The sequence below is a fragment of the Paenibacillus tundrae genome, assembly GCF_036884255.1.
Taxonomy (GTDB): domain Bacteria; phylum Bacillota; class Bacilli; order Paenibacillales; family Paenibacillaceae; genus Paenibacillus.
On record NZ_CP145605.1, the window covers coordinates 4,231,655 to 4,289,325 of the forward strand.

Genomic DNA, 57,671 nt, shown 5'->3' on the forward strand with positions numbered 1-57,671 from the left:
ATCCATAACACGCGACCATTTGATATCGATTCTCATTATCATTCAATACCTAGTGTAATGGGAAACTTATCAAAATACAATGGATATTTAACAAACATTTTTTGTACAAAGATGATATTTATCTCATCGTACTCTGTTTACTTCACTTTTGGTGCATCCAGCAAGTGTTCAACAACAAAATCAAGTTGCTTGTTAATGGAGTATATATCTGAGTAATAAAAGAAATTAAAATCAATTTCTATCAAACGGCCTTCTTTGACAGCTGGAATACTACTCCAGATCGGATTATCTGACAAATTGTCCATTCCCTCATATGCGGAACGGAACAGATAGTCCCCTACGTATTCAGGTAAAACTTCCATAGATACGGTAGAGCCAGCAGCCTCTGAAGTCACATCAATTTTCTGTTGGACAACTTCTGGCGCCTTCATCCCCAGATACTCGTATACCACTTGCGAGCCTCGGCCAAATTGCTTGCTTTCCACGACGGCCATCCCTTTGAATCCGCCTTCTACAATGGAAATTGTTTTATCGAGGATACCTGCGTCTGCTAGTATTTTCTTACTTTCTTCAACTTTGCTGTTCAGATCGGAAAGTAATTTCTCCGCTTCTTGTTCTTTGCCAAAAATAGTTGCGATGTTCACAAGTCTCTCTTCAGTTGTCAATTTCTCATAGGGGATATACACTGTAGGCGCGATATCTTTTAATAGATCATATGTCTCCTCCGAAGGAACAATAATCAAATCTGGATCAAGATCGATGACTGCTTCAGGATTAGGTTCAAACCATGTACCTAACGAGTTAACACCTTCAAGCTCGTTTTTGTATGCAGCCCCATCATATACGTCTGATGTAGCAATTGGTTTAATTCCCAGTGCCACTACATCTCCCTGAAGATAGAGTACAACGACTCTTTTAGGGTTAGCTGGTACAACAACATCACCTTTAACTGTAGACACAGTACGGGTGCCACTATCCGTGTTCACCTGATTGCCTGGCTCTGATGTTGCAGCTACTGTTGTATTGGTTTTATTGGAGCTCGCTCCCGTACTCTCACTTGCCATTGGCGTGGCTGAACCCGCCCCACATGCAGCTAACATCATGGTTAAGCTTAACAAGGCGACTAAAAACATACCTGTTGTTGTTTTCTTTCTTCTCATCGGTGTAGACCCTCCGTCTATATATTGATAATGATTCTCATAACCAATATATCCTCGCTTCCATTTCCAGCCAATGGACGATTCGGAGACCTCTAATGGACGATCCTCTATAATCTCTTGCTGACGTACCCTTTGCTGATAGCGAGTCGGGGAGATTCCAACATGTTTTTTGAACAATCTACTAAAATAATACACATCCGTATATCCCACTTCTACTGCAATTTCCCTAAGTGTCACATTAGATTTGATTAGCATTCTGCGAGCCTCAGCCAGTCTGATCTGAATTAAATAGTCAATCGGACTTGAACCCGTTTTCTGTTTAAACTGCATCGATAAATGACGAGAGCTATAATTGAAGCGTTCAGCCAGATCATCCAATGTCACTTGTTCCCGGTAGTGGTCATGAAGATAACGGAGCGTATGCTGTACCGGATCTGAACTCATCACCGAGCTCTTTTCTGTGGATAACTGAAGCATTAATTCATGGATAAATTGATAAAATAGGCTTTTTACATATAACCTCTCAATATTCCCTGGTTGAAACCATGCCTTCTCCAAATGATCCAAATGCTTCATTAAACTAAGCGGTGCTTGGGGGATAAAGGCATATTGCTGGGCAAAGGGAGAAGACCATTTCTGCTCCCAACGTCCCGTGTTTCGAAGGTTGGGGAATGCCAGAAATGCTCGATAGAAGAGAAGCACATATTCAAATTCCTCTCTCACCTGAAATTGAAGACGAGAACCTTTGGCTGCATGGAGCATATAAAATGAATTCGCTTCATGCTCTTGCCCGTCTACTACAATCCATGCAGAGCCACGAGTAGCGTACATAAATCCGTTTGCCGGCAAATCATAGGGTTCCACCTCTTCTCCGGCCTTGAGTATCACCCTGCGAATATCGAGAATCTTCACAGCCGCTTGATTCCACTGTTTTATTTGTTCATTCAAATGCATCTATGACTCTCCAATCCACCTACGTCATTATCGCTCTATTTTTCATTGATAACCATTATCATTTAAAATGCGTTTAGATGCAATACCAGGTTATGTATACAAGGTAGATCTCGATTATGATATTCACTTCCTTCACATAACATCCGATATATGTAATTAAGTCTAGAAAATAACGTATAAGGAGAGAAGACGATGAGTTCAATAACGCCTGCATCCAAATCCAATACCAGTTTCAATTCTAGCCACATGCAATCCAATCGGGATAAAGATATTCAAGCACTAATGCAACGAAAGACTAAATTAAACGAAGAACTACAGACAGTTAGAGCTAATGATGAGCTTGATGTCAAAACAAAAGCCGAACGGGTTAAATCCTTAACCAGCTCCATCGCCCAAGTAGACAGTCAGATTGCCCAGATTAAAGCAGAGGAGCTACAGGAAAAGAATAAGTCTAGACAACCTGAAAACACCAAGCAACAGCAAAACAATCAACCAACTGAAGAGAATCAGCTTCGTAACATGGATCATCTAATCAAGCATAGTCAGACCTATGATCAGTTAGGGAAATTAGTGGGAATGCGTGAACGAATGAACAGCTCCATTCAAACGATTGAGGGTGAGACCAAATTCGATCGTTTAGTCTTGGAGATTAATGCGGAGAATGATACAGGAAAATCAGATATGCTCGCTAATGCGGAACGCACTGTTTTTCAGAAGAAACGTGAGGCTGTGCAAGACATTCAGTCTCAAATTCATAAGGTAGACCAGAAGCTAGGGGAACTAATTAAGGACATCCATCAGCCATCAAGCCAAAAACCAATAACAACTCCTTCTACTTCTGCATCCGAAGAGCACACTATTGAAGACAAACAAACGGGAGAAACGCCTAAGTCAGCCCAAGATTCGTCTCTTCCACAGGATCAAGAACCTAGCGCTCATCCACCAAAGGATAATGCAACCGTTCAATCCTACACGCCTATAGATGTCCGCATCTAAAAGGATGAACTAATAACTCATTAAAAAGATAAATCATAATTCCTAAACCTCGCTCCAGTTACGAACTACAAAAGAACGGAAGTCCAACTACATAATTTATTATATAAACAAAAATAACCGTTACCGATCGAGCTTCTAATCATCAGGTAACGGTTATTTATCGTTTATAAAGAAAGGACACTTCACATTATGAGTTAAGATTTCTTACCGTCTCTTCATTGTCACAAATAATGCTGCCTAGCGTCGATTTACAAATTTTCTTAATCCGTGTAGCTTCATGAATAACTTCATCAATATGAGCAAAGCTTTTGGATCGATTCGTAACTACCGCTATAGAAAGAGAAACGAGTGGAATTTGTCCATGTAGCCCAGAGCGTCCTGCCCCTACAACGTGATTATTTTCTAGATCTTGGCTGTTGTAAAACTCTCTTTTGAGCTTTTCAAAACCTGCAACAACTTCCTCGCAATCTTTCAGATAGTCATGGTGATTCAGGATGACAATAAAATCATCACCACCGATATGACCTAAAAATGCCTCTGGCACAGTAAAATATTCACGTAATAAATCAGCGGTTGCTTGTATAAGCGCATCCCCCATTTTGAAACCATAGCTATCATTATATGATTTGAAATAGTCTAGATCGAGATAAAGCACGCTAAAGCGCTCCAGCAGATAGGATTGGCATAAACGATCATCAATCATTCGGTTGCCCGGAAGACCCGTTAACGGATTCATAAAACTTGCCATCTCGGCTCTAACATCAGCAACGGCTAATAACAAATGACGAATGCTAATCGCACCGCACAAAGCACCCTTGGATATAACCAGCACAAGATCGTATAGTTCTTCCTCAGAGCGATTCATAGCCTGAATACTAACGTCCGTGATCTGCTCCATATAGTCAACCACGAGCGGGCTATTGTTCATCACAAGCTCTACAGAACGACCCATGTACAAGTTATATCCATATTGCGTTCCAATCTGTTGAAAAAAACGTGCTCGCATCAATAACGACGGCATACCTTCTGCTCCTACAATGGCTACCCCTTCCAGATTTGGATTGGATCTAAAAAGACGATATACAGCTTCACATTTCGTGTCAGACGTAATTACAGGAATACTTTCTGCGATGTCGCCTATATGTGTAAATATACCGTTCACCTTCTTCTCATCGCTCTTTATGTAGAATCGGAAACTTCTATGAAATCAAATATACTCCGGTATGCCTATAATGTTATAAAAATATGTAGTCATATCGTACCACCTTCAACTATAAAAAGAATCAATTTAACGTAAAGTTTGAAATTAAATCTGAATTCGATCTTGAGATCTTGAGGTCTTGATGCGAGCTACCTTTTACCTTTTCTAAATTTACATGTTAAAGTATCAACGTTCCTCTTTGCTCTCATAATAAATACATCCTACGCCAAATCAGAATAATCATCATTTTCTCTACTAAGAGGACGCATACTTTTATATACCCTGTGGAGAGTTAATAAAAGCAGAAAATAGCAAAAAAACGCCATGTAAAGGCTATTGTTACTCCCCGTTACATGACGGTGCCATTTTGAGATGAATTGTAATTTTTAACTGTAAAGTAATGATTGATGATTTGCCGTTATCTCTTTGCCAGTTTCATTAGACATTTGATCTTCCATTTGTCTCATCAATTTTTACCAACAAAAAATTTAACCCAGTAAACTAGAATAGTCGACTGGGTCAAAATAAGTTCATTTATGTGGATCGTGTCACGAATGACACCTATCAATAATAAGTTCTCAGATGTGTTGTTCCGGATCCTTTCAAGACACCTTATGCTCAATTCTCAGCTTGTCAGCGACCATCGCGATGAATTCACTATTCGTTGGTTTCGACTTGCTGATGTTGATCGTGTAGCCAAACAAGTGACTGATGCTGTCGATATTACCGCGAGTCCATGCCACTTCAATGGCGTGGCGAATGGCACGTTCGACGCGGGACGGCGTGGTTTTGAATTTTTCAGCAATAGCTGGATACAACGTTTTGGTGATTGCACCCAAAATTTCGATATTGTTATACACCATTGTGATGGCCTCACGCAAATACTGATATCCTTTAATATGCGCAGGAACGCCGATTTCATGTATGATCGATGTAATGCTCGCATCCAAATTTTTGTGTTTGCCCATAGGCACCACATTGGACTTATTCATGAACATAGATGAGCTGCTGTTGTTATTATTCGAGGAGATCGTTGTTTGCGAGCCTACAAGCTGGCGTACACGATTTGCGAGAACTTCCATGTCAAATGGTTTCAAGATGTAATATGAAGCTCCGAGTTGCACGGCACGCTGTGTGATATTCTCTTGCCCGAATGCGGTTAACATGATGACCTTAGGCTGTGGAGACAGATTCAAATTACGTAGACGCTCAAGCACACCCAGACCATCCAGATGAGGCATGATAATGTCCAGAATCAAGACATCCGGTACATTACGAGTCTGTTCCAGCAATTGCAGAACTTCTTCTCCGTTGTAAGCAATCCCGGTTACTTCCATATCTTCCTGTTCGGATATATATTCGGCAAGCAAATTCGTAAATTCACGATTATCATCGGCCAGCAATACCTCAATTTTTTGCAAAACGGTATCCTCCTTTAATTTAAACATCATTTCGTACATTTCCTTACAGGTTAAATTTTCGACATGAGAGAGGAAATTCCTTCTGTCGAAAATTATTTTTCTTTATTTTTTTTTCTCGTTGCTATATAATAAATAATTTATTTCATTATCCGAGCATTTATGTATTCATTCGACAAAAAATCTTAAGGCGGATTAACCTGCCTTAAGATTTTTAGACGTTTCCTTTTTGAGCATAACTCCTGCATCTTGTAACATCCACTCAATGAAGCAACCATAACCTGATTTAGGATCATTGACGAATACGTGCGTTACGGCACCAATCAGCTTGCCATTCTGTACAATTGGACTTCCACTCATCCCTTGAACAATACCACCGGTCTTTTCAATTAACTTTGGATCGGTGATCCGCAACACAAGCCCTTTAGTTGCTGGTTCAGACTGATCTGCTACATGCACAATGTCAATGGAGTATCGTTCAACCTGCTGACCTTCAACAACCGTTAAAATTTCAGCGGGACCTTCCTTCACTTCACGAGAAAAGGCTACGGGAATTCCCTTCGAATACAAGCTGTGATCAGGGTTGTTAGACATCTTACCGAAAATGCCAAATGCCGTATTACGCTCAATATTGCCCAAAATTTTACTTTCCTTCAGGAAATGTGCTCGCTTTTCCCCTGGATCGCCTGATTCGCTTTTAGAAATAGACGTTACATTAGACTGCACGATCTGACCACTGCCTACAACGATGGACGTTTGAGTGTTCGTGTCGGTGATCACATGTCCCAGTGCCCCGTATACGCCTTGGTCAGGAGCATAGAACGTCAGCGTGCCAACTCCAGCAGCGGAGTCCCGAATATATAATCCAAGTCTCCACGCTTGATCCTCTGCATCATAGGCCGGTGTTAAACGGGTTTTGACCGTTTCATTGCCTCGTTTAAGAACGACATCAATCCCTTTTTTACTCTTGCCTGCTCGTTCAACTGCCTCGGCTACACCACTTACACCCTCCAGACGTTTACCATCCATATGGGTAATCAGATCACCGAGCTTAATTCCTGCATCTTCTCCTGGCGAAACACGTTGATCTTGTCCAGCACCAATTAAGTGATGACCGACCACAAGAATACCTGCTGATTTTACTTTGACGCCAATGGTTTGACCCCCGGGTACAACACGCAAATCTGGAATAACATTTACGTTAACCGTCTTCACCGGTATTTTGCCCCACAATTTCAAGGTTAATTTAGCATGACCTGTTTGTTGTGGGTGAAGGTGTAGAGGCTCTAGCTTGGTTACGTTTACGGCTTGTTCTTGTCCATCTAGACCAACGATATCCGGTCGGTCCACAACTGCACTTGACGTAGCAGGCACAGCAAGACGAACCTCTGCTTGCCTACCCGCAAATACCTGAACTTCATCAGGCAATGAGGCATAACTTTGCACAGGCTGAATCGCCTGGCTAATTAAACAGAGAAAGAAGGCAAATAAAAGACCTAGCAATTTCTTCCTGAGGGGGGAATTCAATGGCTGTCACACTCCCTTTGCTTCTTTCGCTTGACGAAAGGTGGTCGCCAATTGCGTACCTATAAGATAACCTCGCCCCCAGGCTTTTATTACTGTCAATCATTACGCCAGCCGCTCGTTTCCCCCTTTTTTGGCTTCCGCCAAATTCAGCATTTCCTGTGCGTGATGCAGTGTTTTTTCTGTAATTTCCACGCCACCGAGCATACGTGCCAATTCCTTCACTCTGCCCTCGTTTGACAGCGATTCCACTTGAGTCATCGTACGTCCGTCCACGACGTGCTTCTCAATCAAATATTGATGATCAGCCATACACGCTACTTGTGGCAAGTGCGTTATGGAGAACACTTGACAGGTTGAGGACAGTCGGAATAGCTTCTCTGCGATGGATTGAGCCGCTCTACCGCTCACACCTGTATCCACCTCGTCAAAGATCAGTACAGGAATGCGATCATGACGTGCAAAAATACTCTTCATCGCCAGCATCATTCTCGACAATTCACCGCCTGAAGCGATTTTTCCCAATGGACGAAGAGGTTCACCTGGATTCGGAGAGATCAAGAATTCAGCATTGTCCGCACCCTGACGAGTCAAACGAATACGTCGCCCATTCCATTCGATGCCTTTCGGATCCTCAAACGGAGTTATTTGCACACGCAGCGTTGTTCGTTCCATCTGCAGATCCTTCAATTCACTCTCCACCTGTGCAGCAAGGTCTTCCGCACACTGTTTCCGCACACGGCTTAATTCCTCAGCTGATTCCATAACCAGAACAAGCAGCTTATCACGCTGACTACGTAGCTTCTCTAAGCGCTCATCTTTATTTTCAAGCTGATCTGTCTCGTGGCTAATCTGTTCATAATAATTCAGTATAAGTTCAACACTGTCTCCATATTTGCGACGAAGTCCAGAGATTAAGTTCAATCGCTGTTCGACTTCTTCCAGCCTGTCTGGATTAAATTCAATTTTTTCGCGGTAATCCCTTAGTTGGAAGGTTACATCCTCCAATTGATAAAAGGCAGATTGCAACTGCTCCACAATTGGCTGTAGGCCTTTGCTATCATAGCCAGAGATATCCTCGATTCGTGAAAGTGCAATGCTTATCGCTTCTAAGCCACGTTGCCCACTAAGCAAATCATATGCACCCGCAACACTGTCCATCATTTTCTCACTATGGGATAGTTTGACCCGTTCTTCACCGAGTAATTCATCTTCCCCGCTTGTAAGGCTGGCTGCTGCAATCTCTTCAAGTTGGAAACGATACATGTCCAGCAACTGATATGCACGCTGACTTGACTCTTGGAGAGCGCGTAGCTCCTTCTCCGCAGCGATAAACTGGCTGTAACGAGCCTGATATTCTGATTTAATGGGGCCAATGATTGTAGCTCCGTACGTATCTAGAAGCCCCAGATGGCTCTCTGGTCGAAGCAAGCTCTGATGCTCATGCTGACCATGGATATTGATTAACTTCTCGCCAACCTCACGGAGCATCGTTAAATTCACCAATTGGCCGTTAATACGAGAAGTACTCTTACCTTGCGTATTCAATTCCCGACGGATGACCAAGTGCTCCTCTGGTTCACAATGAATGCCCAGTTTCTCAAGTGTTTCCCATACCGGATGCCCTTGCTCCATTTCGAAGAGAGCCTCCATCTCTGCCTTCTCACAACCATAACGGATTAAATCAGCTGAACTACGACCACCAGCAATCAAACCCAGGGCATCAATGATAATTGATTTACCCGCACCCGTTTCCCCTGAAAGCACATGAAAGCCAGCATGAAATACAACATCCACCTCTTCAACAACTGCCAAATTGCGAATCGATAAAGTAACTAACATCTGCAAAAACACCTCCGGATGACAAAACTTAGCACTTCAATTTATATGATTTCCTAGGAAATATAACCCATAATGCGGTCAATCACTGTAACGCTGTTATCTTCAGTACGGCAGATAATCAGAATCGTATCGTCTCCACAGATTGTTCCCATCACTTCTGTCCATTCGATATTATCCAGTAATGCCGCAATGGAATTAGCTGTCCCAGGCAAACATTTCATAACAACCAGATTATTCGCATGGTCAATGTGTAGAAAATTATCCACTAATGCACGTTTCAGCTTTTGGATCGGATTGTACCTTTGGTCGGTTGGAAGAGAATATTTATATCGCCCATCATCCATAGGGATTTTAATCAGTAACAATTCTTTAATGTCACGGGATACCGTGGCTTGAGTTACTTGAAAACCCGATTGTCGCAAAGCTTCAACGAGATCATCCTGAGTTTCAATTTCATTCTGACTTATAATTTCACGTATCTTAATGTGTCGTTGTCCTTTCATAAAAGCCTCCAGTTCTAGTAATTGCCTTAATCTTAGTCCAAATCTTCACCATCGTATGCATCTTCCTCATAATCCATCAATCGGATTAACTTCACACTTGAGTCCTCAAGATCCACATATAACAAGCCCTCACAGCCGGGATATAACAATAAATAGTGAAGAAAACGATCGCGAAGGCCTGAGCCTGTAAATTCCACAGGTTGCCTGCGTCTGGATGTCTTCACAAGATATCGATATCCATCCTGCTGCGCGACATAATCAATGAATAATCTACTGTGATACACCGACTCATTCACTTCAAAAGCAAGCGGCACCTTCATCTTTCCACCGATGATTTCATACCCCTGTGCTTCAAGTAGGTCAATCGCAGGCGATTCCTGAATATCTGCATTCAATTGAATGCCAGTCAAGCTTACAGGCTGCGGCCGATTAATCCAGTTACGTAACCCATAGAATAACCATACGATCAAACAGATAGCAAACACACCAATCACGATTGTGTCATATTGCCCATCCATTGTCTTCACCTCGAAGACTTATTCGCGGTTGATCAGTCATTCTCCTGTTATTAGGATCACCTTTCCAGCGAAAAGAAACCCATCTTATGATGAGTTTCCCTTAAATGTATGCGCAGCTTGAGTTGCAACCTGTTGTGCCAGTGCATCTAGGTCAGCTACATTGTTCTCTGGTTGTGTTGCGCCTGGTTCTTCCAGTCGCCAATGTGCAAGGAATTCAATGTTGCCTTCCCCACCAGTAATTGGTGAGAAGGTTAAGTCTTTTAGCTTCAATCCGAGTTCCTTTGCATAACGAAGCATCGTTTCCAACACTTCCTTATGCACCCCAGTATCCCGAACAACGCCTGACTTGCCCACTTTCTCACGTCCAGCTTCGAACTGTGGTTTAATCAGAGCTACGATATCCGCAGGTTGATGAAGCAGAGCGATTAGTGGCGGTAAAATAATGCGCAGCGAGATGAACGAGACATCAATACTCGCAAAGTTCGGTACAGGTCCTATCAGATCTTCTGGGGTAACGTAACGAAAATTGGTTCTTTCCATGACCGTGACACGCTCATCGTTACGCAAAGACCAATCCAGCTGATTGTATCCGACATCAATGGCGTAGACATGAGAAGCGCCATGCTGCAAGGCACAGTCCGTAAAACCGCCGGTAGACGAACCAATATCCAGCATAACCCGTTCGTTCATATCAAGATTGAAATGACGGATCGCCTTTTCCAGCTTTAACCCGCCTCGACCCACATAAGGGTGAACAGAACCTTTAACCTTCAGTTCTGCTTCCCGTGGAATCTTCATCCCAGCCTTTTCAATTCGTTCATTATTGGCATACACTAGTCCAGCCATAATCGCCGCTTTTGCTTTCTCACGGCTCTCATAGTAACCTTGCTCGACCAGCAGAACATCAATTCGTTCTTTGGGGAGTGACATGTCTTTCTCCTATCATCAAGTAATGCTAATCATTCAGACGATGCTTCACAGGGATCACATTAAAAGTTTGTTGTGAATCGATCTTATGATCGAGGCTTTTGGATCCTTATTTATTAAGAAGGGAATTTGGTTCGTGACATGCTGTATGACGATTGTGCTGCCAACGAACGTAATTCGGAGCTTACATTTTCTACGGTAAGTCCAACTTCTGCCCGCTGCTCATTAATGCTTCCATGCTCGATAAACCGATCAGGAATCCCCATTAAATGCACCTGGACATCGTGTAAGCCTTGTTCTGCGTAGAACTCCAGCACAGCACTACCCATGCTTCCCGCTTGTGACGCTTCTTCCAGCACAATAATTTTAGTGCCTCGTACAGCCAAATCACGTAGCATTTGCTCATCCAGTGGTTTGAGGAATCGAGCATTAATTACACCAGCCGTGATGCCCTCTCTTTTCACTAACTCAGCAGCTTCTTCCGCAATTTGCAACATGGAGCCTGATGCAATAATAGCGTACCCTTCCGCTGGTCTGATCTGCTCCCATGTACCGATCGGAATCGGTACAAGTTGCTCGTCAAGCGGTACCCCAACGACATTATTCCGTGGATAACGGTATGCGATTGGTCCATCATTATACTCAATTGCAGTCTTCATCATATGACGCAGTTCATTTTCATCTTTAGGCATCATCAGTACAATGTTAGGAATATGACGCATGAACGCCACATCATACACACCTTGATGCGTTTCACCATCCGGCCCTACAAATCCAGCACGGTCGATTGCAAAGATGACGTTAGCGTTGTGACGGCAAATATCATGCACAATCTGGTCATACGCACGCTGCATAAAGGTCGAGTACACTGCAAAGATCGGTTTCAAACCTTCCATTGCCAGTGCTGCAGACATCGTGGCCGCATGTTGCTCTGCAATACCAACGTCAATCATCCGATCCGGGAATTCCTTACTGAATGGAATGAGACCCGAGCCCGTAGGCATCGCTGGTGTCACTGCTACAATACGTTTATCTTCCTTAGCCAGTTCAATTAACGTTTGGCCGAATATTTCGGTATACATCGGTTTTCCAACAGCCTTTAGAACTTGACCGGATTCGATCTTGTACGGTGAAATTCCATGCCATTTATGCGAATCGGCTTCTGCTGGCTGATAACCTTTACCTTTGGTTGTAAGGACATGAACTAACACAGGTCCTTCAACGTTATCCGCCTGTTTGAACGCTTCGATCAGCTTAGGAATATCATGTCCGTCGATCGGACCCAAGTACTTGAATCCCAGCTCTTCAAAAAGAACACCTGGAACCATCATATATTTCACGCTATCCTTGATCCAGCTCGCTGATTTAGCCAGTCTGTCGCCAATGGCAGGAATTCTTTTCAGCATTCCCTCGACATCGTCTTTGGCTTTCAGGTAGTGGCGATCCGAACGAATTTTACTTAGATATTTATGCATTGCCCCTACATTTGGAGCAATGGACATTTCGTTATCATTGAGGATGACCATCATTTTCTTCTGCTCATGGCCAATATGATTGAGTGCTTCAAAAGCCATACCGCCCGTAAGCGCTCCATCCCCGATAATAGGTATAACTTTGTTGTCTTCACCTTTAAGATCACGAGCAAGTGCCATACCCATCGCCGCAGACAATGAAGTACTGCTATGACCGGCTTCCCATACATCGTGTTCACTCTCATTACGTTTAACGAATCCGCACAATCCATTGTGTTGACGTAAAGTATCGAATCGATCCATACGACCTGTAAGGACTTTGTGTACATAAGCCTGATGCCCAACATCAAAGATCATTTTATCTACCGGACTGTTATAACAGTAATGCAGGGCAACCGTGAGCTCAACCACTCCTAAGTTGGGTGCAAGATGCCCCCCTGTAGCGGACAACTTCTCAATGAGAAACTGCCGGATCTCCGCCGATAATAAAACAAGGTCATCCTGAGACATCGACTTCAGATCGCTGGGTTGTTTAATTTGTGGAAGCAGCACGAGAATCTCCCCGCTTTCCTAGAATGTTTGAATTTTGTGTAATACGTTCATGCATAATTCATAAATTGACATTAAATCATTATAACATAAATGAAAAGGAATCATAATGTACGGTACTTCACTACCCATAGCACGTATCATCGCCAGCAGGGGACACCCTGTTCGATCATTATGTATCCTCGGTGAGCTAGACTCCTTCGCTATAAAAAGGACATCAATATAATTACACGGTTCTCAATCAATTGAAACAGAACTTTCATAATTCAACTGAGACGAATCATTAATTAATGATCTCTACGCATTAAGTAATCTGCAATCTCCATTAGTCTGGAGGAATCGGTTAGATCCGCTCTGCCGAGTGCATCCTTAGCCGATTGAGTCAGCGTGCTAACCTGCTCTTGGGACTGTTCCAAGCCAATAAAGAAAGGATAAGTAACCTTTTGTTGATTCACATCGCTTTGCGTTTTTTTGCCCATCTTCTGTTCATCGCCAGTAAGGTCAAGAATGTCATCCTGAATCTGGAAAGCAAGCCCCAAGTCTCTACCGAAAACTCGTAGTGCCTCCAGTTGCCCTTGCGTTGCTCCACCAATCCGTGCACCTGCAATAAGGGAAAATACAATTAAATCCCCTGTTTTATGCAAATGGATGTATTGTAGCTGTTCCAGGTTGGTCATTCCTTGCTCGCCTTCCATATCAGCTACCTGTCCGCCAACCATACCTCGAGCACCTGCCAACTCAGACAGATCCTCAACGATGGACAGCAGCGACTCCGCTGAAACTCCGCTCTTGCGCCCTGCTTGAACGATGCTGTAAAAAGCATGTGTTAACAGTGCATCACCCGCGAGGATTGCCGTAGCTTCGCCAAATACCTTGTGATTCGTTAATTTTCCCCTGCGATAGTCATCATTATCCATAGCAGGCAGGTCATCGTGGATCAAGGAGTACGTATGAACCATCTCTACGGCGCAGGCTACCGGAAGCGCAGCTTGACGCTCCGCACCGAAAGCTTCCGCCGCAGCAACGACCAGCAGTGGTCGAAGGCGCTTGCCTCCGGCCATTAATGAATACTGCATCGCATCACGCAGAGACTGAGGCACGTCCCATTCAGCAGGAAGAATTTCCTTCAACTCATTAGTGATCTGCTCTGTGATCTCCTGAAGATACAATTCAAATGCAAGACGATTATTCATTAACATCACCACTCTCATCAGCAAACGGCTTCTTACGAAGTTCCCCATCTTCTTCTACGATCATCTCGATCTTACGTTCCACTTGCTCCAGCTTTAAGCCACAAAGCTGCGAAAGCTTCATGCCTCGCTGAAATAAGTCAATCGCTTGCTCTAGAGGAACATCCCCGTGCTCCAGCTGACTTACGATGTCTTCCAACGCTGCCATCGCTTCTTCAAAGTTCAGTTCCGGTTCATTCGCCATGGTCATCGTCCTCCTTCATCCCCCAAACCTGACAGTCCAGCTGCCCGTCTGTTAATTTAATCTTGATTGAATCACCTGGTTGTACATCCTTCAATGATTTAATTAAACGTTGCTCCTGATCGTCATACACGAGACTATACCCACGAGACATGACCTTAAGCGGACTGAGGGCATCCAGGTGACGAATTGAAGCTTTCCAATGTTGTTGCTTGGATCTGGTTATCGCCTTCATAGCAAGCTCTAGTTGACGTCTAGCAGCTGCATGCTCACGCTGAGCAACTGCAACCTGTTCGCGAGGATTAAAACGCTGGAGCGCTGCAAGCAATCGTTCCTGCTTCTCCCCCGTCCACTTAAGCCTCGTGTCCACCGTTCGAAGCAGACGTTGATGAAGCATGTCCAAACGTTCTGAGTGCTGCAACAACGTCCGTCTAGGATGCACAAGGACTGGAGAGCGCTGCAGTCTAGCAAGACGCTCACGATTATGCACAGCTCGTTGACGCAAGCTTTGCTGGAGCTGACGCTGTCTCCGTTGAATCTGATCAAGCAGTTCAGCCCGGTTAGGTACAGCAAGCTCTGCAGCAGCCGTAGGTGTTGCAGCACGTAAATCAGCCGCAAAGTCCGCAATCGTAAAGTCGGTTTCGTGTCCCACAGCAGAGATAACAGGGATTGATGAAGCGACGATAGCTCTAGCTACGATCTCTTCGTTAAATGCCCATAATTCTTCGAGAGAACCGCCCCCACGTCCAACAATGAGTACATCCGCTTCCCCAAGACGATTCAAATTGCCAATGGCTTTGACAATCGAAGGTGCTGCTCCTTTTCCTTGTACCAATACAGGATACAAAACCACTTTGGCAGAAGGATACCTCCGTTGTAACGTCGTTAAAATATCCCGAACAGCCGCTCCTGTTGGAGAGGTCACCACACCGATGGTGTGCGGATAACGAGGGATCGCCCTTTTGCGTGATGGAGAGAATAACCCTTCTTCCTCGAGCTTTTTCTTCAACTGCTCATAGGCTAGGTATAAGCTTCCGATACCATCAGGTTGCATATGGGTGGCATAGAATTGATATTGTCCATCCCGCTCATATACGGATACGTTCCCTCTTGCGATTACCCTTGCACCCTCTTTCGGTAAAAAAGGTAATCTCTGATTATGTGACGCAAACATAATTGCTTTAATGCGACTGTCCTTATCCTTCAGAGTAAAATACATATGACCGCTGGAGTGATGTGTGAAGTTAGAGATCTCTCCGCGTAACCAAACGTCCGACAGAATCTGATCGGACTCCAATTTCATCCGGATGTACCGATTCAGATCTTTAATGGAGTAGATCTGTTGCTCTGCCACAGACTAACCTATGCCAATCCGTGCGCACGCTTGGCTGCGATCAATGTATTTTGCATCAACATCGTAATGGTCATAGGACCTACGCCGCCTGGAACTGGAGTAATTGGGCCCGATACAGTTTTCACACTTTCAAAATCAACATCACCAGCCAATTTACCATTCTCTAAACGGTTCATGCCCACATCAATAACGACTGCACCTGGCTTCACATAATCGGCATCTACAAAATTAGCTCGTCCGATAGCTACCACCAGAATATCTGCCTGGCGCGTAATTTCTTTCATATTCGCTGTACGGGAATGGCACATGGTCACAGTAGCGTTCTCCCGTTGAAGAAGCAGGGATACCGGTTTGCCCACGATATTACTCCGTCCAATAACAACAGCATGTTTACCTGACATTTCAAGACCTGTACGTTTAATCAATTCGATTACACCAGCAGGGGTACATGGCAACAAGCTATCATCACCGATCACAAGGTTTCCTACGTTAACAGGATGAAAGCCATCCACGTCCTTTTCAACAGAAATCGCATCAATAACTGCTTTCTCTTCAATGTGCTTTGGCAGAGGCAGTTGAACCAAAATCCCGTTGATGTTGGCCTGATTATTCAGCTTGTCCACAAGTGCTAGCAGATCCTCTTGTGACGTACTTTTATCTAAACGATGTACTTCTGAGTAGAAGCCAAGGTCGTGACATGCCTTTTCTTTGTTACGCACATAAACTTGGGATGCCGGATCTTCCCCGACGAGCACAACTGCCAGACCAGGCACTACCCCCTGTTCGCTAAGCTGCTTCACTTCTGCTGTTATGCCTGCGCGGATCTCTTGGGAAACTTCTTTACCGTTAATAATAGATGCTGTCATTGTACTCTCTCCCTTATGCGAATATATAGTGTGTAATCCTTGAATTAAGACAATTTTTCCTTGAGCGTGTTAACTTCTTGAATCATACGGCCTAACACACCGTTAACAAACTTACCGGATTCATCCGTACCAAAGTGTTTTGATAGCTCAATCGCTTCATTGACTGCAACTTTCGCTGGAACATCTTCACGGAAGACCATCTCAAAAGTCGCAAGACGTAAAATCTGGCGATCTACACGTGACAGACGACTAATCTGCCAGCCTTTGAGGTAATCCACAAGTAATCCATCGATAGCTTCTTTTTGGTTCCATGTTCCTTGCACAATATCTGTTACATAGGTGCGCATGGTATCTGCATCACGAATGACAACATCGGTTTCGTTTTCTTCAGCCGCTTCATTGATCAACATGTTAACCGCTTCAGACGCGCTCACTTCGTTCATTTCCATTTGATACAGACTTTGTACTGCAATTTCCCTTGCTAAACGTCTTTTCATGTCCTGCCTCCTGCAACGCTTGCTCTTAAGCGTCATCCTGCTTATTTTATAATCATTCAGGGCATCCCATCATCCACAAACTGATACACAATGTCCTTGATGTCTAATTAGTGTTAACTCTTTTCACAAAAAAACCTGCAGTACGTTTCCTCCAAAAAACGGGCATATTAAACTAAGCTCTATTTTCGGAAGAAACCTATTGCAGGGCTCAGATGGTCTTACTTAAACATACGCCAGCGATCTCCCAGCCATTGTCCCCATTCCCTCCAAGGAATGAAAGAACCCAGCTTCGAATCACTTCGTCTGCCTAACGTATAACCGATGAACACCAAAAGTGCAAAGAACAACATATCCCAAAAACCGATCCATACATAAAGAAATCCAAAAAAGATACCAAAGGCAATACCTAATACTCGGCCTCTGTGACTATCCCATATCTCTCTCCACAGCATCAGTGAAACTCACCTCATTCCACTCGACTCTTGTAGTTAGGCGACTGGGTAACGTTAGCAATATATACTGTAACAAAAGAAACCGGGATACCCGTAATCTCCTGTACATGATCATGTATTGCCTTTTGCAGATCGGAAGTCAGTGCAGGGATCGGGCTTTCCCCGTCCACTACTGCACGAATCATAATCTCCAACCCGGATTCCACCACGCGAATTCGTGCTTTTACATCACGAACCCCACGAAAACGCGAAGTCGCCTTCAAACAGAGATTCTCAATCGTCTCCATTGAGATCTGCACATCACCGTATTCTGTACGCTGATCTACAGATGGCAATGAAGCACGTTCACGCCGAACCGAGATATAGAAGAAACGTAAACTCAGGATAAACAAAATCGCTGCTGCAACAACGGCTGCAACAATGACGTTCTGTTCCTGCTGGTAATTCAATTCGTAAGGCAGCACTCCACTAACTAGAAGAATAACTGCTGCCGATATTGCTCCAACGCTTATGCTGTATATAAACAACAGAAGCCGATCCAGTATTTTCGCCACGAACTGCACAGCCTCCCTTGCTCACTAACATTGACATCTGTTTCGTATGCCCCATCTTCAGCCAAACTTCAGATGGATTCAAGACTCGTCCAAGACGGGATAACCCCCGGCAGTTATGCCGGGGGAATCTGCCCTTTGTTATTTGACGCGTTGTGTGTTCACGTCAATTTCTTCCACTTTCTCAGCATTCTTGAATTGAACATCGTGGATATGAACGTTAACTTCGTTTACATTCAGTCCTGTCATATTCTCAATAGAACGTTTCACGTTTTGCTGAATTTCAGTAGCCACCTGTGGAAGGCGGTATCCGTACTCAATAATAACGGAAACATCTACAGCAGCTTCGCGCTGTCCCACTTCGACTTTTACGCCTTTGGAAAGGTTTTTGCGACCGAGCAATTCAGCAAATCCGCCTGCGAATCCGCCGCTCATGCCAGCTACTCCTTTTACTTCAACTGTAGCCAGTCCAGCAATGACTTCAATGACTTCAGGTGCGATCTGGATTTCACCGATATCCGTTCGTTCAAATTCTGTCGGTAATGTACTCATAACTGTTCAACACACCTTTCGCGAGATAAGTTTGCGGCAATCCGTGAGGGCGCAGGTACCAAGGTCTATGACCGTCAGATACCGTTCCGATCCGGCTTTACCGGAACTCCTGCATTTTATCTCCGCAAAGCGGGCTTATCCTTTACAGGAGACATGCGCTCTTATTATTAAATACTATATCATTTGGGCTACATTATGACAAACAAGCCCAATATGCATATTAAATCTCGTTTTCCTCAAGGAATTTAATATCAAAGTCCCCACGAATGAACGTTGGGTGCTCCAGCAATTTCTGATGGAACGAGATCGTCGTGGAAATTCCTTCGATTGCAAACTCCGCGAGCGCACGTTTCATTTTGGCAATAGCTTCTTCCCGGTTTGCACCCCACACGATCAATTTTGCGATCATGGAGTCGTAGAACGGGGAGATTGTATAGCCTGGGTAAGCAGCGCTATCCACGCGCACACCAGGACCACCTGGTGCCAGATAAAATCCAATCTTGCCTGGAGCAGGCATGAAATTACGATCAGGATCTTCGGCATTAATCCGGCATTCGATAGACCAACCATTGATCACTACATCTTCCTGACGGAATGAAAGTGGATTACCTTCTGCAACCGAGATCATCTCCCGGATCAGATCGACGCCAGTAACCATTTCTGTTACGGGATGCTCTACCTGAATACGTGTATTCATTTCCATGAAATAGAATTCACCATTGGGGCTGAGCAGGAATTCCAGCGTGCCCGCGCCAGAGTAATTTACTGCAAGCGCAGCGCGCACTGCAGCATCTCCCATCAGCGTACGCACTTCTTCATTCAGAACAGGACAAGGCGCCTCTTCGACCAGCTTCTGACGACGACGTTGAACGGAACAATCACGCTCACCAAGGTGAGCTGCATTGCCATGTTTGTCAGCAATAATCTGAATTTCAACGTGTTTCATACCCGTCAAGAATTTTTCGAGATATACGCCTGCATTACCAAACGCCTTCTGTGCTTCCTGCTGAGCTGCGGTAATTTGTTTTACCAGTGACTCTTCATCCTCAGCGATACGAATCCCTTTACCTCCGCCACCTGCGGTAGCTTTGATAATGACAGGGTAACCGATATCGCGGCTGAGCATCACGGCTTCCTCGATGCTTTCGACGAGTCCGTCAGATCCAGGGATAACCGGAACTCCCGCGTCCTTCATCGTTTGCTTCGCAACGGCCTTATCTCCCATTTTGGTAATGGCTTCTGGGGATGGGCCGATAAATGTAATATTGCAAGACTCGCAAATTTCTGCAAAGTCAGCGTTCTCTGCCAAGAATCCATATCCTGGATGAACGGCATCACACTCGGTAAGTGTAGCCACACTCATGATGTTAGTAAAATTCAAATAGCTGTCCTTAGACAACGTCGGGCCGATACAATATGCCTCATCCGCTAGACGTACATGCAGTGAATCTTTATCTGCTTCCGAATAGACGGCTACCGTCGAAATACCGAGCTCACGGCACGCACGAATAATACGAACCGCAATCTCGCCACGGTTTGCAATCAGTATTTTTTGAAATTTCATTTCGTTATTGTCCTCCTTCGAAGCTCATGCGGTTGCCAATCTCGGGCAATAAACGTTATTCCGGTTTAACCAAGAACAGAGGTTGTCCGTATTCAACAAGCTGTCCATTCTCAACCAACACTTCAACGATTTCTCCCTTGATATCAGCATCAAGCTCGTTCATCAGCTTCATCGCTTCGATGATACAAACCGTTGTTTTTTCGGCAACTTTATCACCAGCGCTTACAAATGGACCTGCTTCCGGAGAAGAAGCTCTGTAAAAAGTACCTACCATCGGAGATACGATTTTATGTAAATGGCTTGTAGTATCGGCTTGTGGTGCAGTTTCAGTGACTACTGCAGCAGGTTGAACCTGTGGAGCAGCAACAACTTGAGGTTGCACAGCAGCTGCTTGAACATATTCCGTTTTACCTGGTTTGCGTATAGAGAGACGTGATCCCTCATTTTCAATTTCCAACTCCTGAACGGAACTTTCATCTACCAGTTTAATCAGTTCTTTGATTTCGCTCAATTTAAACATTAGCATTATTCACTCCTTCGGCATCATGCCAGTCTCACTTAGACGGTCATATGGCTTTATGTATTATATCATAATCGTTAAAAATGGAAAGAGCCCGGGACTTTAACAAGCTCCCAGGCCTCCATTCAAGCCCTTTCCTTACTGTTCTGTCACGTATTGAACACTGATTTTATTCTGTGCGACAGCCAGTTCCTTCATCACCAAATCCACAATGGAAACCGCTTGTTTTACATCCAGTTTGTCACTAAGCACTACGACTTTATACTTATCTTCGTTTTCTTCGATAATCGCATTGGAGAATTGCTGGGAGAGCGTCTCTTCAATCCCGTTAATCTTAGCTGTTCTCTCTTCAAGTTCACGGATCTGCTCCGTAGCTTTAGCGTTCTCTTCTGGCGTTTTGCTAAGATCTCCGGCCACGGTCATAAGTTCTTCATATTTGCGATTGTTGCTTTCTTCTCTCTGCCATTGATAGTTTTGGAACTGACTGCTTGCGGACACCGCTGTGTTCTGTTCTTCCATCTCTTTCAGAACTTCCTCATCGGTTTTAGTTGCATTCTCTTCTGTAGCTCCACTTGCCTCAGGGCTAGTTGTTGTTCCTTTGTCTGATTCCTTGCCAGCCTCACTCTTGCCCTCATTCGATTCAGCAGCTGGTGTTTTGCCTGGTTCTGCCGTTTCCTTGCCTTCAACAGCAGCTGGATCATTCGATTCGGCTGTCGTTCCTTCTGTTCCCGTACTCGCATCCGTTTCATCCACTTCTCCGCCAGTAACAACTTCGTTCACAACCAAACCTTCTGTTGGATCAAGAATGCCTGCTGTCTCTGTAGCCTCATCTTGCTTCATTCCATCGACTTGCTGGCTATCCGCAACAGGTGGATTCACAGGACCCGAGTCTTCTGTAAAGAGGTAATATGCAGACAAAATAACCATCAGACTGAGCATAGACACAAGCCATACCGTTTGGCGTTTGTTATTCATTAATACTTCCTCCTCGAATTAGCTTCAATCTTGAATTACATCCTTTGCCCTTGGATCATTGATCCAGGCTAATCCTGCTTGCGCGGTACAACCGAGATTCGATACGCGGCCACATTCAAGCCTTTTTCCACAGCATCAGTAATGAGATCCTTCACAACTTTGTTCTCTGCGCCTTTAGCTACAACAAGCACTCCACGAATTTGTGGTTTCAGTTTTTTGGTCACAATCGGTGTCTGATCCCCTGAAATTTCATAAGTAATGATCTCACCATCCCTGGTGTATTGGGTCATGTGCCTCTTGCCCCCATTGGCATCCGTCTCTTCCGTTAGCTGCTGCGAGTCTTTTACATTGCGCTGAACCACTAACTCCTCTGTTGAATCCACGGTAACCATTACATCGACCGTTCCTACACCAACGATGTTCTCCAAAACACTCTTGATCTTGTCCTCAAACGCCATCTCAATCGCCTGAAAAGGGTTCGGATCAGTCAAGTCATTTTGCATTGTGGCCATGGATGTCGCTGGATCAGGCGGTTCCCGGCCGATATTTTCCGTATCAATCTGTTTGACGTTAACAAATGAATTGAATAGCATAATGCCAACGCCGATTAACCCCAAAATAATGAGCCATCGGAATGTTTGACTTCGTCGACCTCCATCTTCCCCGCCGCCAAGCCACACTTCTATTTTTTTAAGCCATTTCCTCACCGCACACCCTCCTTCTTATAACGCCTGCGCGTTCTTTTGTTCTGTAACCTGCACTTGGCTCGCATCGATATCCCAATTCTCCGTCAAGAGCGAAATAATCTGAACAGCATGTTTCGAGCGGGATGAAGTATCACCGCCTTGAGGTCGAGTGAGCGTTTCTTGGCTGCCAGTGACCGGCTCAGCTTCCGAATCAGCGCTACCTTCATGACCATCTGGCTGTTCTGAGAGAGAGCTTCCTGAAGGTTGCTCATCGGTTCTCACCTTAATCTGCACAGTAGGAATGTGAATGGCACCAACTTGTATAGGTTCTTGTCGAGATGAGGGTTCATCTGTTGCCTGAGCATCGTCTACTTCAAACACAGAGGTACTGCCTGCTTCGGCTTCGTTACGTTCATCGGGAATCCTCGTCCCCTCCGCCTGACTACTCATTTCGACCATAACGCTTTGGATCACTGGTAAATGTACTGGAGCAGATGCTTCGGATTCTGGTTGAACCGTATCCATCAGAAGCCTTACCTCCACAGACTGAACTCGTTCCCCGGTGCTTTGTTCAATCTGGCCTTTCATCACTTTGGCTAGTTCCTTCGCAGTCCACGTTAAGGATTGCTCCTGTTCATTCAGCTGAAGACGTTTCCCCTGTGCCAATATCTGCTCCAAAGTGGCATTCCCCTCTGATGGAGATTCCATAGCAGTCATTGCTCGTTTGAGTTCGGCAACTGGATCACTCTTAAGCAATTTAGTTATAGGTGATAGGAGGGTAAGCAGGATAAGGAGGCTCAGCACAAGCTTGACGTAACGCTCCATTGAGCGATTGGGCAGTAACATATCCACAAACGTTGCGAGTAAAACAATCATGATTAATTCCTGGAGCCAGTTGCTCAGCCACCCCATCCTTCTCACGTCCTTTCTGCGTATTGTTGCATTACCTCATCATGACAGTCAGGTTCCCTGCTGTGAGCAGAATAGTGATTGCCAAGAAAAACATGAGTCCGACAGCAGCTAATGCTGCGAATACATAAATCATTGATTTTCCAATCGCTTGTAGACATCCCACGATTGGTGTGTCACCTAATGGCTGCATGATCGCTCCAGTAATGTTGTATATGAGTGCAAGGGTTAAAATTTTGAGTGCAGGGAACGCACACAAAAACAGAATGATGATAACCCCCGTAAGTCCAATTGCATTTTTCACCAGCAGCGAAGCTGTAATGACCGTGTCTGTCGCATCTGCAAATGTCCTGCCTACGACGGGAACAAAGTTACCTGCGATATACTTAGCAGCTTTTAAACTAACCCCATCGGCAACGGAGCCTGATGCACCTTGTACCGAAATTACACCTAGAAACATCGTTAGTAGAATGCCTAGTAAGGCCACGCTGATATTACGCAGGAGATCCGCAAGCTGTGTGAGCTTGTACTTATCCGATAGCGAACTGACAAGATGCAACACGGCTGAGAAGAACAGCAGCGGAAACACCAGCATGTGAATTAATGTGCTCACGAGGTGAATCATGAAAATAATCAGCGGGTGAGTGACCGAGACGGTCACTACATTCCCCATCGACGCAAGTAACGTGAAGAGCAGGGGAACCATCGCCATCATAAAACTCACCATGCCCTCAATGGCGTCCTTGGCATATCCTATAGCTACGCTGAAACTGTTGATGGCAATGACGATAATGACCATATAACAGATGGAATAGGCGATCTTACTAATGTTGTTTTTCTCAAATGCCGTTTGTAATGTCTCCAGAATCATGCTAAGTACGCTTAACATCACAATGGTTACCAACAATTTGCCGTTGTACAAGATTTCATGCAGCATGAATGTTCCAATCGCTATAAATACCGACTTCAGGCTAAATCCTTCATTGCCCGGAATTAACATATCCATGAAAGAGGGTGTTTTCCCCTCTGGGAAAAATCCACCATATTGCCCCATGAGCTGATCCCAGTATTTCTCGACTTGATCCTTCGGAAGCTGGTCAGCCTGCTGCTGCATCCATTCTCCGGATGGTGCACTTGCGGTAACATGTCCAACCATCGCAAACAGAAAACATAGCATTAGTACAAAAGTAAGGCTCCACTGCGGCTTGAAATGGTTGTTGTTCATCAAAAGTCCGCATGCCTCCTTCTATACCGGCATTAGTTTCATGACGGTTTCGATAATAATGCTAATAATGGGTATAGCGAGAACCAGAATCAGAACTTTCCCCGTAAGCTCTATTTTCGAAGCAATGCTCTCCTGACCTGCATCCCTTACAATCTGGGCACCGAATTCAGCAATGTAGGCTATGCCTATAATTTTCAATACGGTTTTCAGATAGATGCTCTCCATACCTGAGTTTTCAGCGAGTCTCTTCAACACCTCGATGACTGCACCAATTTTGCCAATCAATAGCATAAAAATGACTATGCCTGTAGCCGCAGCGATGAGAAATGCAAACATAGGCTTCTGCTCTTTGATGACAAGAATGAGAACTGTTGCAATCAACGCTAGCCCTACCACTTGAATAATTTCCACGGGTCACCACCATCCTGGCTTCATGACCGTTTTCATTGGAAAAGGAAGATCGATTTGATCTCTTGCAGTAACCCGTCTAACATACGAACAACCATGAATAATACAACGACAAATCCGATAACAGTTACCCAGTGCGCCATATCTTCCTTTCCCATTTGTTTCAGCACCGTGTGAATCATTGCAATGATGATTCCGATGCCCGCAATTTGGAAAATTGCGTTCACTTCTAGATTCATGACCTTGGCACCTCACTATCCCGGCAATTTCAGAAGATCAGAATGACGATTAACGCTCCGACAAGCATCCCAAGGCTACGGCTCATCCGTTCATATTTCATTTGGTCAGCCTGTGCACGGGATTCTTCATGCATGAGTTGTTGAATGGCTAGCGAGATATGTTTGGTCTGATCCTGACGGTCGCTGGTGCCAAGACTGAAGCTTAACTGCAACATGACTTCTCGCTCATCAGCTTTCATTGCGGACTTGTTCCACATGTATTCAATGCCAGCCTGAAGACTTTCACGTGCAGTGTGTCCGTGTGGCGGATTCATCTGACCTGCTGCATGGAGAAACAAGGATCGTACAGGTTCCTTCGTTTGAGCTCCCATTTTTCCCATAGCATCAGGAAGCGGGGTCAATCCATAATTAATCTCCGTCATCAGTCGTTGTAATGCAGCAATTAGCTCCCGCAACTGTCGTGGTCTAAGAGCAAATTGCCTTGCACGGTAAAAGCCAGCCAGTGTGCTTGCGAACAAGATAATGACAGCACCCAGTATGTTAACCAAATGCCTCACCTCCTGCATCCGGCTGCTGTAAAACACGCATTTTCCCATCTGCCAAGCGAAAGTTCATCCCTCGGCTCGTCCGCCTGAGTTGCACATAACGCTGGAACATCTGTTCCTGGATGAGTGTTCTCAGTGCTGGCCTAGAAGATAACTCTCCCAGATCCCTCCCATGTGCAGTCGCAATCACGGAAACCCCCGAATGCAGCGCCTCCACAACAGCTTCCGCATCCTCTGGACGACCAATCTCGTCCACAATGATTACGTCTGGAGACATGGAGCGAAGCATCATCATCATGCCTTCTGCCTTTGGGCATCCATCCATCACATCTGTGCGTGGTCCAACATCGAATCCGGGTACCCCTTTATAACTTCCAGCGATTTCGGAACGCTCATCCACAATGCCTACCTTAAGTCGAGGACGCAGCCCTTGCACGAACTCGCTTCCACCTACTAATCTGCAACCATTGCTTATTTGTCTTGCTAGGTCACGCAGCAATGTCGTCTTGCCTTGTTGTGGAGGGGATAAGATTAACGTATGGAATACCTGTCCGCTTTTCATGTCCAGAAGGTAAGGCAGAATACGATCAGCCACACCATGAACTTCTCGGGCAACCCTCACATTGAATCCATTGATATCGCGTAAGGTTTCCACCCGTCCACCACTTAGCACCGTTCGACCAGCAAGTCCGATCCGATGCCCTCCGGGAATGGTAATGAATCCTTTACGAAGTTCTTCTTCCAATGTATAGAGTGAGTGATTACTAATCAGATCTAGCAGCCTGTGCGTTACTTCTTTTAGAGGAATGTAGGCTTCTTCAGGCTTAGCTGTCAGACTGCCCTGTGCGGTAAGAAAGTGATAGGTATCTCCAGCATTGATCTCGAGCGGTCTCCCTTCCCGGATGCGCACTTCCTCCACTTTCTCTAATACGGCAGGTGGCATTCTTCCTAGAATGGTTCGGATCGGTTCCGGAAAAAGCTCCTTCCAGTTCACTTTCATGAGTAGGCTCCTCCAACCTTGTAATCAAATTGATCTCGTTGCTGGTGCTTGTTCATATCTCATGTTTATGCCTGTACATCGAATTTATGACGCTGAATCTAGCAATTCTTTTTAACTGCAAAATGAGAGACGTCACTTCTTGCTCCATGTCAAAAAAACCGAAATAGGAAAGCATCGTTCATGCTTCCCTGTTTCGGTCTTTTGTCGAATTAGTATAGAGGTTGTTCAAAAAGTCCTCTTTTGATTACATAGCATGCCTTGAGGCACCTTACTCATCCATCACCTTGTTAGTGTAGCGGGTACCTCTTCGGCATTTAATGCTGATACGGTGATATGTTGGTATTCAAGTGATTGCCCATCTGCCTGACGTATATCAATGGTTCGCTGCTCCCCTGGAAGAAGATCAAAATAGTTATCACTCATGCGCACATTACCTTGCGGAATCAGAATCTGAACCATTCTAGCTACCGCATCGTTTGCTTGCACTAGCAATTGCTGGGTTTCTTCATTATATGAAGCGTGTATGCTGCTCGGACGAAGCTGTACATCTTTTGCATCGCGTAAATAATAAACGTTATCTAAGCACTCCCATGCAGGCGCAGATAACTTCAGCACCGCCTGTTCTGGAGGCAGATTTTGCAAAACTTGCTTTTCGTCCCACTCTCCTAGCTTCACGACACCATTGGCTTCCACTTCGGCATTCAGCTCCATACGATGAATCGAATGACCTTGCATATCATAAACCTCAAGGATGACCAGCCCACTAAGAGAAGATAAGTGATCATTAATTACCCACAACTCTAACTGCTCCCCAGGTTCATGGTTCAGACTTAATAGTAATGGATGATAAAATTTACGTGCATAATAATAGGATGCTTTTGGAAGCAACTCATAATCGATTAATGACCAACTGGTTCCAGGCCAACTGTCGCCGTGCTGCCAGATTAATGAGCCACTTGTGCGCGCTTTGTTACGTCTATAATGCTCAATCCCGTATTTTAATCCCTCAGCCTGAGTCAGCATTGAGAACTGGATATACTCATCTAGATCTTGGGGCACTCCTGTGAACCCTTCCATAAGCAAAATGCCCTTCTGATGGTTCGTATCCTTGTTACGATAAGCCATTTCAACGCTTCCCCAATAGAATTGATCCTCTGGAATATGTCGTTCCAACGTATATTTCGTAGCCGAGGCATGCATACCAAACTCACTACTGAATAACGTGAAATCATTTTTATAGTTTTTGAATGTGACGCCCTCGACACTGTAATCTAGCAAAGGCACCTCACCAAATTTACGTGGATAGACGGAACCATGCCATACTTGCCAGTTGTGACGATCTCCATGATTTGGATCATTCGCATCGTTCCCGCCATAAGGAGATGAGGGCCAGTATTGGCGTGCAGGGTCAAGCTGTTCTAGCAGCTCTGGTAAAATCTCATGATAAATGGTCTCACCGTAAAATGGTGTCGTGATTTCGCCAGATGACGATTTCATATCGTACAGCCAGTCAATTTCATTATTGCCGCACCATAAAGCCAGTGATGCATGATTGCGCAGCCTTTGAATATTGCAAATGGCCTCCTGCCGTACATTTTCCACAAAATCAGCATTGTAATCAGGGAAAAGTGCGTTGGCAAAAGCGAAGTCCTGCCACACTAACAACCCGAGCTCATCACATAGATCGTAAAAGACATCTTTTTCATAAATGCCTCCTGCCCAGATTCGTAGCATGTTCATATTAGCTTCTACGCCCAACATGATCAGATGTTTATATCGAGAGTCAGGTGCGGCCCCAATTAGATTATCTACTGGAATCCAGTTCGAGCCTTTGGCAAACAACTTCACCCCGTTAATATGAAAAGCAAATGCAGGCTGTCTCTGTTCATCTTCCAGCACCAGCTCCACGGTTCGAATTCCAATTCGTTGCTCTTTGCGATCTATCTCCACTCCGTCTGCATACAAGACAGTTTCCAGTTGATAGAGGTAGGGCTTACCTAGATCATGCGTCCACCATAATTGCGGCTGTGATACTTGCAGATCGAACCCTACCTTACCACTTAGCAACTCACCGTCTGCTTGAGCCACAACCTGCTGATTCTCATCAAGTAGAAGAGCACGGTAAGTCAGATGACCACATCCACGATACTTTTTCGCTTCAAGCTCAACTTTAATATCCGCCTCTCGGTTGTCACAGCGCTTCGTATATGCATATACCCCTTCCAACTTGGCTTGCACATGACGCTCCAGCTTAACCTTGCCCCAGATCCCCACGGTTACGATGCGCGGCCCCCAGTCCCAACCGTAATTCATCGCTGCCTTCCGAATCCATGGACGTTCCTTCGTGTACGACGACCACTGCATCAATGCTTTGTCTCTATGATGAAGGTAGAGTGGATCAAAGCGGACAGCAATCGTATTTTTGCCTTGGCGTATAACGCGGGAGACATCATACACGTACGTTCGGTGCATATTGCTGGCCGTTCCAATCTCAAGACCATTTACATAAACGGTAGCATGCGTATCTAACCCTTCAAAAATCAATTCCCAGCGCTCTTGTTTGGTTGGATCGGAATCCATCTGAAAGCGTGTGCGGTACCACCACTCCTTCTGCTCCACCCAGCGCGAATTGATATCATTATGACCATAATATGGATGATCAATTAACTTACGTTCAATCAGCGTGGAATGTACATCACCCGGTACACTCGCACTGATCCAGAAACGGTCATCCAAGTCTGCATCCGCAATGGTCAGCGGCGGTTTCTCGCCCACTTCATATTGCTGAATTCTCCAATTATCACTTAATAGCATGGTTTCTGCCTCCATCTATATCATTCAATGTCCATCCAATGAGTTTTGTTTATTTTATTTTACTTTCGGCCTGTTTACCTTTCTCCACCAATACATCATAAGCTGCATCCAATGTCACCTGACCAAACATAACACTCTCCATCTCCGACTTATACGTAGCCGTAAAATCTTCAGCACCAGCAGGCGCAGGATAGAATGGTAATGCCTTCGGTTTAGCAACATCAAGCAATTCTTTACCAAAACGTTCTCCATCCGTAAGATTAGGCTCAAGGGAAGCGTACACTTCATCATCAATTGGAATACCACGCGTCATCCCCAAAATCTGACCTGCTTCTGGGTCAGAGATGAACCATTTGATAAACTCTTTCGCCTGCTCGACATTTTTGGAATTTGCACTTACAGAGAAGAAAATCGTTGACTGAGCCCAGCCACCTCCACTCTCGCCGATCGGATTGCTGTTCACGGCTAGCTGACCTGGTTTAAGTGCTTCAATTGCACTCGCCGAGCCGACCGATGCTGTACGAAGCATAACTTTACCAGAACCCAGTGAGTCAAGCTGCGGATCATTCTCTTTAAAAGCTAGCTGCTGATCTGCTGGCGGTACAACACCTTCTTTTTGAAAATCGGCATAGATATTGTTAAATTCGAAAAAGGTATCTTTATCCAGATTGAATTTCCCATCTTGGAAGATAGGTCCTTTACCTTTGGCAGTCTGATAAAATTGATAGAATTCCCAGATGTTGCGCAGGTCATCAATCGGATATTTATCCTCTGGCAGCTTGCTCCGTGCCTCTTTGGCATAAGCAAAGAAGTCATCCCAAGTCCAGTTGTTAAAAGGTAATTTGATTCCGTATTTCTCTAGTGTCACTTTATCATAGACCAATCCTGCACCATTGTAGCTCAGAGGCACTCCGTACAATTTGCCATCAATCTTAATGTTCTCCAGAACCTTCTCATCCACAATACCACTCAAGTCCAGATCAGAAAGATCCGCCAGTTGCCCCCGCTTCGCGTAGCCCTGGATATAAGCCGCATCCATTTGCAGAATATCTGGGAGAGAGGACGAAGCCGCAAGAGTAGGAAGCTTCTGCCAGTAACCATCCCATGATGTAAATTCTGTTGTGAGTTTGACATCGGTATGTTTCGATGTGTATAGTTCGATTGCTTTTTTGGTTGCTTCATGTCGAGCATCCGAGCCCCACCACATCATTTTGAGTGTGCCGTTGCCCTGGCCTTCACTTGCGCCCGAATTAGATCCTCCTGCACAGCCTGTCACCATGACCGCAGCCAGCACACCGATCGTCAAAGTCTTTAACCAACGTTTACCTTTGATCACCATTGAATGACACTCCCTTGTATGTGAAGTTAATGTGATACCTCTCACCAAAAATCAACCCTTGATCCCTGTTGTCGCGATACCTTCCACAAAATGCTTTTGAGCGATAAAAAAGACGATTGCTGAAGGAACAACGGACAGTAATGACATCGCGAGCAATTGACCCCACTGTACCTCAAACTGATCAATAAACATCCGAAGTCCAAGCCCCACCGTAAACTTTTCTACCGAATTGAGGTATAGCAATTGCGAGAAAAAGTCGTCCCAGCTCCATAAGAAGGTGAAAATCGCTACGGTAACAAGTGCAGGCTTGATTAGCGGAGCAATAATACGGAAGAAGATACCGTAAACGGAGGCTCCATCAATCTGCGCCGCTTCATCCAGTTCGCGTGGAATACCACGAATGAATTGCACAATCAAGAATATGAAGAATGCGCCGCCTCCGAAGAAATGTGGCAATATCAGCGGAACATAACTATCCACTAATCCAAGTTTGTTGAACAAAATGTACTGTGGTACAACGGTTACTTGTGAAGGCAGCATCATCGTTAGAAGCAGCACCGAAAACCAGAAGTTACGAAATCGGAAATTTAACCGACCGAATCCATAACCGACTAGAGCTGCTGTTACGACACCACCAAGTACATTCCAAAACTCCATCATTAACGTATTGGCAAAAAAACGAGCAAACGTAAAATCAGACGTAAAGTTCCAGCCGTTGCTGTAGTTCTCCCATAACCAGGTTGTTGGCCATAATGACGGTGAGGATAGCTCCGTTGTGCTTTTGAAGGAGGCTCCAATCCACCATAACACCGGGTAAATCATGAGCAGTGAAAATGGAATCAGAATAAGGTGTGCCTTCCATGTCTTCTGGCTGCTAGTTATCATTTTGATTTACCTCCTTCGGATTCATAGAAGACCCAGTACTTAGATACGATGAAATTCAGTGCTGTAAAGACACCGATAATGACAAGTAGAATCCATGCCAGCGCTGAAGCGTAACCCATTTGAAACTGCTTGAACGCCTTATCATAGAGGAACAATACATACATGTACGTAGAATTCGCCGGGCCTCCCGCGGTAATGACAAAAGCTGATGTGAACATTTGAAATGAGTTAATAATACCGAGTACAAGGTTGAAGAACATGACCGGTGATAACATCGGGATGGTGATAGAAAAAAATTTGCGAATACTACTAGCTCCATCCACAGAGGCGGATTCATATAGATCTTTGGGAATCTGCTTCAATCCAGCTAGAAAAATGACCATTGTTGACCCAAACTGCCAGGCATTCAGCAAGATCAAAGTACCTAGTGCTGTATTCGGATTGGATATCCAACCGATTCCGGTAATTCCAAACCAGCCAAGTACGTGGTTGATGTAACCATCCATGCCGAACATGTTCCGCCACAACGCGGACACTGCAATGCTGCCTCCAATTAAGGATGGAAAGTAAATCGCAGTACGATAAACATTCATGCCCTTAATGTCTTTGTTCAGCAATATCGCAACCATGAGTGAGAAGAAAAGTTTAATTGGCACCGCTAGTAGTACAAATACAAACGTTACTGTAAGCGATTTCAAAAATAATTTGTCAGATTGTAATATTTCGCTATAGTTACGCGTGCCTACCCATGTTGGCGAATCTAAAAGAGAATAGTCTGTGAACGAAAGATAGAACGATTGCAGAATCGGCCACAGTGTTAATAGCAGAAAACCAATCAGCCAAGGCGAGATAAACACATAACCAGCCACATTCTGCTGGTAGATCCAGCCGATTCCCCGCTTTTTGCCGAACATAGCATTACCCCGTTTCCATTGTAGTCTGTCAGCGTGAAACGCTGTATCTGAGTACATCATAGTCATTTTCGAAGTATTCTGTCAACTAATTTATCGATTATATTATGTTTACAAAATTTAAATAGGTTTACTTTAAGCGTTTACATAGATAATAATATGAATATTCCTCGTTTGGTAGATATTCCTTTCATACCAAATAGGCTATCCTTTACATTCCCCTGTAATGGATAACCTCACATGGTTGTATGTTAGACTAGGCTATCAATGCTGCCTTTGATAATCAGCTCACCTTGAATTAGTCTCTTCTCATAAGGCATTGCGATATGCTTCAGCCTCCATTGCATGATTTCTACTGCCTGCACTCCTAGCGCCTCAGTCTCCGCGTTTACAGTACACAACTCAGGATATTGCGCCTGAACGTCAGGATCGTTGTCAAAAGCAACAACTGAAATATCGTTAGGAATTCGTTTACCTTGTCTCTCCAGTTCAGCCATGCATAATGAAGCCACCTTGTCGTTGGCACATACTATCGCGGTGGTGGAAGAATTCTCACTGAGCTGTTGCATTGCTGTGCGAATCAGCTCTAAATTATCGTGATGATGCGTCGGTCTAATCTGTAGCAGCTCTTTATGTGGAGCGTAAGGTATACCATTTTCATCAAGAATCGCCTTAAATCCACTCCAACGATCGGCAAAACTACGGGCATACGACCAGTCTCCTACAAACTGAATATGTCGATGGCCTTTACCGATCAGAAATTTCGTTAGCTTACGATAAATATCATAATTGTTCATAAACACCGTATCTGAAGCAACTAACTCATCCTCGTGATCTATGATAACAAAAGGAATACCAAGTGTACGTAACTCAACCAGCATAGCTGTATCAATCAGTCCGATCCCGATGATACCCAGTAACGCCTCTGGTCGCATGAGTTTGTTAAAATTATGAGGACTGTCGTCTGTAATGAGTACCGATGAAATCCCATGCTCTTCTAAACCGCGAAACACGCCTTCAAGCACACGCCCCCAATAAAAAGATTCTCGATTCTGACTACGGATATTGGGAAAAAGGATACCGATCATTCGCTCTTCTTCCTCTGCCTGCGTCTTAGGCGCCATCGTGCGTCTAGTTAGTTGCTGATCCAAATAACCTAGATTCGAAGCCACTTCAAATATGCGCTCACGTGTTGCCGTACTGATGCCTGCCTTGCCAGATAACGCTTTCGATACTGCATATTTGGATACACCTACTCTATCGGCAATTTCCTGCATCGTTACTTTTTTCTTCTTGTCCAACGCTACTCCACCCGCCTCTTCTAAAAGGTTTACAAAATGATTTTGTAAACCAAACTAACACGTTTACATCATAACAAAAGAGAAGCATGCTGTATAGGAATGATGTCGTCGTTCCTAAGACTCATCGGGAGTCAACAATGCGCTGAAGGCGGCATAACGTATAATAACGAACCAAAAAAGGCTAACCGAATGTGCTTCGATTAGCCTTTTCTTATGCCTATCGGTCTATGTTGCTACGAACCAGACTTCCAGACGATATACTGATGCAATTATCGACGAACTTGCGGCCCGCCAACTACAGCTTGTTCCGCCGTGTCGAGGTCATAAGCTGTGTGCAATGCCTTGATTACATCATGCAGTTTCTCCCCATCGATGACACAGGAGACTTTGATCTCAGAAGTGCTTACCATTTTGATGCTCACACCTTCACCTGAGATCACTTGGAACATCTTCGCAGCCACGCCTGGATGACTCACCATACCTGCGCCAACGATTGATACTTTAACCAAGTTCTCTTCAGAAGTCACTTCACGATACGGTAAACGGCTGTGGAGGCTCTCAATGACACGCAATGCGTTCTCACGATCAGACAATGCTACGGAGAAGGAGAAGTCTGCTTTCCCGTCCATTACACCACTTTGCACGATGATATCAACGTCAAGCTGTTCAGACGCCAGAGCACCAAACACCTCTGCTAGAACTCCTGGGGCATCTGGAACACCCAAAATGCTGATGCGAGCTACGTTTTTGTCATAGGCAATACCACTAACCACTACACCTTGTTCCATCGTTGCTTCCTCCTTCACAACCGTTCCTTCATTATGGTTAAAGCTGGATCTAACAATCAAAGGTACACCGGAATGCTTCGCGTACTCAACTGCACGCGGGTGCAACACGGCTGCGCCCAGATTTGCTAATTCCAGCATTTCGTCATACGAAATTTCTTTCAGTTTACGTGCAACCTTCACGATCCTTGGATCAGTAGAATAAATTCCGTCCACATCCGTATAGATCTCGCACGCATCCGCTTGAATAGCTGCTGCCAGCGCTACGGCCGTTGTATCCGAGCCGCCCCGACCTAATGTAGTGATCTCGCCGTCTTCTGTCATCCCTTGGAAACCTGCAACGATAACAATATTACCGTCCTCAAGCGCTCTCATTACTCGCTCAGGCTGAATATCGTTAATACGCGCTTTGCCATGAACTGGCTCTGTGCGGAAACCAGCTTGCCAGCCTGTAAACGACACAGCTTTGCGTCCAAGTGCTTGAATAGCCATGGATAACAAAGAGATTGAAATCTGTTCTCCAGTCGTAAGAAGCATATCCATCTCACGTGCGGGTAACTCACTATTCAATTGTTTCGCTTGATCAATCAAATCATCGGTTGTATCTCCCATTGCCGAAACGACAACTACACACTGATGGCCTTCATCCATTTTCTCTACAACACGTCCAGCTACACGTTTCATACGCTCCGTGTCTCCGACCGAGCTGCCCCCAAATTTCATGACGTACAATGACAACGCAAATCCACTCCCTACCTTGTGCAGTATGCATAATTGATGTCCATCGCCATTATTCTCTCCGAAAAATGACTTTAACCCAGTATATTACGAAAGCGTCTGATAGGCTAACCTTTTTTCGAAAAAACCCTCTGCCAAACAAATGGCAAAGGGTTGATCAGACCGTTTATTCGCTTACAGTCATTGAAAGTTACGCACGGGAAGAGTATTTACCTTCACGTGTATCGATCAGGAGAACGTCACCTTCGTTAATGAACAAAGGAACTTGTACATTCAATCCTGTTTCTACTTTCGCGTTTTTGGTAGCACCTTGTGCAGTGTTACCTTTAACGCTTGGCTCTGTTTCGATAACTTTCAACTCAACGCTTGTTGGCAAGTCAATCCCGAGGATTTCTCCTTGGTAGCTAACGATTTTTACGTTCATGTTTTCTTTCAGGAAGTTCAATTCCCATTCCAGTTGGTCACTAGTCAAAGTGAACTGGTCATATGTTTCGTTATCCATGAACGTGTGCTCTGCACCACTTGCATACAGGTAAGATACGCCACGGTTTTCGATGATTGCACGGCCAATTGTTTCACCTGCACGGAATGTTTTTTCAACCGTGTTACCATTGCGCAAATTTTTCAATTTGGAACGTACAAAGGCAGCGCCTTTACCTGGTTTAACGTGTTGGAAATCAAGTACGGTATAGATATCGTTATCTACTTGTACAGTCAAGCCTGTTTTAAAATCGTTTACTGAAATCACAAAGATCCCTCCTGGTATAGTTGAAAAGTAGGTGATACAGGACAATACGTTGATTGAAGGTGGGGAATCTTCTGATTCGCAGAAAATTACCGCTGAGACCGTTCCAGAGTCGGATCGTTCTTCCGATCGCTGTTGTCTCCCCATTTTTATTGATTAGACTATAATAAGGTTAAAAATGGGGAGACAAAGGCGAACGCTGACGCTTCTTTAGAATCGATTCCGTCTCTTCCACTACTTCGCAATATATTCCTCACCATTCAGGAGATAATCTCCCACCTTCTAAATCAAAAATTTCCTTTATCACCGGTGGATAGTTATTTAGCCGATAACGGTAAATTTCTTATCCGATTTTGTTAAAATATGAATGCCTGTCTCTGTGATAACCACATCGTCCTCGATGCGTACACCGCCAAGACCGTCGATATAAATACCCGGCTCAACAGTTACGACCATGCCCGGTTTCAATACATCATCACTAAGCTTGGACAAACGAGGAGATTCATGAACCTCCATACCTAAGCCATGACCTGTGCTATGTCCGAACTGATCTCCGTAGCCGTAGCCTGCAATGACATCACGTGCCAGTGCATCGGCTTCGCGTCCGGTCATACCCGGTTTCAGGTTCTCCAGCGTATGTAACTGGGCTTCCAGTACGATATCATAGATTTTGCGCAGCTCAGGTACCGGTGTACCTGTTGCAATGGTACGAGTCAGATCTGAACAGTAACCGTCCAGCAACGCACCAAAGTCAAACGTAATCAATTCGTTCTGTCCAATAACCTTCTCACTCGCTACCCCGTGAGGCATTGCAGAACGTTCACCTGAGGCAACGATCGTATCAAACGATGAAGACGTCGCACCATGCTTACGCATGAAGAACTCCATCTCCAAATCGACCTCACGCTCAGTCATGCCCGGTTTAGCAAATTGTAAAACGTGGCTGAACGTTGCATCTGCCAAATCTGCTGCTCTTTGCATTACAGCGATTTCATCTTCGTCCTTGAACATGCGAAGTTGTTCCACAATACCGGATACAGCTTTCAGTTCAACCGGGTGAAGTGTTTCAGCATAAGATGCATGCGTGCCAAATGTCACGCTATCTTGCTCAAAGCCAACTTCTTTGATGTTTGCGGAAAGCAACAGCTCACGCACGGAATCCATCGGTTTTGGTCCGTGTTCCACAACGGTAAATCCTTTAGCTTGTAGAGGTGCTTGTGTCATATAGCGGAAATCGGTCAGCAAGTATGCTTCCTGTTCCGTAATAAGCACGTATCCCGCTGAACCCGTAAAGTTCGTCATGTAACGACGGTTAATCGGATTAGTAATCAGCATAGCCGTGAGTTCACGCTCGTGCATAGCCTCACGCAACTTATTCACTCGTTTGTTTTCCATCGGTAACCCTTCTTTCTCTCACATTCCCGGGTTCCCGGCTCAGGTTTGTTTGTCCAGATGACGCACGAGAGCCAGCAATCCCAGTTCATAGCTTACTTCGCCAAATCCGGCAATCTGCCCGATCGTTTCTGCAGCAATTACTGAATGATGTCTGAACGCTTCGCGTGCATGAATGTTGGATAGATGAACTTCCACTGTAGGGACTTTTACGGCATTAATCGCATCCCGTATAGCGTAGCTGTAATGAGTAAAAGCTCCGGCATTCAGCATGATTCCGTCGTCTTCCCCCATCGCTGCGTGGATTCGATCAATGATGTCCCCTTCGTGATTAGATTGATAAAAAGCGATGGAGACGCCCAGCTCTTCAGCCTGTCTGCGAATTTTGTCTTCAATATCCTTCAGACTAAGCGTTCCATAGATGCCAGGTTCACGTACACCTAGCATGTTTAGGTTCGGGCCATTGATCACAACAATCCGTTTCATAGCTGCTCCATCCTCTCTGCAAATAACCATCTGCTATTTTAACACAGCCATTGCCGGATTGAGAAGCTTTTTTGCGGCTATGCTCCTGCTTTCTCTGGCTCACGCTTACGTTCGTCTGTGTACTCCATAGCTACTGTATAACCGATAAAGAGTCCCCACAGCAGGAAGAAACAGAACTCAGTGATGATCGAATCCCAAGTTAATTCATTCTGAGGCTTCATCATATGCACCTTAGGTCCGACCAGCACAAAGATAATAAGCCACCAGACGATTCCGTAGATCATACCCGGGATCGGCCCTTTCAGCTTGCGAAGTGTAAAGGTATAGAGAACAGCAGCTAGGATAGAAAACGCGATAAAAAACAACCATCCTGTCAAATGCCCTGCCATGGAATACACGAATGCATGTTTGAAAAAAGGCTCTGCCAAAAAACCTAAAGGTACAATCGTAAAATGGATGACATAAAACAGTAAATATATTGCACCCCATATAAACCCCGCGAAAAATCCTAATTCTAGAGCAAACGGAAATGGCTTGGTCAAGTAATGCGCTTCCCCTTGTTTTTGCTTCCTACGGACATTCCGCTCTGCTGGCTTTTCACTATCCGAAATTCGGTCTTTCCGATGACCTTGATTTTCTGTATGCTCTGTCATGTGTTAAGCTCCTTCCATTTCTCTCTTCTGCATCGGTACAAGGCTGGTATTCCCATTGTGAAGCTTCGATTCACACGGATTGTTTATGGGGTAGTATGTTCCAATCTGACCAAACTTAACAACATCCAGCACGGATTGTCCTGCAAACTAGAAATTGCTCTCAAAATTCGATACAATAGGGTTATTAAACCGCCTTCTACCATGAAGGCATAGAACAGAATAGGAAGGTGAGTAATTTGCCTCAACAATCCAAGCCTGTCAGCTATGGGGGGCAAGCTGTCATTGAAGGCGTAATGTTTGGTGGGAAACACGTCAATGTTACGGCTGTGCGAAGAAAAGACGGCGAGATCACGTATTTGGAAGTTCCCAAGCAAGACAAGTCCTGGGTCATGAAATTACGGCGGATTCCGTTAGTGCGCGGGATTGTCAGCATTATAGATTCGAGCGTTAAGGGCAGTAAACACCTGAATTACTCTGCTGACGCGTATGCTGATGATGAACTGGAACCGGAAGAAAAAGCAAAACAAAAAGAAAAAGAAGGCTCTGGCTGGAGCCTGAGCATGATTATTGGAGTAACCGCAGTAGCCATACTCTCATTCTTATTCGGGAAGATTGTACTTACCCTGCTACCGGTGGTCATTGAGAATTTTCTTTTCAAGAATGCATTCGACAATCAGTTTTTGCATAATTTACTGGAAGGCGGCATTAAGCTGATTCTGTTGCTTGCTTATCTCTGGTTGATCTCACAGACACCCATGATTAAACGTTTGTTCCAATACCACGGTGCGGAGCATAAAGTAATCAGTGCCCATGAAGCAGGTGAAGAGCTCACGCCAGAAAATGTGCAAAAATATAGCCGACTTCATTATCGTTGCGGCAGTAGCTTTATTATGTTGACGGTGATTATTGGTGTATTTTTATACTCCCTCTTCACTTACGACAACCTATGGGAACGCATGGGTCAGCGGTTGATTTTGCTACCTGTAGTTCTGGGCATTTCCTTCGAATTGCTGAAAATCACCAATTCCGTTCGTGATATTCCGCTGTTACGCTATCTCGGTTATCCGGGGTTGTGGCTACAGTTATTAACGACGAAAGAGCCTACAAATGAACAGGTTGAAGTATCCATCGCCTCATTTAACCGTATGCGTGAGTTGGATGCAAAACTTGCAAATGCTTCTGCAGTGTCAGAAATTCCTGTTGCATCACTTGATCCTGTGAAAGGGTGATTGATATGAACAAGCAGGCGATCTTATTTTGGACGTTCATCGTACTTGCTGCTATTGGAGCATTAGGTTTTTTGAGCAGCGGTGGAATTTCCCGAATTGTCATACCTCTGATTGTGTTAGGCGGAATATTCCTGCTGTATAAGTATCCTCCCCAGCGCTGGAGACGTAAATCAACGCCTAAGGTTAAACCATCGGCACGAACGATGGCCAAAGTTAATGCACAACAAGGCAGCACCAAAAAGAGCACTAGCGGATCATCCAAGAAACGCAAAGATTATCCGTTCCAAGTCATTCAAGGTCAAAAAGGTAAAAGTGATGAAGATATTCCCAAATTTCATTAACTTTGAATAAAGGAAATCACCAAAAACAGCAACTCTCTATCATGAGAATTGCTGTTTTTTTGTGTAGTGTATCTGAACAGTTGCATCTTCTTATACAGGTGTCAGGGGTAGTGATTCGGTTTGTTTTTTCCGAAGTTCTTTGCGCTGCTTATTCAATTGTTCGTCATACCATTTTGTATTCCACCCACTAAAAAAGTCCGTGCCAGCAGCTAACCCGGATAAATATAAAGCTGTGCTATCCTGGGCTGAAAGGTGAAACTTTGTGGGTTTAATTCCTATGGTCGGTATTTTGATCGTACGGAAACGATTAATCTGTTCGATATATCGCTCATCATGAGCGGTAAGCATCGTCTCCACCAACGCCTGAAGCATGCTGAGTGGCCCTCTAATTCGTGCTGACTTCCCTTCTGTCTTGCCAACCATTTTAAATCCAACGACCGGAATCGGTTCACCGCTTCGCTCTAAGCGTTCCCCATCAAATAACCACAACGGAAAATTACTGAGCAACCCACCATCCACCACATACACAAACTGATCGGGAAAACGCATGCCTTTAGACAGGATTGGAGATCTTCGAATGACAACCGGATCAAAAAAGTAAGGAATGCTACAGCTCATGCGAACAGCCTTGGCTACCTCAAGCATACTAGGATCAATGCCAAAGCGCGCAATGTCGTCAGGTAAAACCAATATCGTGCCGTTTGTAATATCCGAAGCGGTAATGAGTAATTTGCCTTTTGGAAGATCCGCAAAGGTTCGAATTCCTTTTTGCTTCAGCATATTGCGAATCCATTCTTCGAGTGCTTCCCCAGAGTATAGCCCCTTCTTCAGAAACAACCTTGCCGCAGGACCGATCCAGCGTACATCAAATATAGGAGAACGACGCAGCAATGAAGCAAATGGCATATTCTCAATAATGGTCTTCATTTCTTCTGCTCGGTACCCTGCCGCAATCAGAGCAGCTACAATGGAGCCAGAGGATGTACCTGCCACACGGTGAAACACCATATCGTAATCCTGCGCTGCCTGCACTGCACCCGCAAGTGAGATTCCTTTAACGCCTCCACCTTCAAACACCGCATTAATTAACATGCTAAATACCCCCGTTCTCCAGACAGCCATGTTTCTACTGCAACTGTATGAGAACAGGGGTTGGTTATATTACGTATATCACACTAAAAAATTCTATAGTCCATAATATGCTTTGAGTCTGGCAATCAAGCCCAATGTATTCTTCGTCAAATGCTGTGAGCTGAAGTAGATATCACCCTTGATCAAGTCATACTTTTCATTATAAATGAGCTGGTCTATAATCTCTTGTGAGGTATTCCAGCCAATCTCGGATGTCCCCAGCTTATAAGGCGCATGGCCAATGTACAGTTTAACGTTGGTGTTCGCTACCTCATTAACCCACCAGTCCACAACTTTATCATAACGAGCAGCACTCAGTGTCATACTCCAGTACACTTGAGGTGCGACATAATCAATCCACCCTTGTTTGATCCATGTGCGAACATCTGCATGCATGCTGTCATAAGCCGGCACTCCTGCTCTTGTATCGGATCCTGTTGGATCATCCGCTTTATTACGCCACACGCCAAAAGGACTAATGCCGTATTGAACGTTGGGCTTCACACGATGTACACTCTCTCCAAGCTGCTTCACGAATTGATTAATATTATCGCGTCTCCACTCCGCACGATCCTTGGTATTCAAGGTATTATAGGTCTTGAATGCGGCGTCATCATTAAACGTAGCGTTAGAGGGATAGAAATAATCATCCAAATGCACACCATCAATATCATACTGATTAACCACTTCCATGATTGTATCAATAATATGCTGTCTGGCTTGCGGCATACCTGGATTGATATAAAGCTTGCCTGATACATTGACAATCCAGTCTGGATGTAATTTGGAGACATGATTCGCTGCCAATCCGCTGGTACTCGCTGAATTCGTAGCACGGAACGGATTGAACCATGCATGGAACTCCATCCCACGTTGATGTGCTTCTTCGATCATGAACGACAGTGGATCATAGCCTGGATCTTTACCTTGAGTTCCTGTGAGAACCGTGTTCCATGGCACAAGTCCTGATGGATAGATTGCATCAGCATTCGCCCGAACCTGAACGAACACCGCATTGATTCCCATGTCCTTTAATGCATCCAACTGCTGTGTATACTCTTGTTTTTGCTTCGTTATGTTGTTTCTTGCTCCAGATGACGGCCAATCACCGTTTACTGTTGAAATCCAAGCCCCACGCATTTCTTCTGAAGCAGGCGTCTGTCCAGTGCCACCTGGTTCAGCAGGAACAGCTGGGGTAGGCGTTGGTGCAGGTGTGGATGTTCCTTCATCTGTCGTCAAATCGATAACTTGCTCCGATTGATTCCAATTCACACGAATCCCGAGATTCTCACTCACAAAACGAATAGGAACCATAACGCGACCTTGCTTCAGTTCTACTGAAGCATCCAAACCAACCACTGTGTTATCCACGGTAGCCTGCTGACGACCACTAGTCATGCTGATGACTGAATCAGCCTTTTTGATCGTTACGGTACGTGTTGCTTGAGACCATAATACAGAAGCCCCCAGCCCTTCACTAATAACACGCAAAGGAACCATGGTTACATTCACCTTAGGGATAATGTAAGGCGCTACATCTGAGTCTAAGCGTTGTCCGTCCAAGTTAATGACGATTTCCTTCTGTCCTGCTGCATGTGCCGTCATTCCTGCTGTCTGCAAACCCAGCACAAAAATAAGCAACAGGATCAATCCTTTACGAAACTTCATCGATAGCAATCCTCCATCATTTTTTTAAACTCGCGGCAAATTCTGCTAGTTTAATAGACGCTCCTACTGATGGTTTAGTTGCGATCAATCACCAAATGTTGGATAGAAAAAAACCAGCTTACGCGCTTTATCACATGACGATAAGCATCGTTGGCTGGTTTTCAGAAGGCTTTTACAAGCATTCATTTGGTATCATTTCATTACTTATGATCCAATTTCGATGTTATGAATATCTATTACGATTCTGTATTACTCATAACATCCTGCAGGTTTTTGAGGTCACGCAACCGGCTTTCATCTTGACGGAAATACTCGACTAAAGACTCGATACACGTAATTGAATCCCAGCTTAAGTGGTGTTCAATTCCTTCTACGTCCTTATAGATATTTTCCTCTTGGACACCAATCGTTGTCAAAAATTGCTCAAGCAGATGATGGCGCTCCATCAACCGTTTCCCCATCTTTTTACCTTTTGGAGTGAGTACCAAGCCGCGGTACTTCTCATAGATCAAGTACTCGTCTTTGTCCAGCTTTTGGATCATTTTCGTCACCGATGAAGGATGCACTTCCAATCCTTCAGCTATATCAGACACACGAGCATAGCCCTTTTCATCAATTAATTTGTATATACGCTCCAAATAATCTTCCATACTGGGCGTTGGCATCTGCTTCCCTCTCTTCTCTCTGATCGGCAGCTGTTCCTGCCTGATCCCTATCTTATAATGATACATGTTATCAATGCGCATTGGCAAGTCCTCTGGAAATGCATGAACCTGATTGCGATTTTGAATGTCTAAAAAACACCATCCGCACGCAAGTATTGGCAAGGTTGACATCACCCTTCTTGAGACAAACTAAGTACAGTTTCGTATCGAAAGGAGTGTTGATGTGAGTACAAGTGTAGCGCAGCCCCCAGTTCGCAAAGCAAAGGGTACTAAACCCTTTATTCCCGATTTAGTGTATTTTGAACCTGGTGCGCTGGATTATGATAAAGGAAAACGAATCATGGAATGGGTCACCTCTAGAGATATCCCTTACCAGATGACGACATCCCATAATCGTATCACGAACCTCCCTGGTGAGACGGAGCAAGAAAAGTATCGGATGGCTAAGCGTACACTGGTGGTAGGTGTTCGAAAAACGCTTAAGTTTGATCAATCCAAGCCTTCGGCAGAATACGCTATTCCAATTTCGACAGGTTGCATGGGTCATTGCCATTATTGTTATCTACAAACCACACTGGGTGCCAAACCTTATGTACGTGTGTATGTGAATACGGAAGAGATTATTGAAGCGGCCAAAGGTTATATCGAGGAGCGCGCTCCTGAAATTACACGATTCGAGGCAGCCTGTACGTCAGATCCGGTAGGACTGGAACACATTACAAAAAATTTAAGTGATCTAATTCGATTTATGGCTGATGAAGAATACGGGCGATTGCGATTTGTAACCAAATATCATCACGTTGATCCATTGTTAAACCTGAAACATAACGGTCACACCCGAATCCGTTTTAGCGTTAATTCCGATTATGTCATCAAAAACTTCGAACCAGCAACGTCCCGCTTTGAAGAACGGATCGAAGCTGCCGGTAAGATCGCTCATGCCGGTTATCCCTTAGGTTTCATTATTGCCCCAATCATGTGGTATGACGGATGGGAAGAAGGGTACTCGGAATTGCTACAAAAGCTTGCAGATACATTGCCCGAAGAAGCAACCAAGGATCTCACGTTTGAGATGATCCAGCACCGTTTTACCAAAACAGCGAAAGCGACCATTGAGAAGCGTTACCCCAAAACAAAGCTTGAGATGGATATGGAAAAACGTAAGATGAAGTGGGGGCGCTGGGGACAGTATAAGTATGTGTATAAAGACGACCAACAAGACGCTTTGCGTGAATTCATTACGGAACGGATTTTCGAGCATTTTCCTTTAGCTAACATTGATTACTTCACCTAAAATTACAAACAATCCAGAGTATGACACGGATACGGACTTCTATATGGATTCCTACAAACAAAAAGCAGGTTACATGATCCAGAATAATCTGGGCTCACATGTAGCCTGCTTTTGTATCCCCTTATTCCTACCCTTTTATAAATTCATGGGTTCACACATGAAGCCATTCGTCAGATGATCATCCAATCTGGTGTGATACTCTGCAACCAAATCGTTATTTTGGTCATCTGACCTGTGTATAGCAAAATACCCATAAAGACCATCAATGCTCCGCCAACCTTCATCAACACATTCGAATAGCGCAAGATCCAGCGTGTTGAACCAATGAAGAAAGCTAACACAAAGAATGGCAAAGCAAAACCGACTGTATACCCTGTAATCAATGTAAACCACGTTGTTGGCTCACTAGCAGCCATCGCAATAATCGCAGTCAGGATTGGCCCGATACACGGTGACCAACCAGCAGAGAACCCTATACCGAAGATAAAAGAGCCAAGGTACCCTGCTGGTTTCCATTTCATATCCATTTTACGCTCTTTCATAAGAAATTGCGGTTTGAATACCCCGAGCAAAAACAACCCCATCAATATAATTAAAATAGCAGACAACTGACGGATCAATTCTCGATGATCATTGAAAAACTGACCAAATAATCCAGCTCCCAGCCCAAGTGTATAAAATACAGCTGAGAAGCCTAAAATAAACGCCAGCGTATGAGTCAACGTCTTAAAACGAACTTCTCGCAGATTACGATCATCCTTCAAGCGTTGCACCGTCATACCTGTAATATAAGACAAGTATGACGGATACAGTGGAAGACAGCATGGTGATATAAACGAAGCTACTCCTGCAACAAAAGCCACCCATACGTTAACATCAGGCATGATGCGGATGTCTCCCTTCTCCGGGCTCGCTTGCTTACTCGTTCAGTCGTTAGGCACGGAACCCTTTTTTTCCAATCATCGTCAGAATAAGCATCATGATGAGTAGCAATACAATGGTTGCTCCTGGTGCGAGATTCCAAATCCCGGCTACAACCAGTCCAATAACTACGGCAATTTCACCAATAACTACGGACAAAATAATAGCCGACTTGAAGCTTCGCGCCATCAGCAGGCTGACAGCTACCGGAATCGTCAATAATGCCGATACAAGCAGAGCACCCACGATTTTAATAGCTGTACTGATCACGAGCGCAGTCATTATTGTAATCAACATGTTTAACAATCGGACGGGCAAGCCCGTAACTGCCGCAGCGTCCTCTTCAAAACTAAGCAGGAAAAATTCTTTATGTAACAGAGCTACAACGATGACCACAATTAGAGTGACCACCCCTACTAGTTTCAAATCCGTGGCATCTAGAGTATAAATACTTCCGAATAAATAACTCATAACATCTGTGTTATACCCTTTGCCTAACGTGAAGAACAGTGACGCCAGCGCTACGCCTCCGGACATAATAATCGCAATAGATAGCTCTGCATAACTCTTGTATGCCTTACGCAGCTTCTCAATCGCAAACGAAGCCAGTACAGCAAATACAAGTCCTACGCCAATCGGATATACCTCAATGAGGAATCCAAGTGCAACCCCGGCAATCGTCACATGAGAGAGCGTGTCCCCAATCATCGACAAACGTCGTAATACCAGAAATAACCCGATCAGCGGAGCAGTGATGCCAATTAACAATCCACCGGCTAGTGCCCGCTGAAAAAAATCACTCATTAAAATTTCCAAAACATACACGACTCCTTCTTCGGCCTTGCTCTAATCCAAACGTACCCAACACTGCATCTATTTTACCAAGGAAGTAGTATGCTGTAGATTCGTTTCCGCACAGTCTTCAATCTCATGGGAATGGCGAACATGAAAATGAATTTTACCGTTCGTTACAGCCGCCTGCGAACCCAGATAGTTCTCCATCCGATCCATATCATGGGATACCATCAAAAACGTCATCCGATGGTGTTCATGCATATGGGTAATTAATTCGAAGAAGCTGTCCTGCGATTCTGCATCGATTCCAACCGTTGGTTCATCCAGAATAAGCAAATCTGGATGATTGATCAGTGCTCTTGCGAGAAACACACGCTGTTGCTGTCCTCCGGATAATTGTCCAATCCGCTTGTTCGCCAGATCCTCAATGCGCATCACCTGTAAGGCATCTGTGCATTGTTGCTGCGCTTTACGTGATATTCTCCGAAACATATTTTTGTTATTGTACAAGCCAGACATGACCACTTCACGCACTGTTGCTGGAAAAAGTGGATTAAACGCATTTTTTTGCGGCACGTAACCGATTTGCTCCCAATCCTTAAACCGGCGAATGGATTGTCCGAACAACTTAATATCCCCCTGTGCCGGAGGTAATAGTCCTACCAGCATCCGCAATAATGTTGTTTTCCCCGCTCCATTCGATCCGATTATACCAACAAAGTCCCGTTCTTTAACCATAAAATTAAGATCGTTGATCACTTTCTGATCTCCATAAGAGAAGGAAAGCTTCTCGATCTCGATGATTGGATCATGACATAGTGGCATGATTTGCTGCATTGCAAAGCCGCCCTTCATTATATATGAGGATTCTAAGTTAAAATCCTTCAGTCTACCTTATTTTAATGCGATCAATAGATTTTGCAAATTTTTTTCCATCAAAGTGAAGTAATCATCACCATTATCCACCTGTTCTTTAGTCAATCCTTCAACTGGATTTAATACCATCGTCTCTACGTCTGCTTCACTCGCAAGTGTTTTGGCAAGTTTATCAGATACCAGCTCTTCGAAGAAAATATACTTAATGCCTTCATCCTTAACGAGCTTCGCCAGGTTAACGATGTCCTGACCAGTCGGCTCAGCATCAGGAGATAGTCCCATAATAGCATGTTGAGTCAATCCATAATCGCGTGCCAAGTACCCGAACGCCTGATGAGAGACGACAATTTCTTTATTAGGAACTTGAGACAACTGTTCCGTAAAGCGTTGATCAAGTGCTACAAGTTTAGCATGTAGTTCTTCATAACGCTCTTCATACCCGGCTTGGTGGGAAGGATCTGCTTCAACGAGACTATTTTTAATATTCTCTGCCATAATCATAGCCGATTTAGGACTTACCCATGTGTGTGGATCAACATGATGATCCGCAACTTCTTCAGTGGCCGTTTCTTCATCAGAATGTTCATCTGTGTGCTCATCTGCATGTTCGTCCGCGTGCTCTTCATCATGCTCTGCACCATGTCCGTGTCCGTCATCACCTTCAGCTGTTAACAGCGTAACGCCTTCACTTACAGCAACAGATTTCACTTGTGTATCGCTGTTCAGTGATTTGAGGAAATTCGGAACCCACCCCTCAAGACCTGCACCATTATAAAGGAACAATTGAGCTTTGGATGTATTAACAATATCCTGGCTCTTAGGTGTCCATTCATGGGGTTCAACACCCGTAGGCAGCAAATTAATTACATTCGCATCTTCTCCACCAATAGCCGCTGTAAATGCATATACAGGATAAAAGGTCGTGACAACATTCACTTTATCTTCCACAATCTTGGCATTATTCGATGTACTCTGGCCACAAGCCGTTAGGAGAATTAAGCTAACAATGAGGAAGCCGCTCCATACCCACTTCATCCGGTTCATCCCTGTATGCTTCGATGCATGGTTCTGCCCATCTGTATTCCTGTTTATTAAACGCATGTTTATAATCACTCCGTATCTCTTAATCGTAAATATTACTGAAAGAATTATAGGGAACCTGTCTCTCATTGTCAAGCAGCTTCCTATTCATTCTTACCTGGTATACAGAGTTCATAACAATATATGCTTGTTTTCTCACGATCAGATCAGAAGTTACAGAATATGCAAAGAAGATGACCCGAATGATCGGGTCACCTCTTGAGAATAGCCATATGTTGCCATTGATTCGATATGTCCAACTGAACGGTTACATATGAGTCTCGGTGTTAAAGCTTCTTATTTAACTTGAGCACCGTTAGGCATGCTATCAGGTACGGTAGCGAGTGTAAGCTGATCTCCGTGCGATGCAGCCAGAATCATGCCCTGAGACAGCTCTCCACGCAATTTTACTGGCTTCAGGTTCGTAACGCAGATGACTTTGCGTCCAACCATCTCTTCTGGAGAGTAGAATTTGGCAATGCCGGACACAACCTGACGTTTCTCATAACCAAGATCGAGCTGAAGCTTCAACAGTTTATCTGCTTTTTTGACAGGCTCACAGGCAATAACTTGCGCAACACGCAGTTCTACTTTTGCAAAGTCATCAATGCCGATCTCTTCTTTGCCTTCTGGCGCAGAAACAGGTTCAGTCGCCTCTGAAGCAGCTTGTGGAGCTTCAGACTGTTCTTCGGATTTCTTACCACCAGTCATCGCCTCGGAGATATAAGCAATCTCTTGTTCGGAGTCAAGACGTGGGAAGATTGGATCACCCTTTTGCAAAGCATTTCCAGCCGGAATTACGCCCCATTGTTTCGCAGTATCCCAGGCAGTAAGCTCGCCTTCTTGGATACCTAGCTGTTCCCAGATTTTACGCGGAGCGCGTGTCAGGAATGGCTGTAGCAGGATGGAAGCAATCCGCAGGCTTTCAATTAAGTGAGCCATTACAGAGGCAAGCTCATCGCGTTTAGCTTCATCACGAGCTAGTGCCCACGGCTGTGTCTCATCAATATATTTGTTGCTGCGGCTAACGAATTGGCTGATAGCTGTCAACGCAACGGAGAATTGCAGATTCTCCATAGCGGTTTCTACTTTATCCACAGCTGCTTGACCTGCTTCTTCGAGCGATACATCAAACTCTGTTACACCTGATGTAAATGCAGGCGCTTGGCCTCCGAAGTATTTATCAACCATAGCGACTGTGCGGTTCAACAGATTACCAAGATCGTTGGCAAGATCCGAATTTACACGATCAACGAAGCTTTCTGGTGTAAACGTGCCATCTGAACCAAATGGAACTTCCCGAAGCAAGTAATAACGAAGAGAATCCAGACCATAACGGTCAATCAAGGTTACCGGATCAACAACATTACCTTTGGATTTGGACATTTTGCCATCCTTCATCAACAACCAACCATGTGCAAACACTTTTTTCGGCAATGGCAGATCAAGCGCCATCAGCATGATTGGCCAGTAAATCGTATGGAAACGAACAATCTCTTTACCTACAAGATGAACATCCGCAGGCCAGAATTTATTATACAGGGTAGGATCAGATGATCCGTAGCCTAATGCTGTGATGTAGTTAGACAACGCATCGATCCACACGTACACGACATGCTTTGGATCGCCTTTTACTTTAACGCCCCATTCAAATGTCGTACGGGAAACAGCGAGATCTTCCAAACCCGGCTTGATAAAGTTGTTAATCATCTCGTTCTTACGGGATTCCGGTTGAATAAACCCTGGGTTATCCTCATAATACTTGAGCAAGCGATCAGCGTATTTACTCATGCGGAAGAAGTATGATTCCTCTTTCACAAGCTCAACGGGATGTCCGCTATCCGGGCTCTTCGCCGAAATGATCTCACCCTTATCATTCTTCTCAACATCGACTAATTGCGTTTCCGTATAATACGTTTCGTCTGGAATACTGTACCAGCCCTCATACTCACCTTTGTAGATATCTCCTTGTTTCAGCAAACGGTCAAAAATATCTTGAACCACCGTTTTATGACGCTCTTCCGTTGTACGGATAAAATCATCATTGGAGATGTCCAGCTTGTTCCACAACTCTTTGATACCTACCACGATGTCATCTACGAAAGACTGAGGCGATTGACCTTTCTCCTGTGCTTTACGTTCAATCTTCTGTCCGTGCTCATCCGTGCCTGTTAAGTAGCGAACCTCGTATCCACGTAGACGCTTGTAACGCACCATTGCGTCACCAGCTACCGTTGTGTATGCATGCCCAATATGCAATTTGTCGCTTGGATAGTAGATCGGTGTTGTTAAATAAAATGTTTTTTGATCAGCCATGAATGACTTCTCCTCCTTTAATCCGTTTCACAATAGTTTGAAAAAGAACACAAAAAACTCCCGTCCCTATGGGACGAGAGTTGTTCTCACGTGTTACCACCCAAATTCCCTGTATCTTTTGCAAAACACAGGCTCTGTCGGTCCTTCGACCGTCCATTAACGCTGGATCACGCCTCAGCCTTACGACAACGGGTCTATCCCTGTGTGTACGCTCGAAAGAGGTTCCTCCAGGACCATTTCCATCCTCCTCCCAGACCGGTTCTCAGCTCATCCGGCTCTCTGCACTGGGGGTGTGTCTGTACTTATCCCTTCACTGGAAATCATTATACGAAAAATATACTGAAACACGACCCTATTTGTCAAGTTCATAGCGGCATTCACTTAGCCTGCCCAGATGAAAGAAAATTCATCTTCACACAAGACCTTTACTCCGAAATCACCATCGATTTCTCAGTCTTAGGTGGCACTAAGTCGACTCCTCCTGGGTGAAAAGGATGGCATTTAGCGATCCGTTTCGCAGCGAGCAATGAGCCTTTGAACGCCCCGTGCACTTCAATCGCTTCCATTGCGTATGCTGAGCACGTTGGATAGAAGCGGCAGCTCGGGGGCTTCAGGGGAGAAATATAATTACGATAGACCCGTATAGGAGCTTGCATAATTCGACGAGATATTTTCATTATTAATGTTTCCCGTGGGAATGTTGATGTCCTGATGCAACTTTGGCTGGTGCATGTTCAGCGCAGTCTTTGCAATATCCGAATACTTCAAATTTATGATCCACGACCTGAAATTGTTCGGGCGCATCTGCGAGTTGCATTGGGCAGAACACGATCGGATATGTCTTCTGACATTTCAGACAGATCATGTGGTGGTGGTGGTGATCCTCACTACAAGAAGCTCTAAACTTCACACCATCTTCAAATACGACCTGCTCCAATACGCCTAACTCCTGCATGACACGAAGATTACGATACACCGTATCAAAGCTCAGTCCACTATAAGTTTTCCCCATATATTCATAAACATCCTTAGGCGTTAAATACCCTGGAGATTCCGCAAACAAACGAGCCAACGTCTTCCGCTGATCCGTTATGCGAAGTCCCTGCGAGGACATCGTATTAATAATCTGTTCTGTTGACAGCATTACCTAAGCACCTCCTGTCATTCAAGCACTGCAATAATTGTTCAATAGTCTAACAAAATGAAAAAAATTCAACAACTCTCTTATCATAATGCCCTAAATTGAGTTTAGAGTCAACGAAGCTCCTTAATCGCCTATTTTTCACACTGTCTATATTAAAAAAGGACTCCATGAATGGAGTCCTTCCCGACGGTTCAGAAGAAATTAATCCTTCAAAGTGCGTGTTCAAAAAGGTCGGTTTTCAGTGCCAAGAAGATGGGATGACTTTTTGAACAACCTCTCATAGACTTTTGGGGTGACAGGGTATATATGATATAAGCTTCACTCAAACCGTCTTTTGCTGAAACAGTAGCATGTTACTGCTCAACTACTTCTCTTGCGGAAGTGGTGTGAACAGAAGATTTACAGGAAGGTTACTTCCTGGTGCAGCCGAGAAGATAATTGTTACACTCTCACCGAAAGAACCTGTACGATGGAGAACACCTTGCTCGTTTGGTGCACTTAGAGATCTGCTGTCACTTGCCAGTTGTACAACTTGACCATTAACAAGCGCCACACCTGAGTATTTACCTCCACGAGGGTTAAATGAAATCAGTGTACGTGGAGCCACGTTATTGAGCGTAATTTTGTAAAGAACACCGAAGTTACCTGCGTTGGACGCTATTGTGTGAGCCATTGGGTCTGTTCCTTCCAAGTTTGGATCACTTGAGTTGTCTCCGAGCGGAAGACGTGCAGGCTTCGAACCTACTTCCTGATCGTACGTAATTACACGAGTTGCGTTAGGATACGTTCCACGGTTATGAACCCCGTCACGATCCAGAACTGGCAGCGTCGCTAAAGCTTCAAAAGGATCTTTATTTTCTTCAATCATGATGACGTTATAATCGAGTGTATAATCGCTGAAAGTATCCGAATAAAGGGAGATAACTTGCCCTTCTTTCATTGGAATAGCATTAAGCTCAGTCAAGATCAGCTTGCTTTCGCCAGGGAGAATATACATTTTCTTCGTATCGACTCCAGTTTGAATTGACTTGAACCATTTATCAATGGACAATTTACCAGCTACGGTAGCAAACGGTGTAGGTCCGGCAAAGCCCATATTTTGCTGTTCGAATACAGCTGTGTACGGGTTGTTATTTGTTGCGATAACGTACATTTTCACTCGTTTACCTGTGTTGTTTACATGGTGAATCATGAAACGTGTCTGACCGAATGAAGATTCCTGGTATACAATTCCTTCCGTATTTACGGTTTCAGGGCTATTACTACGAATCAACAAACTTGGCTCATCCGTGTACGTATAAGGAACTTTCTCCATCGCAGGCACTTCGCCACCGTTGAAGGTAAACTTGTCACCTACCGGCGTGAACAACTGATTGAAATCGGACAAGCTGTAAAGCGTTTCGCCCGTAATATTAATCGTTTTGGTGTAGCTATCGCTTGCACCATGTTTATCCGTAACGGTAATCGTTACAGTCTTTGGTCCCGGTACAAAGAATGCAAGGGCATTATTGTCCCATACCGTTTTGGTAATTGCATTTTCGTCATCCGTGCTTTGGTCAATATAGGTGATTTTTTCACCCATTTTGTACTCTTCTTTATCTGTTGTAAACATCGCTACTGGCGGAAGGTTTGGTTTCTCCACCTTGATCGTCAGCGAGTATGGATCACTCCATTGACCGCTTGAATCTTGGACCGCATAGGTTACCGTGTATGTACCTGGTTGGTCAAATATATCTTGACGGCCTGTCCAGCGCTCATCCACAATGGCAAGGCCTTTGGGAGAACTGGATTTCGTTGTATATGTCACTACATCGCCAGCAAAAATTTCTTTTTGAACAGTGAAGCTAGCTGCTGGCTTTGTATTTAGGTTCAATACAACAGTCTTTGCAGATTGATTTACTGTATAAGTAATGTTGAGCGCCTGTGTAATGGAAGTCAAAGGCACCATAAACGTATTTTTCTCTTGATAAGCAGGACCCTTCATGGATCTTGATTCACCATTTACGGTATAGATCGTGCTGTTAGTCTTAAAACGAAGTTCATCTTCACCACTAATAATAATGGTTTCTTTCGTTGTATTATCGTATTTCACGTCATATCCAACCCGATCTACCAGAGCACGGATTGCAACATAAGATACACCATTTTTGACAGCCATCGGTTGTCCAGCAAGGTACGTCTTGCCATCTTGCATCATTTTGTTGCTGTTCATGTACAGCGTCAGGTCACCACCTGTAGTACCGGAACTCACTTGATTGCCAGTGGCTGGCTGTTCAACTTCTACCGGTGTAGGTGCAGGCGTTTCTCCCTCTTCAGCTTCTGGTGTTTCCGTTTCCGTTACCGGCTCAACAGGAGTCACTTCCGTCGCTGGAGGTTCTGTTGTTCCAGGATTTACTTCTTCGTTTGCATCATTCTGCGTTGGTTGTGTATCTGCCCCGGATTTCACATCCGATTCGGAAATCGTTTGTTCTTTTTTCAATACCTCCACGGATTTAACTGTGGCTTTATTTACGGGTGTAGTTTCGCTTTGGTCGGTTGATTGTGCGCTAGCTGGAAGTACTGCAAACGCTTGAAAAACAGCTAAAGCGGTAAGTATGGACAAGTTCTTTTTCAGATTCATTCTTTGTCTTTGGCTCCTTCTGCTCCCATTTTATAAATATCCCCCTCAAAAAGTCATACTATTAGACGCTTATAAACGGGAAAAGTTGCTAAAAATATTTTAATAGAAATGTAAACTTTGAATAATGTGAACAAACCTCGCCAAAACTTTCCGGACAAGGCTTTAATCAAGCTCATGAATTTCTTCAATACTATGAAACTACTGATCTATCAACATTTACACCTGGTATAAACGTTTGAACAGACGTTTTGGTTTCAACCCATTCAAATAAAAAAGCAGCCTTGCGATTCGTCATCGCTTTGGCTGCTTCTGTATATTCATCATTGGCTCGAACAAGCTGCCCCTGATGTTTCCTCTCTCCCTTGCTGGATCAATCGATAAGCACGCTCAACCTCTTCTTCACTCGGAGAAGGGACACCTTCAAGCGGGTACACCTTGCCAAGCGCTTCCCATTTGTAGATCCCCATCTGGTGATAGGGAAGAATTTCGAACTTCTCAACCCCATTTAATGTACCAATAAATCTTCCGAGGTTAAGTAAGTCCTCTTCATCATTGTGAATGCCAGGCACATATACGTGGCGTATCCACATTTTGCGTCCTTGCTCAGACAACCACTGAGCTGTCTTCAGCGTTCGTTCATTGGATTTTCCAGTCAACTTCATATGTTTCTCATTATCGATATGCTTCAGGTCGAGCAACACTAAGTCTGTGTTATCCAGTAGTTCATGTATACGCTCAGGTTCGTTGAATCCATTACTATCTAGCGTGGTGTGAAGTCCCCAGCGGCGTTTGACTTCCTTGAACACTTGGGCTACAAAATGAGCTTGGAGCGTTGGTTCCCCACCGGATACGGTGAGTCCCCCGCCTGAACTACGATAGTAGGAAAGGTAAGGCTCGATCTCCGCCAATACCTCCTCTACAGTTGTTTCCTTGCCTCCGTCCAGTGCCCACGTATCGGGATTGTGGCAATACTGACACTTGAGTAGACATCCTTGCATAAAGAGCACGAAGCGGATGCCTGGGCCGTCAACCGTCCCGAAAGTTTCGAGTGAATGAATATGTCCTTTAACCATGCTGCCTCTTCCTTTCTATATCCGCATCCGCTGTGCGTTTAATTGTTGACCAGATGTTCCACTGGATTTGTCTTCACACTGTAATACTTGGTTTACATGGAGCCATGGAACGTACGGTTAATGACATCGAGTTGTTGTTCACGAGTCAGCTTGATGAAGTTAACCGCATATCCGGATACCCGTACAGTAAGCTGTGGATAATTTTCCGGGTGCTCCATCGCATCCATTAATTGCTGACGATCAAACACGTTGACGTTTAAGTGATGTGCATTTTGACCAAAGTATCCGTCCATCATCGCAGTCAGATTAGATTTACGTGTACTCTCCTCTTTACCCAGTGCTTTTGGCACAATGGAGAAGGTATTGGAGATACCGTCAAGGCTGTGTTCGTAAGGCAATTTGGCTACAGAGCCAAGGGATGCCAGTGCACCTTTTTTATCACGTCCATGCATTGGGTTTGCACCTGGTGCAAATGGTTCGCCTGCTTTACGGCCATCTGGTGTAGTTCCTGTTTTCTTACCGTAAACTACGTTGGAAGTGATGGTCAGTACGGATTGCGTTGGTACCGCGTTACGGTATGCTTTGTGCTTACGAATCATGCCCATGAAGCTCTCAACCAGTTCAACGGCAATGCTATCTACGCTGTCTTCATTGTTACCGTAACAAGGGAATTCTCCTTCAATTTCAAAATCAACGGCAATGCCTTGTTCGTTACGAATCGGTTTTACTTTGGCATATTTGATTGCACTGAGTGAATCTGCTGCAACGGAGAGACCTGCAATACCACAAGCCATCGTGCGAACAATGTCACGGTCATGCAATGCCATTTCAATCCGCTCGTAGCTATATTTATCGTGCATGTAATGGATGACGTTAAGGGTGTTCATGTACAGTTTCGCCAGCCATTCCATCATCGGTTTGAAGCGTTTCATTACTTCATTGTAATCCAGCACTTCGCTTGTAATGGCAGGGTATTCAGGCCCTACTTGTGCTCCGGACTTCTCGTCACGGCCACCGTTGATTGCATACAAGAGAGCTTTTGCAAGGTTCGCACGTGCGCCGAAGAATTGCATTTGTTTCCCGATCTTCATTGCAGATACGCAGCAGGCAATACCGTAGTCATCGCCATAGATCGGACGCATCAGATCGTCATTCTCATATTGGATCGAGCTCGTTTCGATAGATACTTTACTGCAATATTCTTTGAATGCTTCCGGCAATTTAGTAGACCATAGTACAGTCAAGTTTGGTTCCGGTGCAGGTCCCAGGTTATGCAGCGTGTGCAGGAAACGGAAGCTGTTTTTGGTTACACGTGTCTCTCCATTTACAGACATACCGCCGATGGACTCAGTCACCCAAGTTGGGTCTCCACTGAATAGTTCGTTATAGTCCGGCGTACGCAAGAATTTCACGATCCGCAGCTTCATAACAAAATGGTCAACCAGCTCTTGAGCCTGTTCTTCCGTCAGAATACCTTCTTGTAGATCACGTTCAATGTAGATATCCAGGAAGGATGATACACGTCCCAGTGACATTGCAGCACCATTCTGCTCTTTGATCGCTGCGAGGTAACCGAAATACAACCATTGGAACGCTTCTTTTGCTGTTGTTGCTGGTAAGGAAATATCGAA

The 57,671-nt window shown here is 44.6% G+C and carries 54 protein-coding genes (1 of these 54 cut by a window edge); 4 read left to right on the forward strand and 50 right to left on the reverse strand.

Translation table 11 applies throughout. The features are described 5' to 3' along the window. Positions 1-137 precede the first annotated feature (137 nt). Positions 138-2,114: an AraC family transcriptional regulator gene (locus V6W81_RS18990; protein ID WP_338540062.1), complete on the reverse strand. Its 1,977-nt coding sequence runs from the start codon at positions 2,112-2,114 to the stop codon at positions 138-140. A gap of 192 nt (positions 2,115-2,306) precedes the next feature. On the opposite strand from V6W81_RS18990, the gene V6W81_RS18995 reads away from it, so the two are divergent. After that, positions 2,307-3,110: a hypothetical protein gene (locus V6W81_RS18995; RefSeq protein WP_338540063.1), complete on the forward strand. Its 804-nt coding sequence runs from the start codon at positions 2,307-2,309 to the stop codon at positions 3,108-3,110. Positions 3,111-3,297: 187 nt separating this feature from the next. On the opposite strand, the gene V6W81_RS19000 is transcribed toward V6W81_RS18995, so the two are convergent. The 36 genes from V6W81_RS19000 to V6W81_RS19175 form a co-directional block, all read right to left on the reverse strand. Then, complete coding sequence (locus tag V6W81_RS19000; RefSeq protein ID WP_338540064.1) at positions 3,298-4,272, reverse strand: GGDEF domain-containing protein; 975 nt, start codon at positions 4,270-4,272, stop codon at positions 3,298-3,300. A gap of 641 nt (positions 4,273-4,913) precedes the next feature. Continuing rightward, positions 4,914-5,732, reverse strand: coding sequence for a sporulation transcription factor Spo0A (gene spo0A, locus V6W81_RS19005; protein WP_145045285.1), 819 nt, complete (start codon positions 5,730-5,732; stop codon positions 4,914-4,916). A gap of 192 nt (positions 5,733-5,924) precedes the next feature. Beyond that, entirely contained in the window at positions 5,925-7,256 is a 1,332-nt protein-coding gene (gene spoIVB, locus V6W81_RS19010; protein ID WP_338540065.1) for a SpoIVB peptidase, read from the reverse strand. 102 nt (positions 7,257-7,358) lie between these two features. Then, on the reverse strand, positions 7,359-9,095 hold the full coding sequence (gene recN / locus V6W81_RS19015) for a DNA repair protein RecN (protein WP_338540066.1): 1,737 nt from the start codon (positions 9,093-9,095) through the stop codon (positions 7,359-7,361). Between the two features lie 53 nt (positions 9,096-9,148). Beyond that, positions 9,149-9,598 carry a transcriptional regulator AhrC/ArgR gene (gene ahrC, locus V6W81_RS19020; RefSeq protein WP_145045291.1) on the reverse strand — a complete coding sequence of 150 codons (450 nt, stop codon included), beginning with the start codon at positions 9,596-9,598 and terminating at the stop codon, positions 9,149-9,151. Positions 9,599-9,630: 32 nt separating this feature from the next. Next, a complete protein-coding gene (locus V6W81_RS19025; protein ID WP_338540067.1) occupies positions 9,631-10,116 on the reverse strand; it encodes a hypothetical protein in 486 nt (161 codons plus the stop codon). A gap of 84 nt (positions 10,117-10,200) precedes the next feature. Then, a complete protein-coding gene (locus tag V6W81_RS19030; RefSeq protein WP_338540068.1) occupies positions 10,201-11,046 on the reverse strand; it encodes a TlyA family RNA methyltransferase in 846 nt (281 codons plus the stop codon). A 113-nt stretch (positions 11,047-11,159) separates the two neighbouring features. Further along, positions 11,160-13,067, reverse strand: coding sequence for a 1-deoxy-D-xylulose-5-phosphate synthase (dxs, locus tag V6W81_RS19035; RefSeq protein WP_338540069.1), 1,908 nt, complete (start codon positions 13,065-13,067; stop codon positions 11,160-11,162). 284 nt (positions 13,068-13,351) lie between these two features. Next, positions 13,352-14,257: a polyprenyl synthetase family protein gene (locus tag V6W81_RS19040; protein WP_430700894.1), complete on the reverse strand. Its 906-nt coding sequence runs from the start codon at positions 14,255-14,257 to the stop codon at positions 13,352-13,354. Beyond that, positions 14,250-14,498 carry an exodeoxyribonuclease VII small subunit gene (gene xseB, locus V6W81_RS19045; protein WP_056696546.1) on the reverse strand — a complete coding sequence of 83 codons (249 nt, stop codon included), beginning with the start codon at positions 14,496-14,498 and terminating at the stop codon, positions 14,250-14,252. The genes V6W81_RS19040 and xseB overlap by 8 nt, the downstream gene beginning before the upstream one ends. After that, positions 14,488-15,849, reverse strand: coding sequence for an exodeoxyribonuclease VII large subunit (gene xseA / locus V6W81_RS19050; RefSeq protein ID WP_145045301.1), 1,362 nt, complete (start codon positions 15,847-15,849; stop codon positions 14,488-14,490). Before xseA ends, xseB begins: the two co-directional genes overlap by 11 nt. Before the next feature lie 8 nt (positions 15,850-15,857). Continuing rightward, a complete protein-coding gene (folD, locus tag V6W81_RS19055; protein ID WP_145045303.1) occupies positions 15,858-16,715 on the reverse strand; it encodes a bifunctional methylenetetrahydrofolate dehydrogenase/methenyltetrahydrofolate cyclohydrolase FolD in 858 nt (285 codons plus the stop codon). 44 nt (positions 16,716-16,759) lie between these two features. Next, positions 16,760-17,212: a transcription antitermination factor NusB gene (gene nusB / locus V6W81_RS19060; protein WP_145045305.1), complete on the reverse strand. Its 453-nt coding sequence runs from the start codon at positions 17,210-17,212 to the stop codon at positions 16,760-16,762. Positions 17,213-17,430: 218 nt separating this feature from the next. Then, positions 17,431-17,664, reverse strand: coding sequence for a DUF2273 domain-containing protein (locus tag V6W81_RS19065; protein ID WP_056696540.1), 234 nt, complete (start codon positions 17,662-17,664; stop codon positions 17,431-17,433). Between the two features lie 14 nt (positions 17,665-17,678). After that, complete coding sequence (gene amaP / locus V6W81_RS19070; protein ID WP_056696538.1) at positions 17,679-18,218, reverse strand: alkaline shock response membrane anchor protein AmaP; 540 nt, start codon at positions 18,216-18,218, stop codon at positions 17,679-17,681. Positions 18,219-18,356: 138 nt separating this feature from the next. Continuing rightward, positions 18,357-18,767 carry an Asp23/Gls24 family envelope stress response protein gene (locus tag V6W81_RS19075; RefSeq protein WP_056696536.1) on the reverse strand — a complete coding sequence of 137 codons (411 nt, stop codon included), beginning with the start codon at positions 18,765-18,767 and terminating at the stop codon, positions 18,357-18,359. A gap of 220 nt (positions 18,768-18,987) precedes the next feature. Next, positions 18,988-20,331, reverse strand: coding sequence for an acetyl-CoA carboxylase biotin carboxylase subunit (accC, locus tag V6W81_RS19080; protein WP_145045307.1), 1,344 nt, complete (start codon positions 20,329-20,331; stop codon positions 18,988-18,990). A gap of 55 nt (positions 20,332-20,386) precedes the next feature. Beyond that, positions 20,387-20,851 (reverse strand): acetyl-CoA carboxylase biotin carboxyl carrier protein, encoded by a 465-nt coding sequence (accB, locus tag V6W81_RS19085; RefSeq protein ID WP_338540071.1) that lies wholly within the window; start codon positions 20,849-20,851, stop codon positions 20,387-20,389. A 138-nt stretch (positions 20,852-20,989) separates the two neighbouring features. Next, entirely contained in the window at positions 20,990-21,826 is an 837-nt protein-coding gene (locus tag V6W81_RS19090) for a SpoIIIAH-like family protein (protein ID WP_338540072.1), read from the reverse strand. A 68-nt stretch (positions 21,827-21,894) separates the two neighbouring features. Continuing rightward, on the reverse strand, positions 21,895-22,533 hold the full coding sequence (gene spoIIIAG, locus V6W81_RS19095; RefSeq protein ID WP_056696528.1) for a stage III sporulation protein AG: 639 nt from the start codon (positions 22,531-22,533) through the stop codon (positions 21,895-21,897). A gap of 15 nt (positions 22,534-22,548) precedes the next feature. Next, the gene (spoIIIAF, locus tag V6W81_RS19100) at positions 22,549-23,424 is read right to left on the reverse strand and encodes a stage III sporulation protein AF (RefSeq protein ID WP_145045314.1); all 876 of its coding nucleotides are present in this window, start codon (positions 23,422-23,424) and stop codon (positions 22,549-22,551) included. 31 nt (positions 23,425-23,455) lie between these two features. Continuing rightward, positions 23,456-24,646 (reverse strand): stage III sporulation protein AE, encoded by a 1,191-nt coding sequence (gene spoIIIAE, locus V6W81_RS19105; protein WP_275445988.1) that lies wholly within the window; start codon positions 24,644-24,646, stop codon positions 23,456-23,458. Between the two features lie 21 nt (positions 24,647-24,667). Beyond that, a complete protein-coding gene (spoIIIAD, locus tag V6W81_RS19110) occupies positions 24,668-25,057 on the reverse strand; it encodes a stage III sporulation protein AD (protein WP_056696523.1) in 390 nt (129 codons plus the stop codon). Positions 25,058-25,089: 32 nt separating this feature from the next. Further along, positions 25,090-25,293, reverse strand: a complete 204-nt coding sequence (spoIIIAC, locus tag V6W81_RS19115) for a stage III sporulation protein AC (RefSeq protein WP_056696521.1) — start codon at positions 25,291-25,293, stop codon at positions 25,090-25,092. A 29-nt stretch (positions 25,294-25,322) separates the two neighbouring features. Further along, positions 25,323-25,841: a stage III sporulation protein SpoIIIAB gene (gene spoIIIAB / locus V6W81_RS19120; RefSeq protein WP_338540073.1), complete on the reverse strand. Its 519-nt coding sequence runs from the start codon at positions 25,839-25,841 to the stop codon at positions 25,323-25,325. Then, the gene (spoIIIAA, locus tag V6W81_RS19125) at positions 25,834-26,838 is read right to left on the reverse strand and encodes a stage III sporulation protein AA (RefSeq protein ID WP_338540074.1); all 1,005 of its coding nucleotides are present in this window, start codon (positions 26,836-26,838) and stop codon (positions 25,834-25,836) included. The genes spoIIIAB and spoIIIAA overlap by 8 nt, the downstream gene beginning before the upstream one ends. A gap of 279 nt (positions 26,839-27,117) precedes the next feature. Further along, entirely contained in the window at positions 27,118-29,652 is a 2,535-nt protein-coding gene (locus tag V6W81_RS19130; protein WP_338540075.1) for a beta-mannosidase, read from the reverse strand. Between the two features lie 49 nt (positions 29,653-29,701). Then, positions 29,702-30,991 (reverse strand): ABC transporter substrate-binding protein, encoded by a 1,290-nt coding sequence (locus V6W81_RS19135; protein ID WP_338540076.1) that lies wholly within the window; start codon positions 30,989-30,991, stop codon positions 29,702-29,704. 51 nt (positions 30,992-31,042) lie between these two features. Beyond that, complete coding sequence (locus V6W81_RS19140) at positions 31,043-31,876, reverse strand: carbohydrate ABC transporter permease (protein WP_156395443.1); 834 nt, start codon at positions 31,874-31,876, stop codon at positions 31,043-31,045. Beyond that, complete coding sequence (locus V6W81_RS19145) at positions 31,873-32,790, reverse strand: carbohydrate ABC transporter permease (protein WP_056696959.1); 918 nt, start codon at positions 32,788-32,790, stop codon at positions 31,873-31,875. Before V6W81_RS19145 ends, V6W81_RS19140 begins: the two co-directional genes overlap by 4 nt. 248 nt (positions 32,791-33,038) lie before the next feature. Further along, complete coding sequence (locus V6W81_RS19150) at positions 33,039-34,088, reverse strand: LacI family DNA-binding transcriptional regulator (RefSeq protein WP_338540077.1); 1,050 nt, start codon at positions 34,086-34,088, stop codon at positions 33,039-33,041. A 269-nt stretch (positions 34,089-34,357) separates the two neighbouring features. Next, on the reverse strand, positions 34,358-35,611 hold the full coding sequence (locus V6W81_RS19155) for an aspartate kinase (protein WP_307212546.1): 1,254 nt from the start codon (positions 35,609-35,611) through the stop codon (positions 34,358-34,360). A gap of 190 nt (positions 35,612-35,801) precedes the next feature. Then, positions 35,802-36,359, reverse strand: coding sequence for an elongation factor P (gene efp / locus V6W81_RS19160; protein ID WP_056696506.1), 558 nt, complete (start codon positions 36,357-36,359; stop codon positions 35,802-35,804). Between the two features lie 318 nt (positions 36,360-36,677). Next, the gene (locus V6W81_RS19165) at positions 36,678-37,751 is read right to left on the reverse strand and encodes a M24 family metallopeptidase (RefSeq protein ID WP_145045326.1); all 1,074 of its coding nucleotides are present in this window, start codon (positions 37,749-37,751) and stop codon (positions 36,678-36,680) included. Positions 37,752-37,790: 39 nt separating this feature from the next. After that, positions 37,791-38,234: a type II 3-dehydroquinate dehydratase gene (gene aroQ / locus V6W81_RS19170; protein WP_145045328.1), complete on the reverse strand. Its 444-nt coding sequence runs from the start codon at positions 38,232-38,234 to the stop codon at positions 37,791-37,793. Positions 38,235-38,311: 77 nt separating this feature from the next. Further along, on the reverse strand, positions 38,312-38,887 hold the full coding sequence (locus V6W81_RS19175; RefSeq protein ID WP_338540078.1) for a YqhR family membrane protein: 576 nt from the start codon (positions 38,885-38,887) through the stop codon (positions 38,312-38,314). A gap of 236 nt (positions 38,888-39,123) precedes the next feature. On the opposite strand from V6W81_RS19175, the gene V6W81_RS19180 reads away from it, so the two are divergent. Together V6W81_RS19180 and V6W81_RS19185 are read left to right on the forward strand one after the other, a co-directional pair. Beyond that, positions 39,124-40,116 (forward strand): DUF1385 domain-containing protein, encoded by a 993-nt coding sequence (locus V6W81_RS19180; protein ID WP_145045863.1) that lies wholly within the window; start codon positions 39,124-39,126, stop codon positions 40,114-40,116. A gap of 5 nt (positions 40,117-40,121) precedes the next feature. Beyond that, a complete protein-coding gene (locus V6W81_RS19185; RefSeq protein ID WP_145045332.1) occupies positions 40,122-40,457 on the forward strand; it encodes a hypothetical protein in 336 nt (111 codons plus the stop codon). 90 nt (positions 40,458-40,547) lie between these two features. Here the strand turns inward: V6W81_RS19185 and V6W81_RS19190 are convergent, their stop codons facing one another. The 3 genes from V6W81_RS19190 to mntR form a co-directional block, all read right to left on the reverse strand. Next, positions 40,548-41,549, reverse strand: a complete 1,002-nt coding sequence (locus V6W81_RS19190; protein WP_338540079.1) for a patatin-like phospholipase family protein — start codon at positions 41,547-41,549, stop codon at positions 40,548-40,550. A 93-nt stretch (positions 41,550-41,642) separates the two neighbouring features. Then, positions 41,643-43,256 carry a family 10 glycosylhydrolase gene (locus V6W81_RS19195; RefSeq protein WP_338540080.1) on the reverse strand — a complete coding sequence of 538 codons (1,614 nt, stop codon included), beginning with the start codon at positions 43,254-43,256 and terminating at the stop codon, positions 41,643-41,645. 236 nt (positions 43,257-43,492) lie between these two features. After that, on the reverse strand, positions 43,493-43,921 hold the full coding sequence (mntR, locus tag V6W81_RS19200; RefSeq protein ID WP_056696954.1) for a transcriptional regulator MntR: 429 nt from the start codon (positions 43,919-43,921) through the stop codon (positions 43,493-43,495). 223 nt (positions 43,922-44,144) lie between these two features. Here mntR and splB point away from each other — a divergent pair, with 223 nt between their 5' ends. Continuing rightward, entirely contained in the window at positions 44,145-45,215 is a 1,071-nt protein-coding gene (gene splB, locus V6W81_RS19205; protein ID WP_338540081.1) for a spore photoproduct lyase, read from the forward strand. A 170-nt stretch (positions 45,216-45,385) separates the two neighbouring features. Here the strand turns inward: splB and V6W81_RS19210 are convergent, their stop codons facing one another. The 10 genes from V6W81_RS19210 to pflB all read right to left on the reverse strand — a co-directional run. Further along, positions 45,386-46,099, reverse strand: coding sequence for a cytochrome c biogenesis CcdA family protein (locus V6W81_RS19210; RefSeq protein WP_145045338.1), 714 nt, complete (start codon positions 46,097-46,099; stop codon positions 45,386-45,388). Between the two features lie 49 nt (positions 46,100-46,148). Continuing rightward, positions 46,149-46,952, reverse strand: coding sequence for a metal ABC transporter permease (locus tag V6W81_RS19215; protein WP_056696488.1), 804 nt, complete (start codon positions 46,950-46,952; stop codon positions 46,149-46,151). A 57-nt stretch (positions 46,953-47,009) separates the two neighbouring features. Continuing rightward, complete coding sequence (locus tag V6W81_RS19220) at positions 47,010-47,768, reverse strand: metal ABC transporter ATP-binding protein (protein WP_338540082.1); 759 nt, start codon at positions 47,766-47,768, stop codon at positions 47,010-47,012. Positions 47,769-47,825: 57 nt separating this feature from the next. Further along, on the reverse strand, positions 47,826-48,851 hold the full coding sequence (locus V6W81_RS19225; RefSeq protein ID WP_310142471.1) for a metal ABC transporter solute-binding protein, Zn/Mn family: 1,026 nt from the start codon (positions 48,849-48,851) through the stop codon (positions 47,826-47,828). A 333-nt stretch (positions 48,852-49,184) separates the two neighbouring features. Continuing rightward, positions 49,185-51,203: a methionine--tRNA ligase gene (gene metG / locus V6W81_RS19230; RefSeq protein ID WP_056696485.1), complete on the reverse strand. Its 2,019-nt coding sequence runs from the start codon at positions 51,201-51,203 to the stop codon at positions 49,185-49,187. Between the two features lie 425 nt (positions 51,204-51,628). Then, positions 51,629-51,880: a membrane protein insertion efficiency factor YidD gene (gene yidD / locus V6W81_RS19235; RefSeq protein WP_145045342.1), complete on the reverse strand. Its 252-nt coding sequence runs from the start codon at positions 51,878-51,880 to the stop codon at positions 51,629-51,631. 2 nt (positions 51,881-51,882) lie between these two features. After that, on the reverse strand, positions 51,883-52,347 hold the full coding sequence (locus tag V6W81_RS19240) for a Fur family transcriptional regulator (protein WP_056696483.1): 465 nt from the start codon (positions 52,345-52,347) through the stop codon (positions 51,883-51,885). A gap of 364 nt (positions 52,348-52,711) precedes the next feature. Continuing rightward, complete coding sequence (locus V6W81_RS19245; protein ID WP_338540083.1) at positions 52,712-54,967, reverse strand: copper amine oxidase N-terminal domain-containing protein; 2,256 nt, start codon at positions 54,965-54,967, stop codon at positions 52,712-52,714. A 320-nt stretch (positions 54,968-55,287) separates the two neighbouring features. Beyond that, a complete protein-coding gene (gene pflA / locus V6W81_RS19250) occupies positions 55,288-56,040 on the reverse strand; it encodes a pyruvate formate-lyase-activating protein (protein ID WP_338540084.1) in 753 nt (250 codons plus the stop codon). Positions 56,041-56,132: 92 nt separating this feature from the next. Continuing rightward, positions 56,133-57,671 carry the 3' portion of a formate C-acetyltransferase gene (pflB, locus tag V6W81_RS19255; protein WP_145045348.1) on the reverse strand. Its footprint extends 720 nt past the window's final position, so 1,539 of the gene's 2,259 nt are visible here — the last part of the coding sequence; its start codon lies beyond the right edge, outside the window; it ends in the stop codon at positions 56,133-56,135.

Excerpts from the sequence above, each read along its gene's own strand:
- nusB (WP_145045305.1), bottom strand. The coding sequence starts at position 17,212 with ATGAAAAGACGTTTAGCAAGGGAAATTGCAGTACAAAGTCTGTATCAA.
- V6W81_RS19185 (WP_145045332.1), top strand. The coding sequence starts at position 40,122 with ATGAACAAGCAGGCGATCTTATTTTGGACGTTCATCGTACTTGCTGCT.
- V6W81_RS19225 (WP_310142471.1), bottom strand. The coding sequence starts at position 48,851 with ATGAACCGGATGAAGTGGGTATGGAGCGGCTTCCTCATTGTTAGCTTA.
- mntR (WP_056696954.1), bottom strand. The coding sequence starts at position 43,921 with ATGCCAACGCCCAGTATGGAAGATTATTTGGAGCGTATATACAAATTA.
- V6W81_RS19040 (WP_430700894.1), bottom strand. The coding sequence starts at position 14,257 with ATGAATAATCGTCTTGCATTTGAATTGTATCTTCAGGAGATCACAGAG.
- V6W81_RS19030 (WP_338540068.1), bottom strand. The coding sequence starts at position 11,046 with ATGTCACTCCCCAAAGAACGAATTGATGTTCTGCTGGTCGAGCAAGGT.
- aroQ (WP_145045328.1), bottom strand. The coding sequence starts at position 38,234 with ATGAAACGGATTGTTGTGATCAATGGCCCGAACCTAAACATGCTAGGT.
- pflA (WP_338540084.1), bottom strand. The coding sequence starts at position 56,040 with ATGGTTAAAGGACATATTCATTCACTCGAAACTTTCGGGACGGTTGAC.
- V6W81_RS19145 (WP_056696959.1), bottom strand. The coding sequence starts at position 32,790 with ATGTTCGGCAAAAAGCGGGGAATCGGCTGGATCTACCAGCAGAATGTG.
- V6W81_RS19190 (WP_338540079.1), bottom strand. The coding sequence starts at position 41,549 with ATGTTAATTAATGCGGTGTTTGAAGGTGGAGGCGTTAAAGGAATCTCA.
- V6W81_RS19140 (WP_156395443.1), bottom strand. The coding sequence starts at position 31,876 with ATGATAACTAGCAGCCAGAAGACATGGAAGGCACACCTTATTCTGATT.
- yidD (WP_145045342.1), bottom strand. The coding sequence starts at position 51,880 with ATGAAAATATCTCGTCGAATTATGCAAGCTCCTATACGGGTCTATCGT.
- V6W81_RS19245 (WP_338540083.1), bottom strand. The coding sequence starts at position 54,967 with ATGAATCTGAAAAAGAACTTGTCCATACTTACCGCTTTAGCTGTTTTT.
- accB (WP_338540071.1), bottom strand. The coding sequence starts at position 20,851 with ATGTTTAAATTGAGCGAAATCAAAGAACTGATTAAACTGGTAGATGAA.
- V6W81_RS19210 (WP_145045338.1), bottom strand. The coding sequence starts at position 46,099 with ATGCCTGATGTTAACGTATGGGTGGCTTTTGTTGCAGGAGTAGCTTCG.
- V6W81_RS19075 (WP_056696536.1), bottom strand. The coding sequence starts at position 18,767 with ATGAGTACATTACCGACAGAATTTGAACGAACGGATATCGGTGAAATC.
- xseB (WP_056696546.1), bottom strand. The coding sequence starts at position 14,498 with ATGGCGAATGAACCGGAACTGAACTTTGAAGAAGCGATGGCAGCGTTG.
- V6W81_RS19065 (WP_056696540.1), bottom strand. The coding sequence starts at position 17,664 with ATGCTGTGGAGAGAGATATGGGATAGTCACAGAGGCCGAGTATTAGGT.
- recN (WP_338540066.1), bottom strand. The coding sequence starts at position 9,095 with ATGTTAGTTACTTTATCGATTCGCAATTTGGCAGTTGTTGAAGAGGTG.
- spoIIIAA (WP_338540074.1), bottom strand. The coding sequence starts at position 26,838 with ATGAAAGTGAACTGGAAGGAGCTTTTTCCGGAACCGATCCGAACCATT.
- ahrC (WP_145045291.1), bottom strand. The coding sequence starts at position 9,598 with ATGAAAGGACAACGACACATTAAGATACGTGAAATTATAAGTCAGAAT.
- V6W81_RS19240 (WP_056696483.1), bottom strand. The coding sequence starts at position 52,347 with ATGCTGTCAACAGAACAGATTATTAATACGATGTCCTCGCAGGGACTT.
- V6W81_RS19220 (WP_338540082.1), bottom strand. The coding sequence starts at position 47,768 with ATGCAGCAAATCATGCCACTATGTCATGATCCAATCATCGAGATCGAG.
- V6W81_RS19090 (WP_338540072.1), bottom strand. The coding sequence starts at position 21,826 with ATGAATAACAAACGCCAAACGGTATGGCTTGTGTCTATGCTCAGTCTG.
- V6W81_RS19025 (WP_338540067.1), bottom strand. The coding sequence starts at position 10,116 with ATGGATGGGCAATATGACACAATCGTGATTGGTGTGTTTGCTATCTGT.
- V6W81_RS19130 (WP_338540075.1), bottom strand. The coding sequence starts at position 29,652 with ATGCTATTAAGTGATAATTGGAGAATTCAGCAATATGAAGTGGGCGAG.
- spoIIIAE (WP_275445988.1), bottom strand. The coding sequence starts at position 24,646 with ATGAACAACAACCATTTCAAGCCGCAGTGGAGCCTTACTTTTGTACTA.
- V6W81_RS19165 (WP_145045326.1), bottom strand. The coding sequence starts at position 37,751 with ATGGAAAACAAACGAGTGAATAAGTTGCGTGAGGCTATGCACGAGCGT.
- spoIIIAC (WP_056696521.1), bottom strand. The coding sequence starts at position 25,293 with ATGAATCTAGAAGTGAACGCAATTTTCCAAATTGCGGGCATCGGAATC.
- V6W81_RS18995 (WP_338540063.1), top strand. The coding sequence starts at position 2,307 with ATGAGTTCAATAACGCCTGCATCCAAATCCAATACCAGTTTCAATTCT.
- spoIIIAF (WP_145045314.1), bottom strand. The coding sequence starts at position 23,424 with ATGGGGTGGCTGAGCAACTGGCTCCAGGAATTAATCATGATTGTTTTA.
- V6W81_RS18990 (WP_338540062.1), bottom strand. The coding sequence starts at position 2,114 with ATGCATTTGAATGAACAAATAAAACAGTGGAATCAAGCGGCTGTGAAG.
- accC (WP_145045307.1), bottom strand. The coding sequence starts at position 20,331 with ATGAAATTTCAAAAAATACTGATTGCAAACCGTGGCGAGATTGCGGTT.
- folD (WP_145045303.1), bottom strand. The coding sequence starts at position 16,715 with ATGACAGCATCTATTATTAACGGTAAAGAAGTTTCCCAAGAGATCCGC.
- V6W81_RS19135 (WP_338540076.1), bottom strand. The coding sequence starts at position 30,991 with ATGGTGATCAAAGGTAAACGTTGGTTAAAGACTTTGACGATCGGTGTG.
- V6W81_RS19195 (WP_338540080.1), bottom strand. The coding sequence starts at position 43,256 with ATGAAGTTTCGTAAAGGATTGATCCTGTTGCTTATTTTTGTGCTGGGT.
- V6W81_RS19175 (WP_338540078.1), bottom strand. The coding sequence starts at position 38,887 with ATGACAGAGCATACAGAAAATCAAGGTCATCGGAAAGACCGAATTTCG.
- metG (WP_056696485.1), bottom strand. The coding sequence starts at position 51,203 with ATGGCTGATCAAAAAACATTTTATTTAACAACACCGATCTACTATCCA.